The sequence below is a fragment of the Proteus faecis genome, from assembly GCF_003144395.1.
GTDB lineage: Bacteria > Pseudomonadota > Gammaproteobacteria > Enterobacterales > Enterobacteriaceae > Proteus > Proteus faecis.
Genome location: NZ_PENZ01000032.1, coordinates 136437 through 194107 on the forward strand (window position 1 = coordinate 136437; position 57671 = coordinate 194107).

General features: G+C 38.5%; 51 protein-coding genes and 1 other RNA gene. 21 read left to right on the top strand and 31 right to left on the bottom strand.

Features of this window, described 5'->3' with window-relative positions; translation table 11 throughout:
• Nucleotides 1–149: 149 nt before the first annotated feature.
• The 12 genes from DK858_RS09215 to xseB form a co-directional block, all read right to left on the bottom strand.
• The gene (locus DK858_RS09215; protein WP_109397152.1) at nt 150–485 is read right to left on the bottom strand and encodes a zinc ribbon domain-containing protein YjdM; all 336 of its coding nucleotides are present in this window, start codon (nt 483–485) and stop codon (nt 150–152) included.
• A 438-nt stretch (nt 486–923) separates the two neighbouring features.
• Nucleotides 924–1328 carry a type II toxin-antitoxin system tRNA(fMet)-specific endonuclease VapC gene (gene vapC, locus DK858_RS09220; RefSeq protein WP_109397153.1) on the bottom strand — a complete coding sequence of 135 codons (405 nt, stop codon included), beginning with the start codon at nt 1326–1328 and terminating at the stop codon, nt 924–926.
• Complete coding sequence (vapB, locus tag DK858_RS09225) at nt 1321–1563, bottom strand: type II toxin-antitoxin system VapB family antitoxin (RefSeq protein ID WP_109397154.1); 243 nt, start codon at nt 1561–1563, stop codon at nt 1321–1323. The genes vapC and vapB overlap by 8 nt, the downstream gene beginning before the upstream one ends.
• A 116-nt stretch (nt 1564–1679) precedes the next feature.
• Entirely contained in the window at nt 1680–2687 is a 1008-nt protein-coding gene (gene rbsR / locus DK858_RS09230; protein ID WP_185901703.1) for a ribose operon transcriptional repressor RbsR, read from the bottom strand.
• A gap of 4 nt (nt 2688–2691) precedes the next feature.
• Nucleotides 2692–3618, bottom strand: a complete 927-nt coding sequence (rbsK, locus tag DK858_RS09235) for a ribokinase (RefSeq protein ID WP_109397156.1) — start codon at nt 3616–3618, stop codon at nt 2692–2694.
• A 78-nt stretch (nt 3619–3696) separates the two neighbouring features.
• Entirely contained in the window at nt 3697–4587 is an 891-nt protein-coding gene (gene rbsB / locus DK858_RS09240) for a ribose ABC transporter substrate-binding protein RbsB (protein WP_109397157.1), read from the bottom strand.
• Between the two features lie 42 nt (nt 4588–4629).
• Nucleotides 4630–5595, bottom strand: coding sequence for a ribose ABC transporter permease (gene rbsC / locus DK858_RS09245; protein WP_109397158.1), 966 nt, complete (start codon nt 5593–5595; stop codon nt 4630–4632).
• A 1-nt stretch (nt 5596) separates the two neighbouring features.
• Nucleotides 5597–7105: a ribose ABC transporter ATP-binding protein RbsA gene (rbsA, locus tag DK858_RS09250; protein ID WP_109397159.1), complete on the bottom strand. Its 1509-nt coding sequence runs from the start codon at nt 7103–7105 to the stop codon at nt 5597–5599.
• A gap of 7 nt (nt 7106–7112) precedes the next feature.
• The gene (gene rbsD / locus DK858_RS09255; protein WP_109397160.1) at nt 7113–7532 is read right to left on the bottom strand and encodes a D-ribose pyranase; all 420 of its coding nucleotides are present in this window, start codon (nt 7530–7532) and stop codon (nt 7113–7115) included.
• A gap of 347 nt (nt 7533–7879) precedes the next feature.
• A complete protein-coding gene (gene dxs, locus DK858_RS09260; protein ID WP_109397161.1) occupies nt 7880–9745 on the bottom strand; it encodes a 1-deoxy-D-xylulose-5-phosphate synthase in 1866 nt (621 codons plus the stop codon).
• Nucleotides 9746–9810: 65 nt separating this feature from the next.
• The gene (ispA, locus tag DK858_RS09265; RefSeq protein WP_109397162.1) at nt 9811–10734 is read right to left on the bottom strand and encodes a (2E,6E)-farnesyl diphosphate synthase; all 924 of its coding nucleotides are present in this window, start codon (nt 10732–10734) and stop codon (nt 9811–9813) included.
• Nucleotides 10735–10998 (bottom strand): exodeoxyribonuclease VII small subunit, encoded by a 264-nt coding sequence (gene xseB / locus DK858_RS09270; RefSeq protein ID WP_006535109.1) that lies wholly within the window; start codon nt 10996–10998, stop codon nt 10735–10737.
• A gap of 201 nt (nt 10999–11199) precedes the next feature.
• On the opposite strand from xseB, the gene thiI reads away from it, so the two are divergent.
• Nucleotides 11200–12651 (top strand): tRNA uracil 4-sulfurtransferase ThiI, encoded by a 1452-nt coding sequence (gene thiI / locus DK858_RS09275; protein ID WP_109397163.1) that lies wholly within the window; start codon nt 11200–11202, stop codon nt 12649–12651.
• Nucleotides 12652–12741: 90 nt separating this feature from the next.
• On the opposite strand, the gene yajL is transcribed toward thiI, so the two are convergent.
• Both yajL and panE read right to left on the bottom strand, forming a co-directional pair.
• Nucleotides 12742–13359, bottom strand: a complete 618-nt coding sequence (gene yajL, locus DK858_RS09280) for a protein deglycase YajL (protein ID WP_109397164.1) — start codon at nt 13357–13359, stop codon at nt 12742–12744.
• Nucleotides 13328–14248: a 2-dehydropantoate 2-reductase gene (panE, locus tag DK858_RS09285; protein ID WP_109397165.1), complete on the bottom strand. Its 921-nt coding sequence runs from the start codon at nt 14246–14248 to the stop codon at nt 13328–13330. The genes yajL and panE overlap by 32 nt, the downstream gene beginning before the upstream one ends.
• Nucleotides 14249–14482: 234 nt before the next feature.
• Between panE and DK858_RS09290 the strand changes: the two genes are divergently transcribed.
• A complete protein-coding gene (locus DK858_RS09290; RefSeq protein WP_072063676.1) occupies nt 14483–14974 on the top strand; it encodes a YajQ family cyclic di-GMP-binding protein in 492 nt (163 codons plus the stop codon).
• Nucleotides 14975–15052: 78 nt separating this feature from the next.
• Here the strand turns inward: DK858_RS09290 and DK858_RS09295 are convergent, their stop codons facing one another.
• The 7 genes from DK858_RS09295 to DK858_RS09325 all read right to left on the bottom strand — a co-directional run bounded on the left by DK858_RS09295 (nt 15053) and on the right by DK858_RS09325 (nt 22632).
• Entirely contained in the window at nt 15053–16423 is a 1371-nt protein-coding gene (locus DK858_RS09295) for an MFS transporter (protein ID WP_109397166.1), read from the bottom strand.
• A 174-nt stretch (nt 16424–16597) separates the two neighbouring features.
• A complete protein-coding gene (cyoE, locus tag DK858_RS09300; RefSeq protein ID WP_109397167.1) occupies nt 16598–17482 on the bottom strand; it encodes a heme o synthase in 885 nt (294 codons plus the stop codon).
• 11 nt (nt 17483–17493) lie between these two features.
• Entirely contained in the window at nt 17494–17826 is a 333-nt protein-coding gene (locus tag DK858_RS09305) for a cytochrome o ubiquinol oxidase subunit IV (protein ID WP_006535101.1), read from the bottom strand.
• Nucleotides 17826–18437: a cytochrome o ubiquinol oxidase subunit III gene (locus tag DK858_RS09310; RefSeq protein WP_072063673.1), complete on the bottom strand. Its 612-nt coding sequence runs from the start codon at nt 18435–18437 to the stop codon at nt 17826–17828. The genes DK858_RS09305 and DK858_RS09310 overlap by 1 nt, the downstream gene beginning before the upstream one ends.
• The gene (cyoB, locus tag DK858_RS09315; RefSeq protein ID WP_109397168.1) at nt 18437–20419 is read right to left on the bottom strand and encodes a cytochrome o ubiquinol oxidase subunit I; all 1983 of its coding nucleotides are present in this window, start codon (nt 20417–20419) and stop codon (nt 18437–18439) included. Before cyoB ends, DK858_RS09310 begins: the two co-directional genes overlap by 1 nt.
• Before the next feature lie 4 nt (nt 20420–20423).
• Nucleotides 20424–21374, bottom strand: coding sequence for a cytochrome o ubiquinol oxidase subunit II (cyoA, locus tag DK858_RS09320; protein WP_006535098.1), 951 nt, complete (start codon nt 21372–21374; stop codon nt 20424–20426).
• 496 nt (nt 21375–21870) lie between these two features.
• On the bottom strand, nt 21871–22632 hold the full coding sequence (locus DK858_RS09325) for a nucleoside-specific channel-forming Tsx family protein (RefSeq protein WP_109397169.1): 762 nt from the start codon (nt 22630–22632) through the stop codon (nt 21871–21873).
• 364 nt (nt 22633–22996) lie between these two features.
• On the opposite strand from DK858_RS09325, the gene dbpA reads away from it, so the two are divergent.
• Nucleotides 22997–24370 carry an ATP-dependent RNA helicase DbpA gene (dbpA, locus tag DK858_RS09330; RefSeq protein WP_109397170.1) on the top strand — a complete coding sequence of 458 codons (1374 nt, stop codon included), beginning with the start codon at nt 22997–22999 and terminating at the stop codon, nt 24368–24370.
• An 85-nt stretch (nt 24371–24455) separates the two neighbouring features.
• On the opposite strand, the gene ampG is transcribed toward dbpA, so the two are convergent.
• Together ampG and DK858_RS09340 are read right to left on the bottom strand one after the other, a co-directional pair.
• Nucleotides 24456–25976 carry a muropeptide MFS transporter AmpG gene (gene ampG, locus DK858_RS09335; RefSeq protein WP_109397171.1) on the bottom strand — a complete coding sequence of 507 codons (1521 nt, stop codon included), beginning with the start codon at nt 25974–25976 and terminating at the stop codon, nt 24456–24458.
• Between the two features lie 56 nt (nt 25977–26032).
• Nucleotides 26033–26611 carry a YajG family lipoprotein gene (locus DK858_RS09340; RefSeq protein ID WP_109397172.1) on the bottom strand — a complete coding sequence of 193 codons (579 nt, stop codon included), beginning with the start codon at nt 26609–26611 and terminating at the stop codon, nt 26033–26035.
• 340 nt (nt 26612–26951) lie between these two features.
• Between DK858_RS09340 and bolA the strand changes: the two genes are divergently transcribed.
• The 9 genes from bolA to DK858_RS09385 all read left to right on the top strand — a co-directional run bounded on the left by bolA (nt 26952) and on the right by DK858_RS09385 (nt 37960).
• Nucleotides 26952–27266 carry a transcriptional regulator BolA gene (gene bolA, locus DK858_RS09345; protein WP_109397173.1) on the top strand — a complete coding sequence of 105 codons (315 nt, stop codon included), beginning with the start codon at nt 26952–26954 and terminating at the stop codon, nt 27264–27266.
• 321 nt (nt 27267–27587) lie between these two features.
• Nucleotides 27588–28892 (top strand): trigger factor, encoded by a 1305-nt coding sequence (tig, locus tag DK858_RS09350; protein WP_109397174.1) that lies wholly within the window; start codon nt 27588–27590, stop codon nt 28890–28892.
• A gap of 256 nt (nt 28893–29148) precedes the next feature.
• Nucleotides 29149–29772, top strand: coding sequence for an ATP-dependent Clp endopeptidase proteolytic subunit ClpP (clpP, locus tag DK858_RS09355; protein ID WP_004245088.1), 624 nt, complete (start codon nt 29149–29151; stop codon nt 29770–29772).
• A 144-nt stretch (nt 29773–29916) separates the two neighbouring features.
• Complete coding sequence (gene clpX, locus DK858_RS09360) at nt 29917–31188, top strand: ATP-dependent protease ATP-binding subunit ClpX (RefSeq protein ID WP_109397175.1); 1272 nt, start codon at nt 29917–29919, stop codon at nt 31186–31188.
• 260 nt (nt 31189–31448) lie between these two features.
• A complete protein-coding gene (gene lon, locus DK858_RS09365) occupies nt 31449–33809 on the top strand; it encodes an endopeptidase La (protein WP_109397176.1) in 2361 nt (786 codons plus the stop codon).
• Between the two features lie 214 nt (nt 33810–34023).
• On the top strand, nt 34024–34299 hold the full coding sequence (gene hupB, locus DK858_RS09370; protein ID WP_036911695.1) for a nucleoid-associated protein HU-beta: 276 nt from the start codon (nt 34024–34026) through the stop codon (nt 34297–34299).
• Between the two features lie 472 nt (nt 34300–34771).
• Complete coding sequence (ppiD, locus tag DK858_RS09375; RefSeq protein WP_109397177.1) at nt 34772–36649, top strand: peptidylprolyl isomerase; 1878 nt, start codon at nt 34772–34774, stop codon at nt 36647–36649.
• Nucleotides 36650–36935: 286 nt separating this feature from the next.
• Nucleotides 36936–37307, top strand: a complete 372-nt coding sequence (locus DK858_RS09380; RefSeq protein WP_228407275.1) for a ComEA family DNA-binding protein — start codon at nt 36936–36938, stop codon at nt 37305–37307.
• A 248-nt stretch (nt 37308–37555) separates the two neighbouring features.
• On the top strand, nt 37556–37960 hold the full coding sequence (locus DK858_RS09385; protein WP_109397178.1) for an acyl-CoA thioesterase: 405 nt from the start codon (nt 37556–37558) through the stop codon (nt 37958–37960).
• Nucleotides 37961–38120: 160 nt separating this feature from the next.
• Here DK858_RS09385 and queC read toward each other — a convergent pair whose 3' ends face one another.
• Entirely contained in the window at nt 38121–38819 is a 699-nt protein-coding gene (queC, locus tag DK858_RS09390; protein ID WP_109397179.1) for a 7-cyano-7-deazaguanine synthase QueC, read from the bottom strand.
• A 158-nt stretch (nt 38820–38977) separates the two neighbouring features.
• Between queC and DK858_RS09395 the strand changes: the two genes are divergently transcribed.
• The 5 genes from DK858_RS09395 to amtB all read left to right on the top strand — a co-directional run bounded on the left by DK858_RS09395 (nt 38978) and on the right by amtB (nt 44902).
• Nucleotides 38978–39439: an Lrp/AsnC family transcriptional regulator gene (locus DK858_RS09395; RefSeq protein WP_036911686.1), complete on the top strand. Its 462-nt coding sequence runs from the start codon at nt 38978–38980 to the stop codon at nt 39437–39439.
• 56 nt (nt 39440–39495) lie between these two features.
• Entirely contained in the window at nt 39496–41241 is a 1746-nt protein-coding gene (locus DK858_RS09400) for a SmdA family multidrug ABC transporter permease/ATP-binding protein (protein WP_109397180.1), read from the top strand.
• Complete coding sequence (locus DK858_RS09405) at nt 41228–43015, top strand: SmdB family multidrug efflux ABC transporter permease/ATP-binding protein (RefSeq protein WP_109397181.1); 1788 nt, start codon at nt 41228–41230, stop codon at nt 43013–43015. Before DK858_RS09400 ends, DK858_RS09405 begins: the two co-directional genes overlap by 14 nt.
• A gap of 243 nt (nt 43016–43258) precedes the next feature.
• On the top strand, nt 43259–43597 hold the full coding sequence (glnK, locus tag DK858_RS09410) for a P-II family nitrogen regulator (RefSeq protein WP_109397182.1): 339 nt from the start codon (nt 43259–43261) through the stop codon (nt 43595–43597).
• 12 nt (nt 43598–43609) lie between these two features.
• Complete coding sequence (gene amtB, locus DK858_RS09415; RefSeq protein ID WP_109397183.1) at nt 43610–44902, top strand: ammonium transporter AmtB; 1293 nt, start codon at nt 43610–43612, stop codon at nt 44900–44902.
• Between the two features lie 42 nt (nt 44903–44944).
• Here amtB and tesB read toward each other — a convergent pair whose 3' ends face one another.
• On the bottom strand, nt 44945–45820 hold the full coding sequence (gene tesB, locus DK858_RS09420) for an acyl-CoA thioesterase II (RefSeq protein WP_109397184.1): 876 nt from the start codon (nt 45818–45820) through the stop codon (nt 44945–44947).
• A 309-nt stretch (nt 45821–46129) separates the two neighbouring features.
• Here tesB and ffs point away from each other — a divergent pair.
• Nucleotides 46130–46226, top strand: an RNA gene (gene ffs / locus DK858_RS09425) — signal recognition particle sRNA small type.
• Nucleotides 46227–46632: 406 nt separating this feature from the next.
• Here the strand turns inward: ffs and DK858_RS09430 are convergent.
• From DK858_RS09430 to DK858_RS09445, 4 genes are all read right to left on the bottom strand, one after another.
• Complete coding sequence (locus DK858_RS09430; protein ID WP_006535062.1) at nt 46633–46836, bottom strand: HHA domain-containing protein; 204 nt, start codon at nt 46834–46836, stop codon at nt 46633–46635.
• Between the two features lie 45 nt (nt 46837–46881).
• Nucleotides 46882–47244 (bottom strand): Hha toxicity modulator TomB, encoded by a 363-nt coding sequence (gene tomB / locus DK858_RS09435; protein ID WP_109397185.1) that lies wholly within the window; start codon nt 47242–47244, stop codon nt 46882–46884.
• Between the two features lie 634 nt (nt 47245–47878).
• Nucleotides 47879–51028: an efflux RND transporter permease subunit gene (locus DK858_RS09440; RefSeq protein WP_109397186.1), complete on the bottom strand. Its 3150-nt coding sequence runs from the start codon at nt 51026–51028 to the stop codon at nt 47879–47881.
• 14 nt (nt 51029–51042) lie between these two features.
• Nucleotides 51043–52236 carry an efflux RND transporter periplasmic adaptor subunit gene (locus tag DK858_RS09445; RefSeq protein ID WP_109397187.1) on the bottom strand — a complete coding sequence of 398 codons (1194 nt, stop codon included), beginning with the start codon at nt 52234–52236 and terminating at the stop codon, nt 51043–51045.
• Between the two features lie 124 nt (nt 52237–52360).
• Between DK858_RS09445 and acrR the strand changes: the two genes are divergently transcribed.
• The 3 genes from acrR (at nt 52361) to mscK (ending at nt 56936) form a co-directional block, all read left to right on the top strand.
• Nucleotides 52361–53005: a multidrug efflux transporter transcriptional repressor AcrR gene (gene acrR, locus DK858_RS09450; RefSeq protein ID WP_109397188.1), complete on the top strand. Its 645-nt coding sequence runs from the start codon at nt 52361–52363 to the stop codon at nt 53003–53005.
• A 28-nt stretch (nt 53006–53033) separates the two neighbouring features.
• A complete protein-coding gene (locus DK858_RS09455) occupies nt 53034–53387 on the top strand; it encodes a DsrE/DsrF/TusD sulfur relay family protein (RefSeq protein WP_023580846.1) in 354 nt (117 codons plus the stop codon).
• A gap of 168 nt (nt 53388–53555) precedes the next feature.
• Nucleotides 53556–56936 (top strand): mechanosensitive channel MscK, encoded by a 3381-nt coding sequence (mscK, locus tag DK858_RS09460; RefSeq protein ID WP_228407277.1) that lies wholly within the window; start codon nt 53556–53558, stop codon nt 56934–56936.
• Here mscK and rsmS read toward each other — a convergent pair whose 3' ends face one another.
• Both rsmS and priC read right to left on the bottom strand, forming a co-directional pair.
• Nucleotides 56937–57101 (bottom strand): pleiotropic regulatory protein RsmS, encoded by a 165-nt coding sequence (gene rsmS / locus DK858_RS09465; RefSeq protein WP_109397190.1) that lies wholly within the window; start codon nt 57099–57101, stop codon nt 56937–56939.
• Nucleotides 57102–57112: 11 nt separating this feature from the next.
• Complete coding sequence (gene priC / locus DK858_RS09470) at nt 57113–57655, bottom strand: primosomal replication protein PriC (RefSeq protein WP_109397191.1); 543 nt, start codon at nt 57653–57655, stop codon at nt 57113–57115.
• Nucleotides 57656–57671: the final 16 nt, after the last annotated feature.

The following is a 57671-nucleotide window of genomic DNA, read 5'->3' on the forward strand; positions in this document are numbered from 1 at the left end:
AAATACTTAAATACTTAAATACTTAAATACTTAAATACTTAAATACTTAAATATATTAATGGATATTAAAAAGGCGCTCTATAAGCGCCTTTCAGAATGCGATAACATCTAGATCTATCAACAAAGATATTATCAATAATCTGTTATTCTTAGTTTTTCTTAACAAATTCAGATTTCAACTTCATTGGTCCAAAGCCATCAATTTTACAATCAATATTATGGTCGCCTTCCACTAAACGGATACCTTTTACTTTAGTACCAATTTTAAGCATGGTTGAGCTACCTTTGACTTTGAGATCTTTAATCACAGTGACTGAATCACCATCAGCTAATACATTGCCGTTAGCATCTTTAACCACTAACTCATCGTTATCAACAGCGGGTTCTTCATCGTTCCACTCGTGTGCACATTCAGGGCAAACATACATTGCACCATCTTCATAGGTATATTCTGAACTGCACTTAGGACAAGAAGGTAATGACATAATAATACTCTCAAATTTTATCAAAATGGGAAGTGATTAATCGTCACAATGAGGATAACACTTGCCCCATAAATTAAAGGACACATTATCGTTTAAGAGTGAAAGTTCTAGGCAGTCTCCGGTATGGTACTGCTTCTGATAATGTGAAAGGGCGGTAGTATAATAGATTTGATGGAAATTTGCATCTTTCACCCGTTATGGCATAACGGGAGAGGAAAAGTAGAGTAGATATAGAGTATTAAATAGAAAATAAAGATAAATAAAAGTAGTTTTAAATAGCTATTAACTTGATGATATTAAATAAATTATTTTGTAAAAATAACTAAAATAAATGCCATCATCTTAAATGAGAGCATCATCAATAATAGTGTTACTCTTATTGTTATTATTTTATGAAATCTATCACCGAGCCACGCTCTATAAGTTTTGATATCTAAATTAATGATGAGTCCAATCCTCAATTCTTAACCCATCAACTCTTTCAAATTCTCGAGTATTATTTGTAACTACTATTAGCCCTTTACTTCTAGCATGTGCAGCTATGTGCAAATCATTATCATCAATGCGTTTACCTTGTTTTTCAAGTGTTGCTCTGATTTCCCCATAATGAAAAGCGGCTAACTCATCGTAAGATAAAACAGTGAGTCGAGAAACAAAGTCGTTAACCGTAGCTAAGTTTTTAGCTGAATTTAAACTTTTTTCAGCACCAAAAATGAGCTCAGCAAGTGTGATTGTAGAAATAGCTAATTGTTCAGCATGTTGGTTGAATTTCGGTAGCAAAAATTCAGGTCTGCGTTTAATGGTAAATATAACGATGTTTGTATCTAATAGGTATTTAATCATCAAAGGATTCTCTTTCACTTGTGATTTGATCTGGTCTTTCAGATAAAAAATCATCTGCTACAGACTGATCTGATAAGAAAAAGCTATCCCAAGCATTTTGTATCGGTGTGATTATTCTTTCTTTTCCTTTGACGCGAACAAAAACTTCTTTTACATCATCAGGAAATCGAGTCTCAGCGGGTAAACGAACATTTTGTGTTCTATTGCTCATAAATACTTTGCCATGCTGGATCATAGTAATAGCTCCTATCAATTACTGCTATATAGCATAAGTATATAGCAGTTTTAATAGGATACCAAACATGTTGTATTAAATATATACAGATCCTAATAACCTATTAATGTAATAGATTATTTTCTATGGTTTATCACAGAGCTTCGCTCTATCAGTTTAGGTGTAAGCACCAGAACATTGTCATCAGCATCGATATTTTCCATGCGATGTAATAATTGGCTGACGGCGAGTTTTCCTAATTCATCCTTGGGTTGGTGGATCGTAGAAAGAGGAGGGATCATATAAGAAGCTAGATCGATATCGTCATAACCCATAACTGAAATATCATCTGGTATACGCAAACCTTTTTGATAAATAGCTTGATAAGCACCAACAGCCATCGCGTCATTACAGGTAAAAACGGCTTGTGGTAAAACAGAATGTGAGAGTAATTTTTGCATTGCACGAAATCCACCAGCAAATTCAAAATCGCTTGTTAACACAAACTCTTCTCGAATAGCTAACCCTGCTTTTTGCATTGCATTGTAATAACCTTGCAAACGATGTTTAGCAGGAAGTTTATCTTGTGGGCCTGCAATACAGGCAATTTCAGTAAAGCCTTTTTCAATCAGATAATTGGTTGCAATTTCTCCGCCAAGCAGAGAGTTATCTTGAATAATATCGCCCCCGTATTCAAAGGGGGACCAATCCATCATAACCATAGGTAAGCGAGGATAACGATTTAGCACTTCATGAGAGGGCGCTCTGGCTTCTGTTGACATTAATAATAAGCCATCAACACGTTTTTGTAGCAATGTTTCAAGGCTACTATCCATGCGTTCGTAATCTCCTTCTGTGTTACACAAAATAAGGCTATAACCTTTTTCGTAACAACTGCGTTCAACGCCACGAACAACTTCTGCATAGAACGGGTTACTACTGGCTGTCACTAACATTCCAATAGTATGAGTACAGTTCATTTTTAAACTGCGCGCTAAAGCAGAAGGCGCGTAATTTAAGGTTTCTATAGCGTCGTTAACCTTTTTACGAATACCCTCGCTAACATAACGATTGTTATTGATTACGTGAGAAACAGTTGATGTCGAAACGCCCGCCAAACGGGCGACATCTTTCATTGTTGCCAAAGTACTATGCTCGCTCTGCTAAAAATGATTCGATTTCATGACGCCAAGGAACTGAAGATTGCGCACCATGACGTGTAACTGCAATGGCAGCTGCTGCGTGAGCAAAATGGATCGCTTCAACGGAAGGTTTCCCCTCTAATATAGCAGTGACAAATGCACCGTTAAAGGTATCACCTGCGGCAATGGTATCAATAGCATCGACACGAAAGCCTGGGATTAACATACCTTTTCCTTGTTCACTAAACCATACACCGCGGCTACCCAAAGTGATAAGCACTTGTTTGATGCCTTTATGATGTAAAATGTCGGCAGCTTTTGCTGCTCCCGCTTCATCATGCACAGAAACGCCGGTTAATATTTCGGCTTCTGTCTCATTTGGAGTGATAACATCAATAAAACTCAGAAAATCATCGGATAAAGCTTGTGCTGGTGCGGGATTTAAAATGACTTTAGTTTGATGTGATTTTGCCAGTTTTGCAGCTTCAAAAACAGTCTCTAACGGCGATTCTAATTGCATCAGTAAGGCATCAGCATGCTCAATAATATGATGGTATTGCTGAAAATGCGTAGGTGTTAGTGCACCATTCGCTCCTGCAACGATGCTAATTACGTTTTCACCTTGTTCATTAACCAGGATCATCGCTACACCTGTAGGTGTTTGCGGAATAATACTAATTGCATCGATATGAATATTATCTGTTTTAAGTTGAGAGATTATTTCATTACCAATGGCATCATCACCGACACAAGCAATAAAGGTAATATCAGCGCCACTGCGGCCACAAGCAACAGCTTGATTTGCACCTTTACCACCAAAGGCTATTTTGTATTGATGACCAATAATCGTTTCACCGGGTTTGGGAAATTGTGAAATATTCATAATGTGGTCAACATTGATGCTACCTAGAACAGCAAGGCGAGGTGTTGTCATAGCCTTTATCCTTGTGAAAACATGTTTTAATGATTAAAGCTACCACGGAGCAATATCACTCCGTGGTATTTATTGTTGTTATTGTTTAATAACTAATTCAAGCTCGACTGGGATTGTTGCATCCACTTTCTCACCTTTGAGAATTTTATCTGCAGTTTGAATGCCAATAATACCAATCTGATCTGGGCGTTGAGCAATGGTTGCACCTAACACGCCACGGTTTACTGCTTTGATCCCATCATCTGTACCATCGAAACCAACCACTAATACATCGGTACGACCAGCGGTTTGTAACGCACGTAATGCACCTAATGCCATTTCATCATTTTGTGCAAAAACAGCTTGAACCGCAGGATATGCAGTTAACAGATTTTGCATCACGTTAAGACCTTTAGTGCGGTCAAAATCAGCGGGTTGGCTTGCCAGTACATTCAGTTTATGGGCATCCACTGCTTGTTTAAAACCTTCACCACGTTCACGAGATGCCGATGTTCCTGTGATCCCTTCCAGTTGAATGACTTTGGCATCGTTAGCAACTTTCTCAGCAATATAATCACCGGCCATTTTACCACCAAGGCGGTTATCTGAAGCGACGTGACTGACGACTTCACCTTTGTTTGCAACACGGTCTAAGGTGATCACTGGGATTTTGGCTTTATTAGCTAAAATAACTGCATTACCCACAGCATCTGAATCTGTTGGGTTAATAAGCATTAAACGTGTGCCTTTTACGGTTAGATCTTGCACGTTAGCAAGCTCTTTCGCAGGATTGTCCATAGAATCTAGAACAACAAGGTCGTAACCTAATCTATTTGCCTCTTTCTGTGCACTGTCTTTCATGGTGACAAAGAAAGGGTTGTTAAGTGTTGAAATAACAAGTGCGATCGATTCTTTGGCAAATGCGTTGGCGCTGATTGTGGCGCTTAATGCAACAACAGAAAGAAGTGTCGCCATTTTTTTCAGTTTCATAATATAAGTTCCTGTCGGGGTTCGGATTAAGAGAATAGAGCGTTATTTTTTGTTATCTACTAAAACAGCAAGTAAGATGACTACTGCTTTTACTATCATTTGATAGTTTGATGATATTCCTAATAAATTCAGTGCATTATTTAGGAAACCTAGAATAAGCGCACCAATTAATGTACCGATAATACGACCTTTACCACCGGCAAGGCTGGTGCCTCCCAGAACCACGGCGGCAATTGCATCTAGCTCATAACCATTACCGGCCATTGGCTGTGCTGATGAAAGTCGAGCAACTTCAATGACACTCGCAAGGGCGGCTAATAAACCACATAATGAATAAACGATGATTTTAATTTTATCGACGCTAATACCGGATAAGCGAGTGGCAGATTCATTACCCCCTAGTGCGTAGATGTAGCGACCTAAACGGGTGTGATGTAATAAATACCATGCACTCAAAAAGACAATCATCATGAGCCAAATTGGCGTTGGAATACCAAATGGGCGACCAATACCAAACCAACTAAACAGATCAGCATTATCGCTAAATCCGGTATTAATTGGGCTACCGTCTGTATAGACACGAGTAACACCGCGTAGTAATAACATCATGACTAACGTAGCAATAAAGGCTTGAACTTTACCTTTAGCAACGATAATCCCGGTGACACCACCAATAGCTGCACCTAATGCTAATGCTCCAACAACAGCAACAAGCGCATTAACATCTGCACCAACCATCGAAGCAGCAACGGCACCTGTTAATGCAAGCAATGAACCAACAGATAAGTCGATACCAGAGGTTAAAATAACCAGCGTCATGCCAACCGCCATAATGGCGTTAACCGATGTTTGTTGGAGGATGTTGAAAATATTGTTTAAGGTAAAGAAGTTAGGACTGAGTGTAGAAACTACAATAATCAAAAGTAGCAATGCAATCAGTGATTTTTGCTCTAATAGCCAAGCTTTTGAGAACCAACGTTTTGACGCTGGAATTGAATTTGTGCTCATATCAAACTCCTACTTTAGCGTCATATTGCTTACCAACAGCCGCTGCCATTAGCATTTCTTGTGTGACATTGTGAGCAGAAAACTCACCGCTAATACGACCTTCATGCATAACCAAAATACGGTCACTCATTCCCATTACCTCTGGCATTTCAGAAGAAATTAAGATGATGCTTAATCCTTCTTGTTTAAATTTATTAATTAGCTGATAAATTTCTTTTTTAGCGCCCACATCAACGCCACGAGTGGGCTCATCAAGAATAAGTACTTTAGGGCGAGTCATTAGGCCTCTTGCGATAGCCACTTTCTGTTGATTTCCCCCTGATAAAAAGCCTATGGTTTGATCCATTGAAGGGGTTTTTATATTGAATAATTTAATAAAATCACCGACAGTGAGTTGCTCTTCTTTATGATTAAGCACACCCATACCACGGCTAAAATAGCGAAGTGCGGTCAGAGACATATTTTCTTTTACTGACATGCCAAGTACTAAACCATCACGCTTTCTATCCTCAGAGATGTAAACAATGCCTTGTTCCAATCCTTCAACCGGTTTTTTGATTTGGCAGGGTTTACCATCTAATTCAACAGTGCCATTAGTTTTGGGTAATGCACCGTAGATAATTTTCATTAATTCAGTTCGGCCCGCTCCCATTAATCCTGAAATACCAAGAATTTCGCTTTCATGTAATGAGAAACTAACATCGTGAACATCTTCGCCACTGAGGTTAATGACGTTAAGTTTGGTTTTTCCTTGAGGGATATTAATTCGAGGGTATTGGTCTTCTAACTTACGACCAACCATCATTTCAATCAGCGTGTCTTCTTTTAATGAGGAGACAGGTTTTTCACCAATAAACTGACCATCTCGCAGTACAGTCACATCATCGCAGATCTCAAAGATCTCTTTTAAGCGATGTGAGATATAAACAATGCCACAACCTTGATCTCTTAGTTCACGAATAACACTAAATAGTGATTCAGTTTCTGTGTCAGTTAATGCATCTGTTGGTTCATCCATAATAATCACTTTGGAACCAAAACTAAGTACCTTGGCGATTTCTACCATTTGCTGATCACCAATCGATAATTCAGACACTAAACGGTGGCTACTGTAAGCTAGGTTTAATCGAGCTAATAATTTGTCAGCCTCTGCATACATTTTCTTCCAATCGATAGCACCAAAAGCACGAGTAAACTCACGACCTAAGAAAATATTTTCTGCGATGGTTAATTCAGGAATAAGGTTAAGCTCTTGGTGAATAATGCCAATACCTGCTTCTTGAGAAGATTTAGGACCATTGAAAGTACAACTTTCACCTTGATAAATGATTTCACCGGCATCTTTTTTATAGATCCCAGTCAGTACTTTCATCAGCGTTGATTTTCCTGCGCCATTTTCACCGACTAAAGCCATTACTCGACCGGGGTAAATTCGTAAAGTTGCACCGGATAGTGCTTTTACACCGGGAAATGACTTATCAATATCTTTAAGTTCAAGTAAAGGTTTCATATTGTCCTCAAAAAGTCACACCAGAAAACAACACAATATTGGCATAAGGCGTACATTCACCGGTTCTAATAACAGCTTTATTTTCAGTAAGTTGTTTTTTAAATGCTTCATGTGAAACATAGATTATTTGAATAGGCTTCTTTTGCTCTTGTTCTAATAAATGGAGATAACAGGTGATTTCATTAAACAGAGAGGGATTGATGGTTTTAATTTCTTCCGCCAGCATGACGGCTTCAACTTGCATCTCATGGGTGATCGTTTGCAACACGGACATAAAGTCTGGGATCCCTTGAGTGAGAGCAAGATCAATACGCTCAACAGAGGAGGGAATAGGCAATCCGGCATCTGCAATAGTGATTTTGTCAGTGTGTCCTAAACGTGAAATGACACTCGAAATGGGACTATTAAGTAATATACCTTTTTTCATGTTTCCTCCTCAGCGAAACGTTTCGCTGTCTATATAGTAGAAAAGAAAGGTGGGAAAACAAGTTTGATTTATTCATATTGTGAGCATGATCGAAACGTTTCGTTGGTAAACAAAAAGAAAGAAAAATCTAACTGATTGAATAAATTAACGCTGAATTGATTCAAGAGAGGAAGTAGTTATTTTCAGTGAGTTTCATAAAAACGTGATATTCAACAAAGCTTGAAAAGAGTGAAATGTAAAATGCAAGCAAGGATGATTTTTTAAAAGAAGTAAGATAAGCAATGAATAGTTTTTTAATAATCGCTCCAACTCAGGGAAGTCGGAGCGATTTCTAAATGATAACAGAATTATTTAGCTTGATAAGCGTTAATCGATTTCTCAATACCTTCTGCATCTAATCCTAAGTCAGCTCTGATCTCTTCTTGTCCACCTTGTGGCACAAACAGATCAGGTATACCTAAGTTTAAGACAGGTACTAAGCAGCGCTCTTGCATGAGTAATTCATTAACACCACTACCCGCTCCACCCATAATGGCATTCTCTTCTAGTGTTACCAACATGTCATGTTGTTCTGCTAGGGAAAGGATAAGTGATTTATCAAGAGGCTTGATAAAACGCATATCAGCCACAGTTGCATCAAGTTTTTCAGCGACTTCTAATGCTTCTGGTAGTAATGTACCAAAGTTTAGGATCGCAATACCTTTGCCTTGGCGACGAATAACACCTTTACCCATAGGTAGCGGACTAAGTGGTTGTAATTGCGCACCAACACCTGAGCCTCTTGGATAGCGTACAGCAACAGGGCCATCTTGATAGTGATAACCGGTATGAAGCATTTGGCGACACTCATTTTCATCACTTGGCGCCATAATGACCATATTAGGAATACAGCGTAAGAACGAGAGGTCAAAAGCACCTTGGTGAGTTTGTCCATCTGCTCCCACAATACCGCCACGATCAATAGCAAATAAAACAGGCAGTTTTTGAATAGCAATATCATGGATAACTTGGTCGTAAGCGCGTTGTAAGAATGTTGAGTAGATAGCAACGATCGGCTTATAACCACCAATGGCCAAACCTGCTGCAAAGGTAACGGCATGTTGTTCTGCGATCGCAACATCGAAGTATTGTGATGGGTATTCTTTTGAGAAACGCACCATTCCTGAGCCTTCACGCATTGCCGGAGTAATTGCCATAAGTTTTGGATCGGTTAAGGCTTCTTCACATAACCAGTCACCAAAAATTTTGGAAAATGTAGGTCGTGCATTAGGGCTTTTAGGTAATGTACCTGTTTGTGGATCAAATTTAGGTACAGCATGCCAGCTAATAGGATCACGTTCAGCAGGGGCATATCCTCGACCTTTTTTAGTCATAATATGCAGAAGCTGGGGGCCTTTTAGATCACGCATATTGGCGAGTGTTTGTACTAGCGCAATAACGTCATGACCATCAACCGGGCCGATATAGTTGAAGCCCAACTCTTCAAACATGGTACCTGGAACAACCATGCCTTTAATGTGTTCTTCAGTTTTTTTCAGTAATTCTTTAATTGGAGGAAGACCAGAGAAAACCTTTTTTCCACCTTCACGTAAGGTAGTATACAGTTTGCCAGACAACAATTGCGCAAGGTGATTATTCAATGCACCAACGTTTTCTGAAATTGACATCTCGTTGTCATTAAGTACAACGAGCATATCAGGTTCAATATCTCCTGCGTGGTTCATCGCTTCAAAAGCCATCCCCGCAGTAATCGCACCATCACCAATGACACAAACTGTTTTTCTGTTCAGTTTTTCTTGTTCAGCAGCAACAGCCATACCTAAACCTGCACTGATAGAGGTTGAAGAGTGACCGACACAAAGCTTATCGTATTCACTCTCTTCTCGCCAAGGGAAGGGATGTAACCCGTTTTTTTGACGAATAGTATCAATGCGGTCGCGACGACCTGTTAAGATCTTATGAGGATAGGCCTGATGACCAACATCCCAAATGAGGTTATCAAAAGGGGTTTTATAGACGTAATGAAGAGCAACCGTTAACTCAATAGCACCTAAACCTGAGGCGAAGTGACCACTTGAGCGGCTGACACTGTTAAGAAGAAATAGCCTTAGCTCATCACAGAGTTTAGGTAAACTCTCTTTTGGTAATAGGCGCAAATCTTCTGGTGTTTCAACCAACGCCAATGTGGGATATTTTTCGATATCAATGCTCATGTGATGCCTATTAATTAATCACTTGTAATAGGGAAAGAACAGGTAAGCTGCTCTCTTTATTTTTATTAGTTTTTCCGTTCGACGATAAAACTCGCTAATTGTTTAAGCGTGGTTGTATCGTACTCGTATTGCTCAAGAAACGCTAAGGCATCCAGTGCTTCGTTATACAATTCCTGTGCTTTCTTTTGAGCTTGCTCTAACCCAAGGAGTGCAGGATATGTGCTTTTTCCTGATTCTTGGTCGCTACCTTGACGTTTTCCTGTTTCTTCAGTACTACCAATGACATCTAAAATGTCATCTTGTACTTGAAATGCAAGGCCAATTGAGTGGGCATATTTATCTAGTGCGGGTAATACATTACGGCCTTTTGAGCCGGCACTAAAGGCGCCTAAACGAACAGCTGCACGAATTAATGCACCTGTTTTGTGTAAATGGATTTTTTCAAGAGATGCGAGATCAATCGATTTATCTTCTGCTTCAAGATCAAGAGCTTGACCGCCACACATACCCGCAAGCCCGCTGGCTGTTGCTAATTCAGCAATCATTGCAACGCGATCGGCTATTGCCACATCAGGCATTGGATTTTTTGCTAAGATCTCAAAGGCTAGTGTTTGTAATGCATCACCCGCTAAAATTGCGTTTGCTTCACCAAATTCAATATGACATGTTGGCTTCCCACGACGTAAATCATCATCATCCATCGCAGGCAAATCATCATGTATAAGAGAATAAGCGTGAATACATTCTATTGCAGCAGCGGGGGCATCAAGGTTAAGTGCTGGGACTTTAAACATTTCACCCACTGCATAAACAAGGAAAGGACGTAAGCGCTTTCCACCTAAAAGGGCACCGTAATGCATGGCTTTCCCTAGGGGCATGTCAGTGAATGGTAAAGCTGATAGTGCTTGGTTTAATGCATCATTAACACGCTGGTGGGCGGAATCTAATTTATGACGGAACGCATCCGTACTTGAAGTTGCGTTACTCAATTATTCAGCCTCTTGGATAAAATCATCAGGAGTTGCATTATCGTCTTCTTTTAGAAGAATACGAACACGCTGTTCAGCGTCTTGTAACGTTTTTTGTCCAACACGGGCTAGACGAACGCCATGTTCAAACTCATTAAGCGCTTCTTCTAAAGGGAGTTCACCGGATTCTAAACGGTTTACGATTTGCTCAAGTTCTTGCATAGATGCTTCAAAACTTGGTGCTTGTGAGATGTCTTCGTTAATTGGTGTCGTTTTCTTAGCCATAATATTTTTGATAATAAAGCATGTTAGCGCTGAATAATAGCAATCATCTTACTACAAGTAAGATGAAAATTTCTTATTCAGTCGATGATTTTTGCGGGTGAGCCCTAAATATTGGTGATATACTTTGTGACTTTTATAAACTCCAGTCAATTAACATCACTGTAGTTTATGTTTCTACTTAATAACCTATGACCATTGACTATGAAGTTTATTATTAAATTATTCCCCGAAATTACGATCAAAAGCCAATCAGTTCGTATACGTTTTATCAAAATTCTCACTAGCAATATTCGTAATGTACTTAATACATTAGGTGATGAAATCACGGTTGTCCGTAATTGGGATAATATTGTTGTTGTTAGTAAAGATGAAAGCAAAAGTGAAGCGGTATGTGATGCATTAACACGCATTCCTGGTATTCATCACTTTTTACAAGTAGAAGAGCACCCGTATACTGATTTACACAATATTTTTGAGCAAACTTTTGCGGCATTTAAGCATTTAGTTGAAAATAAAACATTTTGTGTGCGTGCCAAACGTCGTGGTAAGCACAGTTTTACTTCCAATGAAGTTGAGCGTTATGTTGGCGGTGGTTTTAACCAACATGTTGAAAGTGCAAAAGTGAAATTAACGCGTCCAGATGTCACCATTAATTTAGAAATTGAAGATGATAAACTTATTTTAGTGAATGCCCGCTATGAAGGTATTGGGGGGTTCCCAATTGGCACACAGGAAGATGTTTTATCATTGATCTCTGGTGGTTATGATTCAGGTGTATCGAGCTATATGTTAATGCGTCGTGGTAGCCGAGTTCACTATTGTTTCTTCAACTTAGGCGGTTCTGCTCACGAAATTGGTGTTAAACAAGTTGCTCATTATTTATGGAACCGTTTTGGCCGTTCACATAAAGTGCATTTCGTTGCTGTTGATTTTGAACCTGTTGTCGCAGAAATCTTAGAAAAAGTCGATGATGGTCAAATGGGTGTTGTATTAAAACGTATGATGGTACGTGCAGCATCTAGAGTGGCAGAGCGTTATGGTGTTCAAGCAATTGTTACGGGCGAAGCATTAGGACAGGTTTCTAGCCAAACTTTAACTAACTTACGTTTAATTGATAATGCGACGGATACGTTAATTCTACGTCCTCTTATTACGCATGATAAAGAGAATATCATCAATATCGCACGTCAAATTGGTACAGAAGATTTTGCTCGCACAATGCCAGAATTCTGCGGTGTCATTTCAAAAAGTCCAACAGTGAAAGCCGTCAAAGCGAAGATCGAAGCGGAAGAAGAGAAGTTTGATTTTTCTATTCTTGATAGCGTTGTTGAAAATGCCAAGAATATGGATATTCGCCGTATTGCAGAAGAAACTGTACAACAAGTCACTGAAGTTGAAATGGTCTCTGAATTTGGTGTTAATGACGTTATTCTTGATATTCGTTCACCTGAAGAACAAGAAACATCACCACTAAAAATAGACGGTATTGATGTTAAAGAGTTACCTTTCTATAAATTAAGCACTCAGTTTGGTGATTTAGATAAAACTAAAACCTATTTACTCTATTGTGATCGTGGCATGATGAGTCGTTTACAAGCGCTTTATTTACGTGAACAAGGATTTGAAAACGTAAAAGTATATCGTAAAAAATAGTGCGATAATCTTTAGCTATCAGAAATAAAAAAGCCACTATATTGAATTGTTCTAACATATTAGACTGCTCAATATAGTGGCTTTTGTTATCTATCTATCCCCAAATCCAGTAAACTCATCTCGGTAATTATAAATACCAGGTGGCAATACCAGTTGTTTGGCAACATCAGCGGCGACTTCTTTACCTTTTAAGCGTTCGATAATTTTTAGTGCAAAATCGATAGATGTTGCGGGTGCTTGGCTAGTAATTAAGTTAACTCTTTCATCAAAATAGACTCGATAATCAACCCATTTTTTCGGTGATATTTTATCTTTTAATGCAGGAAAACCAGTCATGTTGCCGACGGGAAAAATATTGTGAGACTCAAGGATCATTGCTGGGGCAGCACAGATAGCGGCAACAAGTTTATTTTCACTGTGCATACGACGCACTTTTTCAACCACTAAAGGGCTATCCCTTAAGGTTTCAGTGCCTTGTAATCCACCGGGTAGAATAATAACGTCATAGTGATGATCGACAACACGAACTAAAGGGGCATCTGCGACAAGTTTTATGCCTCGTGAACATGTAATTATCAGTTCATCAACATCATCTTCTGCACTTGCAAGTACGACATGAATCCCAGCCCTTACCAGCAAATCTACGGTAGTAACGACTTCGGTTTCTTCGCTTCCATTAGCTAGGCAGATGAGCGCTGATATGGTCATAATTGCCTTCCTGTTGTTTAATAAATTGAAAAAGGCGGTTATTTTCTGGCAATACAAGCCCTTGTTCTGAAGCTCGACGTAATAAATAACCCGTAATATAGTCAATCTCTGTATGGCGTTGATATTTCACATCTTGATACATAGAAGAATAATTATTTGCAGTTTGTTCTATGGTATCAATAATATAGCCATGAAGATGAGCTTGAGACGTTGGTACGACGCCTTCACGTTCCATCACTTGATAAACTTCGTCGCATACTTTTTGAATATGCTCAGGGTAACGCAATAAATCTCCATTACGGCATTGATAATAAACGGTAAGCGGATTGATAACACAATTAACTGCAAGTTTTAGCCAACTAATTGTATGGATATCATTATGCCAAGCGACATCGGGCAATGCGTGGTGCAAGGTTTCTGCTAAATAGCTATATTGTTGAGCCGCATGATTAAATGGACCTATATGTGTTATTCCTGTTGCTGTATGAATAACATCTTGCCCTTGTTGATAAGCACCATGAGTAATAATGCCTTGTAATATAGGTCTGATAATGGGGTGCTGTGTTGCTGTTAATTCATCGGCTGTACCCATACCATTATGAATGAGTAAAATGGGGCATTGTGCAGAAAGATAAGGTAATAGTGCATTAACAGCATCTGATACTTGCCAAGATTTTAAGCAAACAATTAATAATTCGCTTTGTTTTAACCATTCAAGTTGATTTGCGGGAATACGCTGATAAAAAGGCTCACCATTAATGTTATCAACACTTACATCTAAAAAAGGTTGTGGCACTCTTAGCCAACCTTGTACTTCATGAGACTGAAGTGTTAAAGCTGCAACCCAAAGTTTACCAATTGAACCACACCCTAAAACGGTAATTTTCATTGTGCCTCTTTTTGCAAATCGTAATAGCGCAAGATGGCTACTGACGCTTATTAGACTATTAAGCTAAAATTATAACATTGATTACACTTTCCTGTTTAATGTATGTTTGCGCTTTACTAGCTTTACTATAAGAGGAAATGAAAGGGATAAATTTGTTATTGAATGTGCAATGCTTTTTTGCAACTCTAAAAGAAGCTATTATTCGGGTTGTATTTATTTATTGAGGAAGAAAGAATGCCATCTTTTGATATCGTATCTGAAGTTGACTTACATGAAGTGCGTAATGCGGTAGAAAACGCGCAACGTGAACTGACTACTCGCTGGGATTTTCGTAACGTTGAAGCAAGCTTTGAATTAAACGAAAAAGCAGAGTCAGTGAAAACGACTAGTGTATCTGAATTTCAGGTTCAACAATTATTAGATATTCTACGTGAGAAAATGGCAAAAAGAGGGATTGATGGTGCGGTATTAAATATCCCTGAAGAGATGACTCACAGTGGAAAAATGTACAGCGTAGAAGCCACGTTAAAACAAGGTATTGATACAGCCTTAGCAAAAAAAATTGTTAAGTTGATCAAAGACAGTAAATTAAAAGTTCAGGCTCAAATTCAAGGTGAGCAAGTCCGTGTTACAGGCAAATCGCGTGATGACTTACAAGCCGTAATGAAATTAGTTAGAGAAGGTGAGTTAGGACAGCCATTCCAATTTAATAATTTTCGTGACTAATTGTTTATCTATTGAGTCATATAAAAATGCGCTGTTAAACCAGCGCATTTTTATTTTATCCCGTCAAATTATCGATCTTTAAACTAAAGGGATCAGAGATTCTAATGTTGCTCTCGGCGTCTGTTTAGTATCAACTTTAATATAAGCACTTTGCTCATTTGCCATCATCATAACTTCATTAACACCAGGTTGTTGCTTAAATAATTGTTGTAGTTTCTGTTGTTGGCTTGAAGATAGGTTTTTAGGCAATTCAACGCGTAAGCTACTGACATAAGAGGGTTGGCGTAATGTTAAGCTAATGAAGAACCAAATAAGGCCAATCATGAAACAACCTAAAAATACAATTTGTGCACTATAATGTTGGTAAAGCCATCCGCCTAAAATTCCACCTAATGCCACACCTAAAAATTGGCTGGTGGAATAAATTCCCATAGCTGTACCTTTATAACCTGCTGGTGCTTCTTTACTGATTAATGAAGGAAGAAGAGCTTCCATAATATTAAATCCAATAAAGAAAACTTGAACACCTGCAATAATTAACCATAAGCTAGTGCCTGAAATAATAAGAATGGCTTGAGCCAGAATAAGTAAGGAAATACAGAATAAGAAAACTTGTTTCATCTTTCGTTTCTTTTCCGCATAGATAATAAAAGGAAGTACAGTAATAAAGGCAATCAGCATGGTGACTAGATAAACAATCCAATGATTTTCTTTTGCTAAACCGGCGCTACTCATAACCAGAGGAAGTGCAACAAATGCAGCCATTAATAAAGTATGTAGTGAAAAGATGCCTATATTAAGTTTAAGAAGCTGTGCATCAAATAAAACCTTTTTTACACTACCACGAACAAAACCTGATTCTCGATTAAGAATAGCGTGATCGCTATTCGGTACAGTAAAAAGCGTAATAATAATGCCACCAAAGGCAAGTAGGGCAATTCCCCAAAACAGGCCATGTAAGCCAAAAATATGCGTTAAAATAGGTCCTAAAACTAAGGCTAAAGCGAACGTTATCCCAAAGCTAATACCAATAAAGGCCATGGCTTTTGTTCTATTTTGTTCTCGTGTTAAATCTGACAATAAAGCCATTACTGCAGCTGAGATAGCGCCAGCACCTTGTAATGCTCGACCAATAATAATGCCATAGATATTGTCACTGAGAGCCGCAATCAGACTACCAATAATAAAAATAATTAAGCCAAAAACTATCATCGGTTTTCGACCCAATTTATCAGAGAAAATACCAAAAGGAATTTGGAATATAGCTTGTGTTAATCCATAAATACCGATGGCTAATCCAATGAGAGATTCTGTTGCGTGTTGTAGTTGAAGCCCATAGGTGGTTAAAACTGGGAGCACCATAAACATGCCAAGCATGCGAAGAGAAAAAACAGTGCCTAGTCCCCATGTCGCTTTGCGCTCTAATGGGGTCATTTTATTATCATTCATGGATTACCTCGTATTACTGATACCTCCTATTGTAATGGCAAATCTTGGCGAGGTTAATCAATAAATGGGATATAAAAAAGACAAAACTGTGCTGATATCACGTGAAGTCATAACGGAGATAAAAAAATACCAGTCAGAAGGCTGACTGGTATTTGGGGTACGTTTGTAAATACATTATCTTAGATATGCAAAAACCGCTTCTGTTGAGCTTGTTGGATCAACAGACATCATTACGCTTAATGAAGTGATTGCGACAATAGAAAAAATAAATAATTTTCGTGCCCACACAATATCATTAGTTGCTTTATAACCAGATAAAGCCATGCCTAACCACCAAATACTAACGGCTGAAGCTACAATCAAGTATTTATAGCCTGCGTAACCAACTAATGTCAGCATTAAGGTTGCAATCATAAACGCCAGAATATAGAGAATGATATGGCGTTTAGCGACGGAGATCCCTTTAATTACAGGTAATACCGGGATATTTGCAGCTTGGTAGTCTTTAAAACGGAAAATAGCAATAGCATAAGAGTGAGGCATTTGCCATAAACTAAAGATAAGTAATAGGATTGCCGCGCCTGCATCAAATTCACCGCTAACGGCACAATAACCGATAACAGGGGGAGCAGAGCCAGATAAACTTCCAATCAGTGTGCCATAAACAGACTTACGCTTCATATAGAGGCTATAAACCCCAACATAAATGATAAAACCGAATACAGCGATAAACATTGCAAGCGGGTTGGCTGCTACATAGAGCAGCACAACACCTGCAATACCTAATACTGAGGCATAAATCAGGCTAATTCGAGGGTCAATTAATCCTTTAACTAATGGGCGATTCTTCGTTCTTTCCATGATACGGTCAATATCACGGTCAATATAGTTGTTAAAAACACAACCAGAAGCAACGACCAGAGACACCCCAAGTAGAGTCGCGAAAAATAGGGAGTAATCAATCTCACCTTTAGAAGCGAGCAGAAAACCACCTATTACAGAAATTAAATTTCCGAAAATAATTCCTGGTTTGGTGACTTGTAGGTATTGCTTAATCATAGCGACAACTCTTAATCCATCATCATATTGATGTTCAGGTTGTACATAATCCACAACGAGCCTACGACAACAATGCCGATAATAAGCAGTGTGAACAGGAATGCGACGACGTTCCAGCGCTCTTCTGATGACGTATTCATATGCAAGAAGCAGACTAAGTGAACCACAATCTGCACAACTGCCATACCGACAACAGTCCAGAGAATTGTTGCTGGTGTCGCTGTTCCTTCCATCACCATCCAAAATGGAATAACGGTGAGGATAACAGACAGGATAAAGCCGATTAGATAAGACTTCATGCTGCCGTGGCTTGCGCCTGAAGGAGAAGTATTTGGATGACTCATTACATCACTCCCATCAGATAAACTACGGTGAACACACAGATCCAGACAACGTCAAGGAAGTGCCAGAACAGACTTAAACAGCTTAAACGAGTACGGTTAACTTCAGTTAAACCACGGCGTGATACTTGGATCATCATAATAACAATCCAGATTAAACCCGCCGTTACGTGAAGACCGTGCGTTGAAACTAATGCAAAAAATGCTGATAAGAATGCACTGCGATCTGGGCCATAACCTTCTGCGATTAGTTCATGGAATTCGTAAACTTCCATGATGACGAAACCTAAGCCGAATAAGAAAGTAACAAATAACCACAGATTTACTTGGCTAACGCTACCTTTATTCATGCTCAGCATAGCGAAACCGAAAGTGATACTACTAAATAGCAGTAAGAAGGTTTCAACTAAAACAAACGGTAAGCTAAAAATCTCTTTACCTGAAGGACCATCTGCAATCCCGTTAACAAGCACCGCATAAGTGGCGAATAAGCTGGCAAACAGGATAAGGTCGCTCATTAGATAGATCCAGAAGCCGAAAACTTTCGTCGCTCCTGCATCGTGGTGCCCATGATGTTCATGGGCGTTTGTGTTATTTACAGTTTGAGTAGACATTATTTCACACCTGCTTTTTTCAGTTCTTCATAATGCTTATTCTCGAGAGCTTCAATTTCAGGTACTTGGACATAGTAATCCACATCTGTATCAAAGCTTTTCACGATCCAAGTGACAATCATGCCAGCGAAACCAACGATAGCTAACCACCAGATGTGCCAGATCATGGCAAAACCAAGCACTAAGCTGAACGCTGAAATAATCACACCTGCGCCTGTATTTTTAGGCATATGGATTGGTTCGTATTTGGTTGGACGTTGATAAGCTGTGCCTTTTTCTTTCTGATCCCACCACTCATCACGAGTTTGAACGTGAGGTTCAACAGCAAAGTTATAGAACGGAGCGGGTGAAGAAATAGACCATTCCAGTGTACGTCCGCCCCATGGATCTCCCGTTAAGTCACGGTTTTGATCACGGTCACGGATACTTACGTAGATTTGGACAACTTGACAAGCGATACCGATAGCGATTAGTGCCGCACCACCCGCTGCAACCATCAGCATTGGATGGAATTCTGGGTTGATATTTTGGCTAATACGACGAGTCATACCCATAAAGCCAAGAATGTACAGTGGCATAAAGGCCATAAAGAAGCCGATAAACCAGAACCAGAATGCACGGATACCCCATTTCTCATTCAGTGTGAAACCGAATGCTTTAGGGAACCAGTAAGTCATACCTGCGAAACAGCCAAATACCACACCACCGATAATAACGTTATGGAAGTGAGCAATTAAGAATAAGCTGTTATGTAAAACGAAGTTTGCACCCGGAACGGCTAACAGAACCCCTGTCATCCCCCCAACAGAGAAGGTAATCAGGAAACCGATAGTCCATAGCATTGGGCTTTTATATTCGATACGGCCTTGATACATCGTAAACAGCCAGTTAAAGATTTTAACTCCTGTTGGAATAGCGATGATCATCGTGGCGATACCGAAGAAGGCATTGACGTTGGCGCCAGAGCCCATAGTAAAGAAGTGGTGTAACCAAACAATAAACGACAACACGGTAATAACGACAGTCGCACCAACTAAAGAGGTATAACCGAATAACCGTTTTTTAGAGAATGTTGCTGTTACTTCAGAGAACACACCAAATACGGGTAGAACAAGGATATAAACTTCTGGATGACCCCAAGCCCATACAAGGTTGATGTACATCATCATGTTACCGCCCATATCATTGGTAAAGAAGTGCGTACCAAGATAGCGGTCTAAAGTTAATAGCGTAATAGTAACGGTTAAAATTGGGAATGCAGCAATAATTAGGACGTTAGTACATAAAGCCGCCCAAGAGAATACTGGCATTTTCATCATGCTCATACCCGGCGCACGCATACGCAGAATAGTCGCGAAGAAGTTAACCCCTGTTAGCAGTGTACCAATACCGGATATCTGTAAACTCCATATCCAATAATCTACCCCGACTCCTGGGTTATACTCCAAACCCGAAAGTGGTGGATAAGCTAACCAACCTGTTTGTGCGAATTCACCAATACCTAAAGAGATGTTGATGAGTACAACACCAACTACAAAGAACCAGAAGCTCAGTGAGTTAAGGAAAGGGAAGGCCACATCACGGGCACCAATTTGTAAAGGTACAACGAGGTTCATCAGACCCACAACGAAAGGTGTTGCCATGAAGAAAATCATGATAACGCCGTGTGCGGTAAAAATCTGATCATAGTGATGAGGTGGTAAGAAACCCGCTTCGCCAGCAGAGGCGAGAGCTTGTTGGCTTCTCATCATAATCGCATCGGCAAAGCCACGGAACATCATGACCATTGCAACGAGGATATACATAATACCAATTTTTTTATGGTCAACGCTGGTTAACCATTCGCTCCACAACCATTTCCATTTACGAAAATAAGTTAGTGCGCCAACAATAGCAAGTCCACCAAGAACAATACCGAGTAAAGTCACTACGATAATTGGTTCATGTAGAGGGATTGCATCAAGAGTTAATTTTCCGAACATGCCTTTATTCCTCTGCTCCTGCATGCGCCGCATGGCTCATGTTCATATTCATTGTTGCATCAGCATGTGCTGTCTGATTGCCACCTGTGTGAGCGCCATGACCTGTATGACCAAATTTAGAAATGGTTTCTTGGAATAACATTGGCTTCACGCTTGAATAGTAGGTCACTGGATTTTTCTGGCTTGGTTTAGCAAGTTCATTAAATGCAGCGGTCGTATTTAACGTATCTGGCGATTGTTTGACTTTTTCAACCCACGCATCGAAACCGGCACGATCAGGTGTCGCAATCGCTGTAAATTTCATATCAGAAAAACCGTGTCCACTATAACTTGCTGACATACCTTGATATTCACCAGGCTCATTAGCAATTAAGTGCAACTTAGTTTGCATTCCTGCCATCGCATAGATTTGTCCACCTAAGCGAGGGATAAAGAATGAGTTCATGACAGAGTCAGAAGTGATTTTGAAATTAACAGGAACATTAGTCGGGAAAGCCAGTTCATTAACTGTTGCAATACCTTGTTCTGGATAGATAAATAACCATTTCCAGTCCATTGAAACAACTTCAATGGTGACAGGTTTTTCTGTGGACTCTAAAGGTTTGTAAGGATCAAGCTCATGGGTTGTTTTCCATGTAATGCTTGCCAAAATCACAATGATGATAATTGGCACTGTCCAAACGACGAGTTCAATTTTATTTGAGTGAGCCCAGTTTGGGCGATAGGTGGCTTTAGTATTGGATTCACGGTAGCGAAAAGCGAAAACAATCACCATCAGTATGACCGGTATCACAACAATTAACATTAAACCAAGCGCAATGAGGATTAATGTTTTTTGCTCAGCGCCGATAGCGCCTTTGGGATTCATTAACGCCATATCACAGCCACTTAAGAGAAGCGCTGCTGCTAATAGCGAGAGTGTCCCAATACTTTTTATGTATTTCATAAGTCTCATCCAACGACCCAAATGACAAAGGTTCTATTGTTGTTTCATCAGTATCAGTAAGGACATTTTACGGTAAGGTTGCGACAGTGTAAACAATTGTAATGGTAAGTAAGTGATTGGTTGGTCTTTTGTGTTAATGTGATCACAAGTAATTAAAATATTAAATAAATGTTAATTTAATTATTGTGTATTAACTATAATTTCATAAAGTACCATGTTTTTAAAATAAATACATATTTTTACAAATAAAAATGCAATAAAAAGTGTAAGAAAACGTATTGTGATTAAAAAAGTAACAAAAAAGAGGTCAGAGGAGAGTTGAGAGGTAAAATCCTTTTTATATTAATGTTTAATATCTATATTTGATGTTTGTGTAATTTTTAATATGGGTAATTAGTTATTTGATGAATATTTATATCCAATGAGAAAACTTTTCATTAAGTGGTAAAAAGAGGTTACAGCGAATAAAAATGCTTTCGCTGTAATAAAAATTAACAATTAGCGATCAAAAATTATATTTTAGGCTATATACAATGCCGTCTTGCAAAAAATCTTCGCCTAACTTTTTATAAGCATAACGATATTGAATACCCGTAGTAATAGAGGTTGTTGGATGCCACCAAAAAGCTAAAGCGCCATTAAATCCATTTTTCCCACCATTGCCATAACGCTGATGACGGTTAAATTCCATTTCATGCCAATTGCTAATGCTAAATTTTTGATCGCTAATCGAAAAATCATATCCAGCAACCCAGCCAACGACGTAGCCATTATTTCCTGAATAGTACGTTTGATCGACATAATGAAGTGCAACAAATGGTTTAAACCATAAATTATCTATTTGTGTGTTATAGCCTAAGCCATAAAGTGTATTAACTTCATGGAAGTTGCCATTGTTTTCTTTACCTGGGAGTGACCATGTACCGTAAATATGCCCGTATAAATTAAAATCACTTTCGCCTAAGTAAATGCGACTTGTTGCTTTAACGGTATAACGTTGATTATCACCGGGCTCTGTTTTTCGAGGATTAAATGGATTTTCCAAATCAAAAAAACCGTAAAATTCACCCCATGAAAAATTGGCACCACCTTCAAGTTCTAAATAGGCAAAATCATCTTTATGAGAAGATTGCCCTGTTTTGTGTGTTGTGTGAGTCGTCCAATCAAGATAATTAATGCTGATATCAGCGAAGCCACCTAAATAGCTAGCTTGAGCTGATAAAGAAAGTGTACTTGCGATGGTTAATAAAAATGTTTTTTTTATCATGACTAATCTCAATTGATTTTAATGAAATAATTTTGCGGTGAATTTATATTTTTATATGCTTTGAAACTATAACCTATAAAATTTCAATTTGCAGATTATGATATTGAAAGTAAGATCTATTTCTAGAATATTAAATTGATAATTAAAAATGAGAATTTTAGCATTGTTTAGTTTATTTTTATTATTTGAGCTATTTTGAATGGATTAAGCGCTTAATAACTGCTTTTTGGGCAAAGAAAAAAAGGAAGTGGGAGAAGAAAGAAAAATATGTGGTATCAATCGCGTAAAAATACCTCACGACACAGGGATCAAGGGATAGTATCATTAGCCAATATTCGTTTTTATCTTACTTGGAATTTTTATTGTGACCTCATTTGCTGAACTTAACGCACTTCCTGCTGAACAACTCGCTAACCTTAATGAATTGGGTTATCTCTCTATGACGCCAGTTCAAGAAGCTGCTTTGCCCGCTATTCTTGAAGGAAAAGACGTTCGCGCTCAGGCAAAAACAGGTAGCGGTAAAACTGCGGCTTTTGGTTTGGGGCTTTTGCAACATATTGATGCAAAACAGTTTAATACCCAATCACTTATTTTATGCCCAACGCGAGAACTTGCTGATCAAGTTGCAAATGAATTACGTCGTCTTGCTCGTTATCTTCCAAATATCAAAGTATTAACGCTGTGTGGGGGTGTTCCATTTAGTATTCAGCGTGACTCATTAATACATGCTGCACATATTATTGTTGCAACACCGGGCAGATTGCTTGATCACCTAAAAAAAGAGACTGTCACCTTAGATGATGTGAAAACATTAGTGTTGGATGAAGCAGACAGAATGTTGGATATGGGATTTTTTGATGATATCAACGATATTATTTCTCGTATGCCAACGGCACGCCAAACGTTGCTGTTTTCTGCAACTTGGCCAAATGAGATCGCAACAATTAGTCGTAAGATCCAGCAAAACCCAGTCACTATTGAAATCAATTCTGTTGATGAGCTTCCCGCTGTTGAACAGCAGTTTTATGAAATATCTCGTCATGGAAAAATAGGATTGCTGCAAAAACTTTTAAGCCGTGAGCAACCCGCTTCTTGTGTCGTGTTTTGTAACACAAAGCGCGATTGCCAAGATGTGTATGAAACACTGACAGAAAGCAACCAAAGTGTGCTGGCTTTACATGGTGATATGGAACAAAGAGAGCGTGACCAAACGCTTATTCGCTTTGCTAATGGAAGTTGTCGTGTATTAGTCGCAACAGATGTAGCGGCTCGTGGACTTGATATTAAAGCGTTAGAAATGGTAATTAACTACGAATTATCATGGGATCCAGAGGTGCATGTTCACCGAATTGGCCGTACAGCCAGAGCGGGGGAAAGTGGATTGGCTATTAGCTTTTGCGCACCAGAAGAAATTCAGCGTGCTAACGCTTTAGAAGAGATGCTTCACATGAAGATAAATTGGTTACCAGTACCTACTGGGCTACAAATTACGCCTCTTGAAGCAACAATGGCTACATTATGTATTGATGGTGGTAAAAAAGCCAAGATGCGCCCTGGTGATATTTTAGGGGCATTAACGGGGGATATGGGTTTCAATGGTGCCGATATTGGTAAAATTATGATTAATCCAACACATGCTTATGTCGCTGTGAAACAATCTATTGCAAAACAAGTCTGGAAACAGCTGCAACAAGGTAAAATTAAGGGTAAAACAGTAAAAGTAAGATTATTTAGATAAATTTTTTTACCCATAACATAAGAATACAAAAAGGACAGTTTAAACTGTCCTTTTTTATGGTTCATATCTTGAGAAAATAATAAAACTAATGTGTTGTTTTCTTAAGGGCTAAATAATCTAGGATTGTGCCAAAGACAAGGCTTACCGCACCAACGATAACACCATATAAAAAGAGTGTTGAAGCCCAAGAGCTTAATCTATCAGTATCTATTGATTGAATAAAATCGACAGATTGGAACATTTCTAATGTTGGTAGTGAATTTGTAACAACAAGAATTAAACTACAAATAAAGAAAAGAGTCGTTAGCATCAAACCATAAATAGCAAAACGGTACTGTTTAATAAACAAGGTTCTTCTAAGGAATTCCCCCGTTTTTTGCGTATAAATCAGTGTGTTCTTCGAAACAAACAGCAAAATAAGACCGGGTACAGAAGCAACGATAGAAAAAAGATAAAATGCTTCCCAACCATGACTTTCAACATACCAACCTGCAACTGGGCCAACATAAACACGACCAATTGCAGAGAGAGCAGAGAGCAACGCAAATTGTGTTGCTGAAAAGGAGAGATGACAAAGTGTCATTAAGAGGGCGACGAATGCGGCGGTTCCCATTCCTCCACAGATATTTTCAAATGCAACTACCGCACCCATGCTATAAATACTTTGCTCAGAAATAGCTAAATACCAATAACCGATATTTGAACCACCTTGCAAAATACCAAAAATCATCAGTGCTTTAAATAAACTCCAACGGCGCATTAATAAACCACCTAGCAATGCCCCAATAATAGTGGCTGCAAGCCCAAGTGTTTTATTCACTAATCCTACTTCACCTGCATCGAATCCTGCACCGCGAATAAGAAAAGTGGTACTTAAACTTAGGGCAAAGGCATCCCCCATTTTATACAGCACAATAAGCAGTAAAATTAGCCAAGCATTATTACGAGAGAAGAATTCATATAAAGGTTCAATAACGGCTTCATAGAGTGTACGGGGTGGCTTTACAGTGGTTTCTGGCTCTTGGGCAAGTAACGTGGCAATAATACCAATTCCCATTAAGGCGGCCATTAACCAGTACATGTTTTGCCAACCAATATATTTATCAGCTAACCAAAGCGCCATTCCTCCAGAAACAAGCATGGCTATGCGATAACCTAAGACAGAAACTGCAGCACCTGTACCACGCTCATCTGCTTTTAATATATCTGTTTTATAGGCGTCAAAAACAATATCTTGTGAAGCGGAACAAAAAGCAACAATGACAGCTAAAGAAGCAAGCCACCATAAATGATCATTAGGATTTAAAAATCCCATTCCTGCAATACCAAGTACTAACCCTATTTGAGTGAGTAACATCCATCCTCGGCGTCGGCCAAGAAAAGAGGGGGTATAGCGATCCATAAAGGGTGACCAGAGGAATTTAAAAACATAGGCTTGTCCCACCAGTGAGAAAAAACCAATGGTTTTTAAATCAATATCTTCTACTGTCATCCAGGCTTGTAGTGTGCCTGCTGTTAACGCTAGAGGTAATCCTGAAGTAAAGCCAAGTAATAGAAGAATAAATGATTTATACCAAGTGGTTTGTTTGAAGGCAGGCTGAACCATGCAAAAATTCCTTTCAACGACCTGTTTGAGATAACAGGTCGTTTATTCTAATAAAATTAACGTGCGTTAGATTTGATAAATTGACTGACTGAGGCGTCTTTTGCCATATCGCTAACGAGTTCACTTAAGACATTGTTAATTGCGGCGGCAATTTTCTCATTAGTTGCACCAAATGGGCCTTGGACATTGTAGCTAGTACGGAATGTTTTGGTATTAGAGCTGCCATTTGGTAGGGTGACGATAACTGAAATATCCGCTTTTGCACTGATATTATGGCGAACACTACCTTCGCCAACATCTGCATTGAGTTTATTGATAACAATAATGACATCAGCAGAAGCCGGAGAACCCACCATAAAACCACGAGCTGTCATTTGTTTTTGTAGAACTTCTTGCATTAAAAATGCAATGTCACGAGTTGGAACTAGGACTTCTAATTTACCGTTGCGGTTGATTTCCGCTAAGCTCTTTGATGCGCGTTTGTCTTGGCTTGAAATATTCAGTGAAATAGGGCGCATTGTTGGGTCGGCCGCAGGAACTGACATCACTGGCTCAATAGATAATTTGTTACTAGGGGTTGCACAACCTGAAAGTAGTGTTAATGCAAAAACAGCACAGAGTAAATTTTTAATCATGAGGTAATCTCGGTTAAATAAGTCTGTTGTGTTAATAAGTAGAATAGGCTTTAAACTTTAGCCTATCATACCACTGCTGATGGGCTGCTAATATCCCCTTAACGAACGAAATTATCTGATTTTATCAATTGATTTTATTTCAAATTACTCTCATTTTTACTTGTGTATTTGACAATATTTGGTCAATGGTTTTACTCAAGATGAAAAATAAGCGATTATCATCAGTAAAATTAAAAAGAATAAGCCCATCATTTTGTATTGATAAAGACTCAATCAAGGTAATCTGGTGGACTTATTTTTTATTCGCCATGGTATAAAGGCTAGAGGATTAGGGGCAGAGATGATCCGTGATGATATTGAGAATAAGCTGATTTCACGCTTTTCACCGCATTTTTTACAAGTAATAAACGAAAGCCATCGCCATAATGTACCGGAAGGCTCTGAAAGCCACTTCAAAGTCATTATCGTTAGTGATGGTTTTAATGAGAAACGCAGTGTTTCGCGCCATCGTGACGTGTACCAAACATTAGCTCATGAAATGGAAAATGGCGTTCATGCATTAGCATTACACACATTTACGTTAAGTGAATGGAATGAACAGCAGGATAAAGCATTACGCTCTCCTGGGTGCCGTGGCGGAAGCCAAGAAGATTAGCAACCTTATCGTTAATCGTGAGTAAATAGATCCTAAGATGCGTATTTTTTGTTCTTTATAGCGAAAAAAAAGGGGGAGTTGCTCGATTTTATGAAAAAATTGAGGAATAAAACGGCTCTTTCTCGACTCAACCCCTCTAGATCGTTATAATGTCGCGTCTAATTTTCAGTAAGGTTTCGGGATGCTTCTGATATCAGGGATCCTCGTTTTTTTAAATGTGGCGGCCCCGGTTCTGAAAGGAAAATAAATCTAATCATGTCAATATCATGTTAGTTTCCTTTAAAGTAGACCGAGCACTAAAACTTATTTTGAGGTAACAAGATGCAAGTTTCTGTTGAAACGACTCAAGGCCTAGGGCGTCGTGTCACAATCACCGTACCAGCCGCTGATATCCAAACTGCTGTAGACAGTGAACTGAAAAAAGCTGCTAAAACTGTTCGCATTGATGGTTTCCGTAAAGGTCACGTTCCAATGTCAATGGTTAAACAGCGTTACGGTATGTCAGTACTGAATGATGTTCTGGGTGACATGATGCAGCGTAATTTCATTAACGCTATCATCGAAAACAAAGTAAACCCAGTTGGTGCGCCTGACTACAAACCAGAGCAATACAAAGAAGGTGAAGACTTTGTTTACTCTGTAGAATTCGAAGTTTTCCCAGAAATCGAACTGAAAGATCTGGAAAGCATTGAAGTTGTAAAACCTGTTGTCACTGTTAAAGACGAAGATGTCGATAACATGTTAGAAACACTGCGTAAGCAACAAGCAGAGTGGAAAGACAAAGACGGCGCAGTCGCAGCAGAAGATCGCGTAACTGTTGATTTCAACGGTTCTATTGACGGTGAAGAATTTGAAGGCGGAAAAGCTGAAGATTTCGTACTGGCAATGGGTCAAGGTCGTATGATCCCAGGTTTCGAAGAAGGCGTTATCGGTCATAAAGCTGGAGAAGAATTCACAATTGATGTGACTTTCCCAGAAGATTACCACGCTGAAAACCTGAAAGGTAAAAAAGCACAATTCGCTATCAACCTGAAAAAAGTTGAAGAGCGTGAACTGCCTGAATTAACTGAAGAGTTCATCAAACGTTTTGGTATTGCTGATGGTTCTGTTGATGGTTTACGTGCTGAAGTACGTAAAAACATGGAACGTGAACTGAAAAATGCAATCCGTACTCGTGTTAAATCACAAGTTATTGATGGCTTAGTTAAAGCAAACGAAGTTGACGTACCAGCAGCTGCTGTTGACAGCGAAATTGAAGTTCTGCAACGTCAAGCAGCTCAACGTTTTGGTGGCGATGAGAAACAAGCTCTGCAATTACCACGTGAACTGTTCGAAGAACAAGCTAAACGTCGTGTAATCGTTGGATTACTGTTAGGTGAAGTGATCAATAGTAATGAACTGAAAGCAGAAGACGATCGTGTGAATGCACTGATCGATGAAATGGCTTCAGCTTACGAAGATCCATCAGAAGTTGTTGAGTTCTACAATAAGAACGAACAACTGATGAACAACATCCGTAATCTTGCGTTAGAAGAGCAAGCGGTAGAAAAAATCTTAGCAAATGCTAAAGTAACTGAAAAAGAAACTAACTTCACTGAACTAATGAACGAAGTTCAAATGGGTTAATTCTTAACCGCGAATATTGGTTTTAAGCAAAAACCCGTGGTTTTTACCACGGGTTTTTTTCAGTTTATATAAATTTATCAAATTTGCCTTGAAATTTGAGCGATTATCTCCAGATAATTCTATATTCTCTTTATCACTCCTCGCGAGGCGCCTTGAATGTCTTGTGAGAGATTAGATCATTAGAAATGGTCATGATCAATTATCTCAAGTAAAATTGTTGTCATTGGCACCAATAAGAATGCAATAGGAGACAGACATGTCATTTAACGACACACAGGAACAATTCGCACCTAATATGGCTCTGGTGCCGATGGTTATAGAGCAAACTTCGCGAGGAGAGCGTTCTTACGACATTTACTCACGTTTATTAAAAGAACGAATTATTTTCCTGACTGGCCAAGTTGAAGATCACATGGCTAATCTTATCGTTGCTCAAATGCTATTTTTAGAAGCTGAAAATCCAGAGAAAGACATCAACCTGTATATTAACTCACCGGGTGGTGTAATTACTGCGGGTATGTCTATTTATGACACCATGCAGTATATCAAAGCAGATGTTAGTACAATTTGTATGGGACAGGCATGTTCAATGGGTGCCTTCTTATTATCTGCTGGTGCGAAAGGTAAACGTATTTGCTTACCTAACTCTCGTGTGATGATCCACCAACCATTAGGTGGTTACCAAGGTCAAGCAACAGATATTCAAATTCATGCTCAAGAAATTTTGAAAGTAAAATCTCGTATGAATGAGCTAATGGCTCAACATACAGGTAAATCTATTGAAGAAATAGAAAGAGACACTGAGCGTGATCGTTTCTTATCCGCTAACGAAGCGTTAGAATATGGATTAGTGGATAAAGTCTATACTCAACGTAGCTAATTATTACACGTTGTAATAGCAACTGAATTAATACGTTTCTTTTGTTAGTCAATAACGCACGCAAAGGAAACGGCTATCAATATTTATGTAAAAAAGACTTTCTTCTTATAAATGATAAGAAGAATAACTAAGTGAGGTTGACTGATGACAGATAAGCGCAAAGATAGCTCAGGGAAGCTTCTGTATTGCTCTTTCTGCGGTAAAAGCCAGCATGAAGTAAAAAAATTGATCGCTGGTCCGTCGGTTTATATCTGTGATGAATGTGTCGATCTTTGTGTTGATATCATTCGTGAGGAAATAAAAGAACTGGCACCTCATCATGAACGCAGTGAATTGCCAACGCCGCATGAAATCCGTAAGCACCTTGATGACTATGTTATCGGTCAGGAATTGGCTAAAAAAGTTTTGGCTGTTGCCGTTTATAACCACTATAAACGTCTGCGTAATGGCGATAAAGCCGATGGTGTTGAGTTAGGGAAAAGTAATATTTTGCTGATTGGTCCTACTGGTAGCGGTAAAACGTTACTAGCAGAAACATTAGCACGCTACCTTGATGTTCCTTTTACTATGGCAGATGCTACAACCCTGACAGAAGCGGGGTATGTGGGTGAAGATGTTGAAAACATCATTCAAAAACTGCTACAAAAATGCGATTACGATGTGCAAAAAGCACAACGTGGTATTGTGTATATTGATGAAATTGACAAAATCACGCGTAAATCTGAAAACCCATCAATCACCCGTGATGTGTCTGGTGAAGGTGTACAGCAAGCATTATTGAAATTAGTTGAAGGCACTGTAGCCTCTGTTCCTCCTCAAGGCGGACGTAAGCATCCACAACAAGAGTTTTTACAAGTTGATACTTCTAAGATCCTCTTTATTTGTGGTGGTGCATTTGCAGGACTCGATAAAGTCGTTGCACAGCGTTTAAATACACACTCAGGTATCGGTTTTGGTGCAGAAGTTAAAAGCCAAAAAGAGAAAGCTAGCGAAGGTGAATTATTAGCCCAAGTTGAGCCAGAAGATCTGATTAAATTTGGTCTTATCCCTGAATTTATTGGTCGTTTACCTGTTGTTGCAACGCTAGGCGAATTAAACGAAGAAGCGTTAATCCAAATCTTACAAGAACCTAAGAATGCATTGACTAAGCAATATCAGGCATTATTTAAATTAGAAGGTGTGGATTTAGAATTCCGTAAGGAAGCGCTGACGGCAATCGCGAAAAAAGCCATGGTACGTAAAACGGGTGCTCGTGGTTTACGTTCGATTGTTGAAGCTGCATTACTTGATACGATGTATGACCTTCCTTCATTTGAAAATGCAGAAAAAGTGGTCATTGATGAAGGCGTTATTAATGGAAAATCTGAGCCACTGGTTATTTATAGCCAGCCAGAAAATCAGGCTTCAGGTGAATAATGCATCGTAATTTGGCAGTGTCTTTTGTCTGACATTATCTCGTTTTCTCTCAAAAATAAGAGGGAAATTTAAGATAAGGCGTGCCAACGCAATAAAAATGAGGGAATTTTCCCTCATTTTGTTTTTTTAATGCGTAATGCTATTGAATGTCAGAAAAGTGCCCTTATATATTTTGACAATCCGTGGAATTAATTTTATTTGGTGACATGCGAATAAAATTACCTGTAAAAGCGTTAAGCTAAAAACGAAGAGAGAGCTCTATGAATCCTGAGCGTCCAGAACGTATTGAAATACCTGTATTGCCATTACGTGATGTCGTTGTATATCCGCATATGGTGATCCCGTTGTTCGTTGGTCGTGAAAAATCTATTCATTGCTTAGAAGCCGCGATGAACGACAACAAACAAATTATGCTGGTTGCGCAGAAAGATGCATCTACTGACGAACCAGGTGTTAATGATCTTTTTTCTGTTGGTACAGTTGCGTCTGTTTTACAGATGCTAAAACTACCTGATGGAACAGTAAAAGTACTTGTTGAAGGTATTCGTCGTGCCAAAATTACGACGTTATCTGATAATGGTGAATACTTTCAGGCGAAAGCTGAATACCTTGAAACGCCAGCCGTTGATGAGCGTGAACAAGAAGTCTTAAATCGTACAACGATTAATCAGTTTGAAGGTTATATCAAGCTGAATAAAAAAATTCCGCCAGAGGTATTAACCTCGTTACATGCTATCGAAGAATCAGCGAAATTAGCAGACACCATTGCTTCACATATGCCGCTGAAATTAAAAGATAAGCAAGCTGTGCTTGAAATGTCTGATGTGACAGAACGCCTTGAATATTTAATGGCGATGATGGAATCAGAAATCGATCTGCTACAAGTTGAAAAACGGATTCGTAACCGTGTTAAAAAGCAGATGGAAAAGAGTCAGCGAGAGTATTATCTCAATGAACAAATGAAAGCTATTCAAAAAGAATTAGGTGAGATGGATGATGCACCTGATGAAATGGAATCGCTGAAACGTAAAATCGATGCGGCTAAAATGCCAAAAGAGGCAAAAGAGAAGACAGAAGCGGAACTTCAGAAATTAAAAATGATGTCGCCAATGTCAGCAGAAGCCACGGTTGTACGTAGTTATATTGATTGGATGGTTCAAGTTCCTTGGAATAGCCGTAGCAAAGTTAAAAAAGACTTAGTGAAAGCACAAGAAGTTCTTGATACTGACCATTACGGTTTAGAACGTGTTAAAGAGCGTATCCTTGAATACCTCGCGGTTCAGTCTCGTGTTAGCAAAATTAAAGGGCCAATCCTGTGCTTGGTAGGGCCTCCGGGAGTAGGTAAAACCTCACTGGGTCAATCTATTGCTAAAGCAACAGGCCGTAAGTATGTTCGTATGGCGTTAGGTGGTGTACGTGATGAAGCTGAAATCCGTGGTCACCGTCGTACTTACATCGGTTCTATGCCAGGTAAATTGATTCAGAAAATGGCGAAAGTTGGCGTCAAAAACCCACTTTTCCTGTTAGATGAAATTGATAAGATGTCATCGGATATGCGAGGCGATCCAGCTTCTGCTCTGTTAGAAGTGTTAGATCCAGAACAAAACATCGCATTTAATGATCATTATCTGGAAGTTGATTACGATCTGTCTGATGTTATGTTTGTGGCGACATCTAACTCCATGAATATACCTGCACCGTTGTTAGATCGTATGGAAGTTATTCGTTTATCAGGTTATACCGAAGACGAAAAACTCAATATTGCTAAGCAACATTTGTTACCAAAACAGATTGAGCGTAATGCGTTAAAACCAAGCGAGCTGACAATCCATGACAGCGCGATTATGGGCATTATTCGTTATTACACGCGTGAAGCAGGTGTACGTAGTTTAGAACGTGAAATTTCTAAATTATGCCGTAAAGCCGTGAAACAGCTGCTAATGGATAGCACAATCAAGCATATTGAGATTAACGAAGATAATCTCAAAGACTACTTAGGTGTTCGTAAAGTTGACTACGGTCGTGCTGATACAGAAAACCGAGTAGGTATGGTAACAGGACTTGCATGGACAGAAGTGGGTGGTGATCTACTGACTATTGAAACAGCAAGTGTACCAGGTAAGGGTAAGCTAACATTTACCGGCTCTTTAGGTGAAGTGATGCAAGAGTCTATCCAAGCGGCAATGACGGTAGTTCGTGCTCGTGCTGATAAACTGGGCATTAATGGCGATTTCTATGAAAAACGTGATATGCACGTACACGTTCCTGAAGGCGCAACACCAAAAGATGGTCCAAGTGCAGGTATCGCAATGTGTACTGCATTGGTATCAAGCCTAACAGGTAACCCTGTACGTTCTGATGTTGCAATGACGGGTGAAATTACGTTACGCGGGCAAGTGTTGCCAATTGGCGGACTGAAAGAAAAGTTACTTGCTGCACATCGTGGTGGAATTAAGACAGTTCTTATCCCTGATGAAAATAAACGTGATTTAGAAGAAATTCCTGAAAATATTGTTGCTGATCTGGATATTCACCCAGTGAAAACAATAGAGGAAGTTTTATCGCTAGCCCTGCAAAACTCGCCGTTTGGCATGGAAGTTATTACTGATAAATCACACTAAAGAGTGATGTTAGTCATAAATTATAGCTAAAAAAAAGGCTGGATAAGTAATAAAAGCTTGCCAGCCTTTTTTTGTGTCGCTAATTTAATGGCGATTTTAATTAAAAATGCTGTTTTATCGGTCTTGCTATATCTAAAAAGGCTTGATATAACGACGTTTGCAAAATTTGCCATTAATGGTGAAAAATAACGCATAAAATTATGGGGATGAAAGCGTGAATAAAACTCAACTGATCGACAAAATTGCTGCAAATGCAGATATCTCAAAAGCGGCAGCAGGTCGTGTTGTAGATGCTCTGGTTGCTTCTATTACTGAATCTTTACAAAAAGGTGATGATGTAGCATTAGTAGGTTTCGGTACTTTCACTGTACGTGATCGTGCTGCTCGTACAGGCCGTAACCCACAAACAGGTAAAGAGATCCAAATTGAAGCTGCAAAAGTTCCTGCATTTCGTGCAGGTAAAGGCTTAAAAGACGCAGTTAATCAATAATAGTTGAACTTATTTTCTGCCAATTTGTTATTAGCTTAACGTTATGGGTAAACAGAAAACAACTCAATTAAAAAATGAAGCGCATCTTTTTGAGATGCGCTTTTCTTTTTTAGATTATAAATCACGATTAAACCTTGTATTCTCTGGCGATAAAACGTGAAACTGAAGTGGTCATTTGATAGAATGACCCGTTGTTCTATAACTGAAATAGACAACAATGAATGATTCAGTGATGAGTTAACTGCCATTAATCAATGAATCAAATAATGCTGTTTAGTTTTCTCTTAGTTATAGAAAGTGCGTGTTAGGACTGTGCATTAATACGGGACTGGCTGTTTTTAATGATTGTCGCGTGTCGCGACATTTTGATATTAAGCCAGCATGAGCATATTATCTTTTCGCTGTGCTCAAAATAGTCGTGTAACACCCATAAAAATAATTTTTATTTCACCAAACGGAGCCTCGTCTCGTTATGATGGACAACATTCGTTCCACTGCTAATAATCCATTTATAAAAATATTATTAGCTGTGATTATCCTCTCCTTCGTCCTAACTGGTGTGGGCGGATATCTCTTTAGTTCAGGCGTTAATGATGCAGCTGAAGTTAACGGATATAAAATTAGCCGTGCTCAATTAGAGCAAGCTTACCAGCAACGTCGTGCTCAATTACAACAAGATATGGGTGAAAATTTTGCTGCTCTTGCTTCCTCAGAAGAAGGCCAGAAACTCATTCGCCAACAAGCGCTTGATTTATTAATCAACCAAGCATTACTTGATCAATTTGCACAAAAGCTGGGTATCTCAGCCGGTGATCAGCAAATTAGAGATGCTATTTTTGCACTTCCTTACTTTCAAACTGACGGCAAATTTGACAATAAGAAATATGTCGATTTATTGAAAGGCAATAATATCGATGCGGATGCCTTCGCAGAAGGTATTCGTCAAAATCTAATTAACCAGCAATTAAGATTTTCTATTCAAGGCACCGATTTTGCCTTAGATAGTGAAGTTAAAGAGTTTGCTGGATTAATGCTACAAAGCCGTAATGTACGTTTAGCATCATTAGACATTCAGCCATTCCTCGAAAAAGAAACGGCATCTGATGAAGAAGTGAAAGCGTTCTATGAGCAAAATAACCAAATGTTCATCGCGCCAGAGCAATTTAAAGTTAGCTATATCCAATTAAATGCTCAAAAAGATTTTAATAATATCAATATTACTGATGAAGAAGCGAAGGCTTACTACGATGGTCATATTGATGAGTTCACGGCTGCAGGACAGAAACAGTACAGCATCTTAGTATTAGCTGATGAAGCTTCGGCTAAAGCAGCAGAAGACGAGCTGAAAAAAGGCGCTGATTTTGTTTCATTAGTGAAAGAAAAATCTATTGATAGTTTCTCTAAAAAACAAAATGGTTCTTTAGGTTGGATAACTATCGGACAAGAGTTACCCGAGCTGGCTAATGCAAGTTTGACAGAAAAAGGTCAAATTTCTGAACCTGTTAAAATCAGCAATGGCTACGCAATTTTCCGCCTTGATGATGTCAAACCCTCTGTTGTAAAACCATTTGATGATGTGAAAACAGATTTATTGGCAAAAATGCGTGAAAACAAAGCAATTGATGATTTCTTCGCATTACAACAAAAAGTGAGCCAAGCTGCATCTAATGATAACGACACATTAGCTCCTGCTGCTAAAGCAGGTAACGTGACAGTAGTTAATACTGATTGGTTTGATGAAAATACGGTTCCAGCACCATTAAATAATGAAAAACTCACCCAGTTAATTTTTGGGGGGTCATTAGTGGATGAAAATGGCCCAACAGGCATGAATTCAGACATGGTGACATTAGGTAATGACAGTGCATTTATCGTGCGTGTAGAAGGTTATAAGCCTTCAGCAAGCCAACCATTAGACAAAGTGCGTGATCAGGTTGTTATGCTGGTTAAACAGCAAAAAGCATCACAAGCAATGAATGCAGAAGCCCAAAAACTTTTAGCAGCATTGAAAGAAGGTAAAGGCGAAGAAGCACTGAAAGCTGCTAATGTTTCGTTTGGTAGTGAAGAAAGCATTGTTCACTCATCTGCAACAGATGCAGTACAAACGGCTATTTTCTCTATGCCAAAACCTGCTGAAGGTAAAAAAGAGTATGGTATGACTAATGTACCTGGTACTAAAGTCGTCCTTATTCAATTAGATAGCGTAACAGATGGTAAACCAACATCTGAACAACTTGAGTTTATGACTAACCTTTATCGTGCTCAGATGGGCGAAGAAGCGTTACAACTCATGTTACGTGACCTAAAAGATAACGCTAAAATTGAAATTTTTGATAAAGATTATCAATAATCGAATTTTAATTATTACAGTGAAAACCCAGCATAAAGCTGGGTTTTTTTATGCCGATTCACTTTGCTAAATTAAATAACCTCGTCTCTCGAAAAATTCATACTTGAGAGCAAGTTCTAAAATCTTTTGTAATGCTGCTTTTATTCATTTTTATTTTTCCTACTCTCTCGTAGTTTTGTTTTTAGATAATTGCCTATTTATCAATATGTTGTCATTCTTTTCTTGCATTCAGAATCCTCTGTTTGCGATTAAATTTAAAATTATTGAATAAAAGGAAATTATGATTATGAAAATGGATAAAAAAATGTTGTCAGGTTTTATGGCCTCTATCTGCCTAGCTTTGGGATTAGGTCTTTCTCCTCTCTCTTATGCAGAAGAAACCCCCACTTCAACACCAACGGTTTCTATTGAAACTCACTCATCTGTTGCTCGTGATACTAAAGAAAACAAAGCCAGTACAGAAGGTAAAGTTAATTTAAACACGGCAACAGTAGATGAATTAATGGGGTTAAAAGGGATCGGAAAAGCGAAAGCGCAAGCGATTATTGATTACCGCGAACAGTTAGGGCGCTTTACCACTATCGATGAACTTGAAAAAGTTTTTGGAATTGGTATGAAGTTAGTTGATCAAAATCGTGATTTTATTGTTATTAATTAAGGTATTTGTTCTTATACGGTATTGAGTATAAGTAATAGAAGAAACGTGAATATTGATTAAAAACTCCGTGTTTCTCTTTGATCTCTGTTTTGATAAGAGAAACACGTTTTCTTAGTGTTTTTCTGTCGAAAGAAAATGAGTAAACCTATATCAGGCAATTACTAAATTTATTTTCTTGGCTATATTTAAGGTATCGCAAAAAAATCTATAAAAGCTTTATTAGAATAATCAAGAGGTAATAAATTGATATGAGCACATTAATTAAAGTTTATGGCTTTCATTTAGATGTTTTTGAACATGTGAATAATGCACGTTATCTTGAGTTTTTAGAGCAAGCCCGATGGGATTGGATCGAACAACATTTAGATTTTGATTGGTTTAAGCGCAATGGTTTGGCATTAGTGGTTGCTAATATCAATATTAATTACCGCTTACCTGCAAATTTAGGTGATGAGTTACTCATTGATTGTAATATTGCTGAAGTGGGGGTTAAAAGTGGTGTGCTTTCTCAAAAGATTGTGAGAAAAAAAGATGGCGCACTTATTTCTGATGCATTAATTACTTTTGTTCTTGTTGATATCAATACAAAAAAAGCGCTGACATTAACAGAACAGTTAAGAGAGAAGCTTGAATATGTACGTCAATCATCCTAATACATAGAGAGTATTAAAAATTTATCACTAAATATGCCTAGGCTAATCTAAGATGATTTAATGCAGTGATAATGTTTGATGAATTATCACTGCATAAGTGAGTAGAATAGCGGGTAGCAGTGATAATAAGTAAGATAATTAAGTAAGGTCATTACGATAATTATTTAAGACCCACTTTCTGTTTCATTGTTTGCATAATAAGTGTTTTATCAGCTAAGTAAGTGTTTAGTCCGCGTTGTCTTAAATGACAAGCCGCACATTCACCACAGCCATCACCTTGAATACCGTTATAACAAGTTAATGTTTCATTACGAACGAAATCTAACTTTTTATAGTAATCAGCAAGCGCCCACGTTTCAGCTTTATCTAGCCACATTAATGGTGTGATAAATTTAATATCACGAGCAATACCTAAGTTGACAGCATGATTCAGTGCTTTTACAAATTCATCACGACAATCAGGGTAGCCCGAGAAATCTGTTTCACAAACACCTGTTATGACACTCTCAGCTCCAATTTGATAAGCATAAATTGCTGCTAAAGTAAGGAAAAGAATATTTCTACCCGGTACAAAGGTACTAGGAATATCACTTTCTTCACTTTCTTTGAAATCAGGAACAGGAATATTGTCGCGAGTTAGGCTACTAATAGCGAGTTCATTGAGTAAACTTACATCTAAAACTTTATGCGCAGCTGCCCCCAGTAATTGACTTACTTTTTGTGCTACCTCAATTTCTTCTTTATGGCGTTGCCCATAATTAAACGTAATGCAATGTACTTCATCGTACTTTTCCAAGGCTTGAATAAGGCAGGTTGTCGAATCTTGTCCACCACTAAAGACAACGACCGTTTTTTTCATCAGAATACTCCTGAATATTGAATTTTTATAAGGATTAGTACGCATAAAAGTACAGATATTATGGCAATTTGTTACCGATTTATCATTAGATGATTACTCTTATAATAAGGGGCAGGTTATCATTATTTTTTGTAGGGGCATATTTTGAAGGAGTATCTATGTTAGATAAGATTGACCGTAAACTATTAGCGCTGTTACAGGAAGACTCAAGCCTCTCACTGAATACTTTGGCTGAGGCTGTTAACCTAACCTCAACGCCTTGCTGGAAACGATTGAAAAGACTAGAGGATGAAGGGTATATTCGTAAACGCGTTGCACTGCTTGATAGTGAAAAAATCGGGCTAGGTCTAACAGTTATTGTTATGATTAGAACACAGCAACATAATAGCGAATGGTACGAACAGTTTGTTTCATTTGTTAAGCAAATGCCAGAAGTACTGACATTCTATCGAATGGCGGGTGAGTGTGATTATCTAATGCATGTTGAAGTAGTTGACATGAAAAGTTACGACCTATTTTATAAGCGTATGGTAAATGGCGTACCGGGTCTTATTGATGTGACTTCTAACTTCGCAATGGAAAAAATTAAATACACAACGGCAATGCCGATACCTGAATAAGGTTCATCTTTACCAACTGGCACTTTTATTTTTTGTATAACCTTAGGATTTAAGGCGTGGCTCTATTTTCACAGCTCAGTTGGTATTTTCTCAGTGAATGGCGTCGCTATTTAGGTGCCATTTTCTTATTGATGGTTATCGCAGTATTACAGGTGATCCCGCCAAAGATTGTTGGGATTATTGTTGATGGTGTTGATAACCATAGTCTGACGTTTAGCCAAGTGATGAATTGGATTGGTGTGATGGTATTAATTGCCCTCGCAGTTTATCTTTTGCGTTATTTTTGGCGTCTTTGGTTATTTGGTGCATCTTATCAATTAGCAATAAAACTGCGGATGCAAATTTATCAACAACTTAATCAACAATCTTCCTCATTTTATCATCGCTATCGTACAGGCGATTTAATTGCACGTACCACCAATGATGTAGATAAAGTCGTTTTTGCAGCGGGCGAAGGTGTACTGACCTTAGTGGATTCTATGGTTATGGGGCTTGCTGTGCTCGTCATGATGAGTATTCAGTTAAGTTGGGAACTAACACTGATTTCATTATTACCGATGCCACTCATGGCGATTTTGATTAAGCGATATGGCGATAAATTACATAGTCGTTTTAAAACCGCACAAGCACTTTTCTCTTCGCTTAATAATCAAGCTCAAGAAAGCTTGAGTAGTATTCGTATGATCAAATCATTCGGGCTAGAGCAACAGCATGCATCTCGTTTTGAGGATGTGGCAAAAGAAACAGGACGCCAAAATATGCGTGTTGCAAGAGTTGATGCGCTCTTTGATCCTACTATTTTTATGGCTATTGGGTTTGCTAATTTACTCGCAGTTGCTGGCGGTAGCTATTTTGTTATTAACGGCAAAATGACATTGGGTGAATTAACCAGCTTTGTGATGTATTTGGGGCAAATGATCTGGCCAATGCTGGCTTTAGCATGGATGTTCAATATTGTTGAGCGAGGCAGTGCTGCTTATAGTCGAATTAATAGTTTATTGAATGAAAAAATCGATATGGTTGATGGCGAATTGTCACCAAAGCAAGGTCGAGGTGTGTTATCCGTTGATATCAAACGATTCCAATATCCTGAACAGTCAACAGAAACACTGAAAAATATTCATTTCACATTATCACCGGGTGAAATGTTGGGGATTTGTGGAATAACGGGAAGTGGAAAAAGTACATTACTTACCGTCATTCAACGACTTTACGATGTGACTGAAGGGGAAATTTGTTTTCAATCTATACCCATTTATCAATTGAAACTTGATGAATGGCGGGCACGATTGGCCGTTGTTAATCAAACACCCTTCCTATTTTCAGATACCATTGCGGGAAATATTGCTTTAGGCCGTCCTGATGCGACAAAAGAAGAGATAGAGTGTGTTGCGAAATTGGCAAATATTCACGAAGATATTTTACGTTTACCTGAAGGGTATCAAACACAGGTAGGTGAAAAAGGTGTGATGTTATCCGGTGGACAAAAACAGCGTATTTCTATTGCTCGAGCACTATTATTGGATGCTGAAATTTTATTATTAGATGATGCACTATCTGCTGTTGATGGACAAACCGAATATCAAATCTTGCAAAACTTGTCGCAATGGCGAAAAGATAGAACATTAATTATCAGTGCTCATCGTTTATCTTCATTGGTTGGAGCGACAAATATTTTAGTTTTAAAACAAGGTGAGGTTATAGAGCAAGGTACACATCAGCAGTTAATTTCAATACCGGGTTGGTATCAAGATATGTACCATTATCAGCAATTAGAGGCCGCGCTGGATGACGATGAATAAAAATAAATCCGTTAAAGCGCTATTGCCTGCATTAAAGCGTCTTTTGACTTATGGTAAAACCTATCGCAAACCTATGACATGGGGTGTCATTATGTTGTGGGTAGCTGCCGTTGCAGAAGTGGGAGGCCCATTAATTGTAGGCTATTTTATTGATGCAAAAGTGGCCACGAATAATGTGGAATTAATGTCATCATTAGGTCTAGCGTTAGCTTTTATTCTTTTGCAAGTGATTGCTGCCACACTTCACTATTATCAAGCCATTGTGTTCAATCATGCTGCCGTTGGGGTTGTACAACAATTACGTACAGATGTAATGAGTGCGGCACTAAAACAGCCATTAAGTGCTTTTGATAATCAGCCTGTGGGGCAGTTAATCTCTCGTGTAACAAATGATACCGAAACGATTAAAGATTTGTTCGTGAATGTGTTGCCGACATTATTCCGAGCGATTGCTTTAGTGGTTGTAATGTTAGTAGCTATGTTTTTATTAGACTGGCAAATGGCATTAATTGCGATGACAATCTTCCCTGCGGTTATCGGTGTAATGATGCTTTATCAGCGACTGAGCACGCCTATTGTACGTAATGTGCGTCATTTTCTTGCCAATATTAATGATGGTTTCCACGAAGTGATTAATGGTATGTCAGTTATTCAGCAATTTAGGCAACAAGCTCGTTTTGGTGAAAGAATGTCAGATGACAGCTGGCAACATTATCAAGCACGTATGAAAGCGTTAAAACTTGATGGTCTGTTATTACGTCCTTTATTAAGTATGCTCTCTGCGTTGGTTCTGTGCGGTTTATTAATATTGTTTGGGTATCAGGGGAGTGCAGTTATTGGTGTTGGGGTTATCTATGCATTTATCAGTTATTTAGGTCGATTAAATGAACCCTTGATCACATTGACATCACAGCAATCGATTCTACAACAGGCGGTTGTCTCTGGTGAGCGCGTTTTTGAACTGATGGATGCACCTTTACAGCACTACGGCTCATCAACACATTCTATCACTCAAGGTAATATCGATGTTAGCTCTCTTTGGTTTGCGTATCGTGATGAGCAATGGATATTAAAAGATATCAATTTAACTATTCCTGCTCGCCATTTTGTCGCATTCGTTGGGCACACAGGAAGTGGCAAGAGTACTTTAGCCAGTTTATTAATGGGTAATTATCCTTGGCAAAAAGGCAGTATTTCTTTAGATAGGCAACCATTAGAAGCGTATTCTCATGCTGCATTGCGCAGTGGTATTGCGATGGTGCAGCAAGATCCCGTTTTATTATCGGGTTCACTGTATGACAACATTACGTTAGGGCGTGAATGTGAGGAGTCACATTTATGGCATGTATTAGAAACAGTTCAACTTGATCAATGGGCTAAAGCTTTACCTGAAGGGTTGCAAACAGAACTTGGTGAACAAGGTAGTCGCTTATCCTCTGGTCAAAAACAGTTGCTTGCATTGGCGCGTGTATTATTAATACCTCCTCGTATTCTTATTTTGGACGAGGCAACAGCAAATATTGACTCAGGGACAGAACAAGCTATACAGAAGGCGTTAAAAGTAGTTAGGGAAAAAACAACACTGATTGTTATTGCTCACCGACTTTCCACTATTATTGAAGCCAATGAAATTGTGGTGCTTCATCGTGGTGCAATTGTTGAGCAGGGGGATCATGCTAAGTTACTCTCGCAAAAAGGGCGATACTATAATATGTATCAATTACAGCAGGTCAGAGAATCTTTACAAGAACAAACTCCTCTTGAAGTAGAATAATAACCTTAAATAAAAAAATATAATTTTAGAGGGCACATCATCTTAATGTATGTGCCCTTTTTGATTTCCCAATTATCTCGCTTTTATCAAAATAGCTATCGTATTTTTGCACCAACTCGGTGATTCTTTTCATTTAAATTATTTTAAAAGTTTATTTTTTCTTAAATATCAATTAATTAAATAATGGCATGCCTTTTGCTTTTCTATGTAGGGTTTGTTCTTTCAAATATCGACGAGGTTTATATGAAATATATCATCGCCATTATTAAGCCATTTAAATTAGAAGAAGTACGAGAGTTGCTCTCTGAGTTAGGTATAAAGGGAATGACAATCAGTGAAGTAAAGGGATATGGGCGACAAAAAGGACATGCGGAGTTGTATCGAGGGGCTGAATACGAAGTTAATTTTCTCCCCAAAGTAAAAATAGAACTTGCTATTTGTGATGAGCAACTAGAGCCAGTTATGCAAGTGATTATGCAAGCGACTGATACAGGGAAAGTCGGTGATGGAAAAATTTTTGTTTTTGAATTATTACAGGCAGTCCGTATTCGTACCGGCGAGTCTGGTGATGAAGCACTTTAAAGGAGATATTCGATGAGACGCTTACTTTCTTTACTATTAATGTTAGTGCTTACACACTTTTCTTCATCTGCATTTGCGACTGAAACAGGGGTTGTTGATAAAGCGGATAATAGTTTTATGTTGATATGTACAGCTTTAGTCTTTTTTATGACGATGCCTGGTATTGCTCTATTTTATGGTGGGTTATTGAGAGGGAAAAATGTACTTTCTTTGATTACACAAGTGATGATGATCTTCAGTGTTGTCGTTATTCTTTGGGTTACCTTTGGCTATAGTTTGGCATTTACCGCGGGTAATAAAATTTGGGGTGGGTGGTCACTTACTTTTTTGAATAACGTATCACTAGATTCACTTTCTGGTTCAATTAATCAGTATGTGCATATTGCTTTTCAAGGATCTTTTGCTGTTATCACTGTTGCATTAATTATTGGGGCATTAGGAGAGCGTGTTCGCTTTTCTGCACTGCTCATTTTTACGATTATTTGGTTCACATTTTCTTATATCCCTATTGCACATATGGTATGGGGAGAAGGTGGTTGGTTAATCGATGATGGGGCATTAGATTTTGCAGGGGGAACCGTTGTTCATATTAATGCGGCTATTGCGGCTCTTGTTGGTGCTTACTTACTTGGTAAACGACGTGATAGCCAGCACACAGCGCTTAAACCTCATAATTTACCAATGGTCTTTACCGGTACCGCGGTGCTCTATATTGGTTGGTTTGGTTTTAATGCAGGCTCTGCGGGTAGTGCAAATGCAATTGCGGCTTTAGCATTTCTAAATACAGTAATTGCAACGGCAGGCGCTGTACTTTCTTGGACGGCATCAGAATGGATCACTAGAGGCAAACCTTCTATGTTAGGTAGTTGTTCTGGTTGTATTGCAGGATTAGTTGCGATTACACCTGCGGCTGGCACGGTTGGAGTGATGGGTGCTTTATTTATCGGTGTAATAGGAGGGATCATTGGGCTTTGGGGCGTCGTTGTTCTAAAGCGCTGGTTAAAGGCAGATGATGTTTGTGATGTTTTCGGTATTCACGGTACTTGTGGTATTGCCGGTTGTTTATTAACAGGGGTATTTACGGCTTCATTTTTAGGGGGCGTGGGATATAGCGATGGTATGACACTCAGTAAACAAGTTTTAATTCAATTAATGAGTGTCGTGATCACGGTGATTTGGTCAGGTGTTGTGGCTTATATCGGTTTTAAAATTGCAGATAAGCTAGTGGGCTTGCGAGTTTCAGAAGAGGAAGAGCATGATGGGTTAGATCTAACCACTCATGGTGAAAGAGCTTATCAACAATAATTGTCTATTCCCCCTCGTTTGAGGGGGGAATATACCAAGGTATTATTTTGAATGTTTAGCGCGTTTTTGACGAATAACCCCTTCTTGAACAGAAGATGCTACTAGTTGACCGTTTGTATTATAGAATTTACCTCTAACAAATCCTCTACCACCTGATGCCGAAGGGCTTTCAATCACATAAAGTAACCAATCATCCACACGGAATGGGCGATGAAACCACATAGAATGGTCAATCGTGGCGACCTGCAGACTTGTATCCATAAAACCTAAACCATAAGGTTGGAGAGCGGTTGGTAAAAAGTCAAAATCAGAAACATAACCGAGTAAATATTGATGCAAGAAAGGATCGGCTGGTATTTCACCACGACTACGATACCAAACATAGCGTTCAGCAGGTGCTTTAGCGTAGCCAAAAGGGCTAAAATATTGCACAGGGCGTGCTTCAAACGGTGTTTCTCTAAGTGCTAACGATTTAATCGGTTCGGGTAATTTAGGCGCTAAGTTCTTTAAGATCTCATCTTGTGAGATAAGCGCATTTGGAAAAGGAACATCAGGCATTGCATCTTGATGTTCAAAACCTTCTTCAAATTCTTGAAAAGAAACGGTCATATAAAAAATAGGTTTACCATGCTGAATAGCACTGACTCTACGAGTACTAAATGATCCACCATCACGAATAAATTCCACATCATAAACGATAGGCTTATGGCTATCACCAGGACGTAAAAAGTAGCTATGAAATGAGTTGATATAGCGGTTATCAGCTATTGTCTGTTTTGCTGCATATAGTGCTTGTCCTACAACTTGCCCACCAAAAACTTGCGGTAATCCTAAATCTTCGCTTTGGCCTCTAAATAGACCTTCTTCTATTTTTTCAAGTGCCATCAAATTGATGAGATCTTTCAATGCTTGACTCATAGTGTACCTGTATCTTTAGATCTGGTTATTTTTTATAAAGTTGATTATATACAATCCTAAGAATATAAAAAAATAATCTCCCTTTTTATCTTGTCGCAATCTAATCATAAATGAACAGAGTTGATGAGATTATTGTTTGAGTGCTTTTTGATAAATTTATGGCAGGTAAAAAAGATTTGGAGTCAATTGAATAATCAATGAGTGCGGGTTTGGGTAATTAATAATCACTTAGGCTCGCTTTCCTTGCTATTTGGATCAGTTTAAAACATAATGCGTAACGTCTTAGCAATAAGACAATCTATGGGGTCTTGTTGGTTCTCCCGCAACGCTAACTTGTTAACTCGGTCAGGTCCGGAAGGAAGCAGCCATGGCAGGTGTCGCGTGTGCCGGGATGTCGCTGGCAAGGCCCCACCCAATTTTTAGCCCTTCATAACTTTTAATTTCTCAGCATTTCGAATCTCTTATCACTTTTATCTTCTTAGGTTTATTTTTCCTTATAATTTTTACTCTCTATATGTGTTTTTTGAGTGCTATTCTCTTTGGATTTGAGAGTCAATATTATTGAATAGAAAACGGTATGCTCTATGTATCATTTTATTATTGGAAGATTTACGGTAATGTTTATAAATGGCAGGAATATTTGGGTAAAGAAATGCAGTCATGCCGTAATAAGTTAACGGCATGATGGTGTGTAATTATTCTACTGATAAGAAAACGTGAATAAAACGATATCTAAATTAAGAACTAATAACCCTACTACTATAAAAAATAAAATAGCAAAAATAAAACTAAGGCAATTAAATAGAACTAGATTATCTTACAAATTTCCAAACAGATGCTGGGATTTTATCATATAGCTTATTCATTGTGAGTTCAGCTAAACGGTGGTCTGCTGCTGAATAAAACAGTTCCAGTTCATCATCAGAGAGTTCATATTTGTTTTTTTCAATTACACGTTCTAATGTTTCGATTGAAGTACATTTTCTTAAACGCATTAGATAGTCTGTCTTAGTCATGTTGTCTTTTCTCTATTATTAAAATAAAACTAAAGATAATTAAAATTACTTAATATAACTTTTTGGGTTTTTGGCAATGAGAGTTAAAAGTGACTGGTTTAACTCTTTCCAATTATTGATATCTGAGTAAGAAATTGATGTATTACCAAATAAACGATAAGTCTCTTCAAGGTACTCTTCTATAAGCGTATTAATTACATGTTTATCTGGGTACTTAATCTTAAATTTCCAACTAAAGTCCATAATGTGTTCAATTAGGACATTAAGGTCAACGCTTTTTGTGCTACTTAGATCGTTGTACCAAACCGTGCTGCCTTTATCTAATGAGTCTAAAGCTTGCTGTAATAGCTCTTCGCACAAAAACGACAATTCGGCTAAATCTACTTTTTCTGGTGAATATTCGTCCATAACATATCGCAATTGAATTAATAGAAATATTCATTAATAAAGATAAATACTTAAAGTTGAGCTTATTAATGAGATACATCACATAATTCATTAATGGATTAATAAAAAACATAAACTGAAAATGGGTGTTTATATTTACTCGTATGCTAAAAGGGTTTAATAATTATATTTATTATTTCTAACAAAGTAATAGCATATCGAAAGACAATACTAAATTGCATACGGAATCACACACGAATGAGTTTAAAACTTACACAATAAGTATTTCTTTGCTTAATATAGCACTATTATTGCATAAGTCACTATCTGAACGACAGAAATTTGTCTATTTTCGTAAAAATCAAAAAATCCCAATTAAAGAGTATTTGTTTTAACATGATGATTATATTGGTTTTTATTATATTTTAAATGCTTAGGCGTGTAAATGAGGTATAAATATCGTTGTTATTTATAAATAACAGAACTATCTCATTTTGACAAAAAGTCACATATAAGAAAAAAAATAAAATGAATTTATTGATTAAAGAGATATTACCTCAAAATAATATAATGAAACAATTTTTCATTTTAAACAATATATCCATAGATAAAGAAAAAGGTCGCTTTCGCGACCTTTTTGGCATTATCACTCAAATTAGTGTGAATGATTTGGGTGTTCTAAATCTTCATTTTTCTTCGCAAACCGTCTACGGATCACGACGAAGAAAATAGGAACGAAGTAGATAGCAAGAGAAGTCGCGGCAATCATACCACCGAATACACCTGTACCTACTGAGTTCTGAGCACCAGAACCTGCACCGTTACTTAATACCAGAGGAATAACCCCTAACATAAAGGCCAGTGAAGTCATTAGAATTGGACGTAGACGCATTCTAACAGAGTCTAACGTTGCTTCTATGAGTCCTTTACCTTCTTTTTCCATCAAGTCTTTGGCGAATTCAACAATCAAGATTGCGTTTTTCGCCGATAACCCAATGGTTGTTAAGAGCCCAACCTTAAAGTAAACGTCGTTTTCAAGGCCTCTTAGTGATGTTAATGCAAGAGCACCAATAACACCAAGTGGAACGACTAACATTACAGAGAATGGTACTGACCAGCTTTCATAAAGAGCAGCAAGGCAAAGGAATACAACTATCAAGGAAATGGTATACAGCGCAGGCGCTTGGTTACCAGATAAACGTTCTTGATATGACATTCCTGTCCACTCATAACCGATACCGCTTGGTAGTTTACTTGCGAGATCTTCCATCATGAGCATTGCATCACCACTACTTTGACCCGGTGTTGCACTACCTTGAATTTGAACTGCTGGTAAACCGTTATAACGCTCTAAACGAGGAGAGCCGTATAACCAAGGATCTTTACTTGTATCAATGAACGATGAGAATGGAACCATCTGACCGACATTGTTACGAACATAAAGATTACCAATATCTTGTGGCAACATACGGAATTGTGATTCAGCTTGAACGTAAACTTTCTTAACACGACCACGGTCGATAAAGTCGTTTACATAGCTACCACCAAACATCGTACCTAATGTTGAATAGATATCCGTAATTGCAACACCTTGAGCTTGTGCTTTTTCTAGGTCGATATAGAGACGATACTGTGAAGTATCTTCCTGACCGTTAGGACGCACGCCCATTAACATTTGAGGTTGTTGCGCTGCCATTCCGAGTAATTGATTTCGAGCTTCCATGAGTTTATCGTGACCGAGGTTAGCTTTATCCACTAACTCGAATTCGAAACCACCCGCAGAGCCTAATTCAACAATTGCTGGAATGTTAAATGAGTAAACAAAGGCTTCTTTAATTTGGGATAATGCCATGTTGGCACGCGCTACAATAGCCGGAACTTTGTCTTCCTCTGCTTTACGTTCATCCCAATCATTCAATACAACGAAGACCAGACCCATATTTTGTCCTTGACCACCGAAGCCGAAGCCACTTACGGTAAAGACAGATTTAACGAGCTCTTTCTCATCAGTATTGAAGTAGTCGTTTACTCTTTCTAGTACGTCTTGTGTTTGTTCTTGTGTTGAACCAGCAGGTAACTGAACCATTGTCAGTAATACACCTTGGTCCTCTTCAGGTAAGAACGATGCGGGTAAGCGAATAAACATTAACGCCATACCTGCCACTAATAAAACGTAAATTAATAAGTAACGTCCTGTACCACGAAGTGTACGGGATACACTGTCAGTATAGTGATGACTACTCTTTTCAAAGGTACGGTTAAACCAACCAAAGAAACCAGTTTGCACACCATGACTGCCTTTCGGTACAGGTTTTAACATCGTTGCACAAAGTGCAGGTGTTAAAATCAATGCAACGAAAACAGATAGAACCATTGCTGATACAATGGTGATAGAGAACTGGCGATAAATTGCACCAGTTGAACCACCAAAGAATGCCATTGGAATAAATACCGCAGAAAGCACTAGGGCGATACCGACCAATGCACCTTGGATTTGTCCCATGGATTTACGAGTTGCTTCTTTCGGTGATAACCCTTCTTCTTGCATTACACGTTCGACGTTTTCTACTACAACGATGGCATCATCTACCAGAAGCCCGATAGCAAGTACCATCGCGAACATCGTCAAGGTATTTATCGAATAACCGAACGCCGAGAGTATGGCGAAGGTACCTAGCAATACAACAGGCACTGCAATTGTTGGAATTAACGTCGCACGGAAGTTCTGTAAGAACAGATACATAACTACGAATACCAACATGATTGCTTCAATAAGCGTTTTTACCACTTCGAAAATAGAGATCTTAACGAATGGCGTTGTATCGTAAGGATAAACGACCTCTAATCCCGCAGGGAAGAACGGTTCCATTTCAGCTAATGCAGCACGTACCGCGGTTGCTGTATCTAGTGCGTTAGCACCTGTTGCTAATTTAATACCGATACCAGAAGCAGGTAAGCCATTAAAGCGAGCAATAGTACTGTAGCTTTCTGCTCCCATTTCAACGACACCGAGATCTTTTAGCTTAACCTGTGAACCGTCGGTATTAACCTTCATCAGGATATCGCCAAATTGTTCTGCGGTATTGAGTCGAGTTTGAGCAATAATTGATACGTTTAAACGCTGACCTGGAACAGGAGGTGTACCCCCCAATTGTCCTGCTGCCACTTGGTTATTCTGTGCTCTGATTGCACCAATAACATCAAGTGTGGTCATGTTATATTTCACCAGTTTATCGGGATCTAACCAAATACGCATGGCGTATTGAGTACCAAATAACTGGGTTTCACCCACACCGGTAACACGGCTTAATGGGTCTTTAATCGTTGCACCCACATAGTCTGCAATATCATCTTGTGACATTGAGCCGTCACTTGAGATGAATCCTGCAACCATCAAGAATGAACTTGAGGATTTATCAACACTAATCCCTTGTTGTTGCACTTCCTGAGGTAATAACGGCATAGCAAGTTGCAGTTTATTCTGCACCTGTACTTGCGCAATATCAGGATCAGTACCTGCTTCAAAGGTCAGAGTGATATTCATCATACCCGCTGAGTCACTGGTCGCAGACATATACACCATGTTATCGATACCATTCATATTCTGTTCGATAACTTGGGTTACAGTGTTCTGCACAGTGGTGGCGTCAGCACCAGGATATACCGCAGAGATAGAAATTGCTGGCGGTGCAATCGTTGGATACTGGGCAACAGGCAGTTTGATGAGTGCCAGAAGACCTGCGAGCATGGTAATTATCGCAATTACCCACGCAAATATCGGTCTATCTATAAAAAACTTAGGCATGGATCACCGACTCCTTATTGAGGATTCTTAGCTGGCTCAGTTTGTTCAGGTGATGGCTTCGCATCTAAATTCTCTTCTTGAGGCGTTACTGTCATCTTAGGTTTTGCTTTTTGCAACCCAGAAACGATAACGCGCTCACCAGCCTGAACACCACTATTAACGAGCCATTTATTACCAACAGCTTGTGATACTTCTATGGTACGAACTTCAACAACATTGTCTTTATTAACAATCATTGTTGTTGCATCACCACGAGCTGTACGAATAACGGCTTGCTGTGGAATTAAAACTGCATTTTGACGAATACCATTTTCTAACTTAGTGCGAACAAACATACCTGGTAATAGCTCCCCATTTGGGTTAGGTACGATAGCACGCATAGTAATTGAGCCTGTTGTTTCATCAACAGTCACATCAGAAAATTCTAAATGGCCTTTCTGTGCGTAAGCTTGCCCATTAGTCAGTGTTAAATGAACAACAGGTTTGCCTTGCTCTTGACGAATAACACCACTTTCAATTTCGTTTTTGAGTTTTAGGTAGTCTTCGCTAGATTGTGTCACGTTGACGTAAATCGGATCAATTTGCTGAACAGTTGTCAGTGCCACTTGTTGACCTGGAGCGACAAGCGCGCCTTCAGTCACAGTAGATTTACCTGAACGGCCTGAAATAGGTGCTGTTACTTTTGTGTATTCAAGATTAATTTTTGCAGTCGTTACAGCTGCTTCACCCGCTTTAACGGCAGCAACCGCTTGTGCGTATTGAGACGTAGCTGTATCAAAATCTTGTTTACTGACGTAGTTTGTACCTAGCAGAGGCTTATAACGCTCTACAGTGAGGCGCGCTATTTCAGCATTCGCTTTCGCTTTTGCTAATTCAGCTTTTGCACTATTTAAAGTTGCTTCAAAAATAGCTGGGTCGATTTGATACAAAGATGTACCCGCTTCTACATAGCTACCTTCAGTATAATTGCGCTTTAAAATAATGCCGCCAACTTGAGGGCGAACTTCAGCAATACGGAAAGCTGATGTACGACCTGGTAAATCAGTGGTGATTGTCAGAGCTTCTGCTCCTAAAGTCACAACACCCACAGCCGGTGCAGGAGGTGGACCTCCAGCAGACTGTTTAGCTTTGTCGTCACATCCAGCAAGAACCAAGCTGCCTGATAGCACTAACAGAGCCAGAGGCAAAACCCCTCTGTTTTTTCGCATAAGAAAACCTCTATTCAAACGTTGTTTCCCGGGATAAAAATAATTAAGTTGATGATTGATTGCGATGTATAGTACAAACATACATGAATGTATGTAAATTAACTTCAGTCAAAATCGAGGATTAATGGCACGAAAAACTAAACGGCAGGCACAAGAAACAAAACAGCAGATTATTGATGCTGCACTTAGGCTGTTTACTGTGCAAGGCGTTTCTGCCACATCACTTTCAGATATTGCATCCGCGGCGGGTGTTACCCGAGGCGCAATATATTGGCACTTTAAAAATAAAGTGGATTTATTTACTGAAGCGTGCGAACTCACCGACTTAAAAATAGAATCTTTAGAATTAGAGTATCAAACAAAATATCCAGATGATCCACTATTTGTATTAAGAGAATTGCTTATTTACATATTGACATCCATTGTCGAAGATCCTAAACATAATTCACTTTTAGAAATATATTTCCATAAATGCGAATTTGTCGGTGAAATGACGCCAATTGTTGAAATTCGCAGAGAATTGTGTGCAGCGGATCACTCTAGAATAGAACAATCTTTATTTCGTTGTGTTGAAAAAAAACAGCTTCCTGCCAACCTTAATTTAAGAAGAGCCGCCATTATGTTAAGAGCAATGATGACGGGTCTTGCCGAAAATTGGTTATTTTCACCAGAAAGTTTCTCTATCAAAGATGAAAGTCAATATTTGGTTGATAGCTTTATTGATATGATAAAGCACAGCGCGAATATGAGAATATCAGCGTCATCTTAATTTATTATTAAACTTGAGGAAGAGGTTTATGAGTAAGGTATTAGTAATTGCTAATGGTGCGGCTTACGGCAATGAATCATTATTTAACGCACTGCGTTTATCTATAACTTTGAAAGAACAGCATCCAGAAACTGAGTTAAATATTTTTTTAATGTCAGACGCAGTGACAGGGGCTTTGGCGCGTCAACAACCTAAAGAAGGTTATAACTTACAGCAAATGCTGGAAATTTTAACAGCACAAAATGTGCCTGTTAAACTATGCAAAACCTGTACAGATACTCGTGGTATCAGTGATTTACCTCTTGTTGATGGTGCAGAATTAGGTACGTTAGTGGATTTAGCTCAGTGGACACTGGATGCTGATAAAATCCTGACTTTCTGATCATCATTTCGTTTTCTCAGGCGAGAAACAGGCCAAGCAACTTGTGCTGTTTACACTGCCAATTTAAAGCAATTGGATTATAATAATAAACAGTTTTTCAATATTAATTGAACAAGTTGCTTAACCATGCGTAATCAAACTTTTTTTTCTCAGTTCAATAATCGAATAATGACGACTCTTTTCGCCACGATTATTATGTTTGTTTTTTTGAGTTTCTCCATCACCTCAGTTTTAGCAGCAGTACCCAGTAATTTACCCACTCAAGAAAGTATTCAAAACCAGCTTAATTTATTAAACAAACGTAGCGAGCTAAGTGCAGAAGATAAATTAACGATTGCTGACTTGGAACAATCTCTTTTATTACTTGATAATATTCAACAGCTAGAAAAAAAATTAGCAAGTTATGATAAAACCGTCGAGCAATTACCAGAAAAACTGCGTAATGCGCAATATCAACTTAATCAGTTAAAACAGAAAGTCGCTAATAAAGAAGCAGGAGACTATCAAAAGTCACTAGAAGCATTACCGTTAGCAACATTAGAGTCACAATTAGAGACTGTCTTACAATCATTACAAAAAGCGCAAGACGATTTAGCCAATTACAGCAATGAACTTATTGTGTTACAAACACAACCAGAAAGAGCACAGTCTGTTTTATTTAATAACTCAGAAAGACTGCAACAAATAAGAATCTTGTTGAATAAAAGTAGTGCAGATAAAGCACAAATGCGGCCTTCAGCAGTACAATTATTGCAAGTAGAACAATATTATCTTCAACAACAAAACAATTATCAAAAACGCACCTTACAATTTAATGTGCAACTACAAAGCCTATTACAACTCCAACGTGATTATAGTTCTGCTTATATCGACCTTTCCCAAGAACATGCTCAACTCATCCAAGAAGAGATTAGTAATAAGCGTTTAGACAGTTCAGAAGAAACGGCGAAAGAAGCGCAAAGTACAGGACTTGAAAATCAGGAAATTAATAATAATCCTTTTTATTTAGAGCAAACAGAAATCAATAAACATCTTAGTGATAAGTTGATTGTTACAACGCAAAATAATAATGAGTTAAATCGCCATAGCCTAATGGTCAAGAATCGTTTAGATCGAGCAATTCAATCTGAGCGAAATTTAAAAGAACAAATTGATGTCCTCAAAGGAAGCTTATTGCTTTCTCGTATCTTATTTGAAGAGCAAGTTGATTTACCGGATGGTATTTTTATTAATAACTTACCCGATAAAATTGCGGACTTACGTTTAGAGCAATTTGAAATAAATAAACAACGCGATCAAATAATACAGCCCAGTGTTTATATTGATCAGTTGATGCATGAATACCAAGTCGCTCATCCTGAAGCCTCTGATCCTCATGCACAAAAAGAGTTACGTAGCGCATTAGAATTACTCGTTGATGCTAGACGTGAATTACTTGATAAGCTCAACAACCAATTAGGTAATCAAATCTCAGGTTCGATTAACCTACAAATGGATCAACAACAATTACGCAGTGTGGTCAGTTCACTCGAAAACACATTGGCTCAGCAAATTTTCTGGGTAAGCAGTAATAAGCCAATTAATCTTAATTGGTTTTCAGCATTCCCTTCTCAGGCTATTGCAGAGTTTCAAGGTTTTAAACTCTATTGGTCAAATGAAAATCTGCTGATCGGGGCTAAGAAATCACTTCCTGTTCTTATTGCGTTAATTTTGTTCGGTTCAATACTGATTTGGCAACGTAAGAAACTTGATATTCAGTTTGAAAAACTCAACGGAGATATAAATAAACTCAATAAAGATTCTCAGTTACATACACCGCTTGCACTGGGAATTGTTTTTCTTAAAACCTTACCTCTGTCTTGTTTTGTCTTAGCGATAGGATATTGGCTAATAAATAGCTTTAATGTACAACAAGAGTTTATCTGGTCCTTCGCTTGGCAATTTGCGGTATTTTGGCTGATGTTCGAATGGTCTTATCGCTTAATGTCTGACAATGGTGTTGCGGTAAAACATTTTAAAATTCCCGTAGAGCGAGTCCAACAAAACCGTAAGCGTTTATTACGGCTTTCTTTTCCTATGTTGCCGATTATTTTACTTTCTGCTTATGGCATTAATAATCCATTGTTGCTGGTGGGCGATGTGATTGGGCAGTTAGTTGCGATTATTTCATTATTTGGTATTAGTTTTTTCACACTGCCATTTTGCCGTGAAATGTGGCAAGAAAAAGGTAACCATGTTATTAGAACCGTTGTGATTACTTTATTAACGTTTTCACCTTTAATTTTAATGGGTTTAGTGATTTTTGGTTATTACTATACGGCGTTACGCTTGGCAAATCGTTGGATTGATAGTTTATATCTGCTGATGTTGTGGTTTATTGCTTACCACGCTAGTTTGCGCGGATTAACCGTTGCGGCGAGAAGGCTTGCATATCGTCGAGCGCTTGAACGTAGGCAAGCTATGTTAAAAGAGAAAAAAGAAGGTGAAGATAACAGTCTTGAACCTATTCAAGAGCCACCAATGGATATGGAGCAAATTAATCAGCAATCATTAAGGCTGACAACGATGATCTTATTTATCATCTTTGCTTCTAGTTTCTATGGAATTTGGTCTGATTTTATTACTGTTTTTACCTATTTGGATGGCATAACGCTCTGGAATTACACATTACCGACAGAACTCGGTAATGTTGTTAAGGCAGTTACTGTTGCAGATCTATTATTGTCTGTTTCTATTATGGCCATTTCTTGGTTTATGACTCGAAATTTACCGGGATTGTTAGAGGTATTAATTTTATCTCGTATAAAACTGCAACAAGGTGCTTCTTACGCGATCACAACCATTTTGACCTACATTATTATTGCTATTGGAACCATCGTATCACTGGGAATATTAGGTGTAGCATGGGAAAAACTGCAATGGTTAGCGGCGGCTTTAACAGTTGGTTTAGGGTTTGGTTTACAAGAGATATTTGCAAACTTTGTGTCTGGCTTAATTATTTTGTTCGAAAGACCTGTCAGAATCGGTGATACGGTGACTATTGGTACTTATTCCGGTACGGTTAGCCGAATTCGAATTAGGGCAACGACAGTGACTGACTTTGATCGCAAAGAAGTGATTATTCCAAATAAAGCATTTGTAACCGAACGGCTTATTAACTGGACACTCTCTGATACGGTGACACGTATTATTATTCAAGTAGGTGTTGCTTATGGCTCTGATCTCGATAAGGTCAAAGCGATCTTAATGAAGGCGGCTAAAGATAATGTCAGAGTGATGACAGAACCAGAGCCAGTGGTGCTATTTACTGAATTTGGGGCAAGTACTCTGAACCATGATTTGCGTTTTTATGTTAGAACATTAGGCGATAGAAATATTGCAATAGATGAAGTTAACCGTGCTATTGATAAGCTATGTAATGAAAATAATATCAATATTGCGTTTAACCAACTTGATGTCTATTTGCATAATAAACAAGGTGATGAAGTACAAGAGGTAAAACGTCCTCTTGATGGCTCAACACCTGAGGCTAATACGCCTTTTGCTTAATTAAAGGGATGAATGAGTAGATTGTGCTGCTAATTTTTTTTCATAATCTTGGCGCACAATCTCAAGTGCTTCTAGTGCTGTTTTAGGATCAATATGGTGACTTTCCAGTAAATAGATAAGTTCGACGGCCAATTGAACAGACTCAGGTGCTTCTTTTAAACTCATGTTCACTTCCTTTAAAATTTATCTTCTTGTTTTTCAATGCTCTTTTCGATAGAGAACAGGGCATTTTTGCAACGTGCAAGGCGATTTTCAAGCGCGGCAATTTCTTTTTGTAACGCTTGTTGATTTATAAAATTCTGTGTTTGTATTAATGAAAGCTCTCTATCTTGGATCATGGCGTGTAATCGACGTTCATAATCCTGATGTTGGGCAAGTTTTTGGTATAAATCGACACTTTTTTTTCGTTGAGTAAGCTGGTTTTCTTGCTTTCTTAGTGTTTGTGTTGATAATTCACGAGTTAATGCTTCAATTTGTTGTAGGATTTGTGTGGCCAGAAATTTAACCTGCTGGCCTCGTTGTGCCTCAACACAAGCGATTAACTGGGTAAAATTATCGCGGATCTGTTGCATATAGCCACCAAGGGAATCACTTCGGCGGTGGAATAGTGCTGTGTCGAAGCAAGGTGCTGCAATTTTTTTGTTTGCAATAGGCGCCACTGTTTCGGCTAGATTGTCTATCTGTTTTTTAAACAAGCTTAAAGGATCGGGTTTGTTCATCTGGTTCTTGTCCCTG

Excerpts from the sequence above, each read along its gene's own strand:
- dxs (WP_109397161.1), bottom strand. The coding sequence starts at position 9,745 with ATGAGCATTGATATCGAAAAATATCCCACATTGGCGTTGGTTGAAACA.
- rbsD (WP_109397160.1), bottom strand. The coding sequence starts at position 7,532 with ATGAAAAAAGGTATATTACTTAATAGTCCCATTTCGAGTGTCATTTCA.
- panE (WP_109397165.1), bottom strand. The coding sequence starts at position 14,248 with ATGAAAATTACCGTTTTAGGGTGTGGTTCAATTGGTAAACTTTGGGTT.
- queC (WP_109397179.1), bottom strand. The coding sequence starts at position 38,819 with ATGAAAAAAACGGTCGTTGTCTTTAGTGGTGGACAAGATTCGACAACC.
- mscK (WP_228407277.1), top strand. The coding sequence starts at position 53,556 with ATGACGACTCTTTTCGCCACGATTATTATGTTTGTTTTTTTGAGTTTC.
- DK858_RS09455 (WP_023580846.1), top strand. The coding sequence starts at position 53,034 with ATGAGTAAGGTATTAGTAATTGCTAATGGTGCGGCTTACGGCAATGAA.
- rbsK (WP_109397156.1), bottom strand. The coding sequence starts at position 3,618 with ATGACAACACCTCGCCTTGCTGTTCTAGGTAGCATCAATGTTGACCAC.
- DK858_RS09290 (WP_072063676.1), top strand. The coding sequence starts at position 14,483 with ATGCCATCTTTTGATATCGTATCTGAAGTTGACTTACATGAAGTGCGT.
- ppiD (WP_109397177.1), top strand. The coding sequence starts at position 34,772 with ATGATGGACAACATTCGTTCCACTGCTAATAATCCATTTATAAAAATA.
- DK858_RS09385 (WP_109397178.1), top strand. The coding sequence starts at position 37,556 with ATGAGCACATTAATTAAAGTTTATGGCTTTCATTTAGATGTTTTTGAA.
- bolA (WP_109397173.1), top strand. The coding sequence starts at position 26,952 with ATGATCCGTGATGATATTGAGAATAAGCTGATTTCACGCTTTTCACCG.
- yajL (WP_109397164.1), bottom strand. The coding sequence starts at position 13,359 with ATGACCATATCAGCGCTCATCTGCCTAGCTAATGGAAGCGAAGAAACC.
- tomB (WP_109397185.1), bottom strand. The coding sequence starts at position 47,244 with ATGGACGAATATTCACCAGAAAAAGTAGATTTAGCCGAATTGTCGTTT.
- rbsA (WP_109397159.1), bottom strand. The coding sequence starts at position 7,105 with ATGAAACCTTTACTTGAACTTAAAGATATTGATAAGTCATTTCCCGGT.
- glnK (WP_109397182.1), top strand. The coding sequence starts at position 43,259 with ATGAAATATATCATCGCCATTATTAAGCCATTTAAATTAGAAGAAGTA.
- DK858_RS09405 (WP_109397181.1), top strand. The coding sequence starts at position 41,228 with ATGACGATGAATAAAAATAAATCCGTTAAAGCGCTATTGCCTGCATTA.
- acrR (WP_109397188.1), top strand. The coding sequence starts at position 52,361 with ATGGCACGAAAAACTAAACGGCAGGCACAAGAAACAAAACAGCAGATT.
- clpP (WP_004245088.1), top strand. The coding sequence starts at position 29,149 with ATGTCATTTAACGACACACAGGAACAATTCGCACCTAATATGGCTCTG.
- clpX (WP_109397175.1), top strand. The coding sequence starts at position 29,917 with ATGACAGATAAGCGCAAAGATAGCTCAGGGAAGCTTCTGTATTGCTCT.
- DK858_RS09395 (WP_036911686.1), top strand. The coding sequence starts at position 38,978 with ATGTTAGATAAGATTGACCGTAAACTATTAGCGCTGTTACAGGAAGAC.
- tig (WP_109397174.1), top strand. The coding sequence starts at position 27,588 with ATGCAAGTTTCTGTTGAAACGACTCAAGGCCTAGGGCGTCGTGTCACA.
- ampG (WP_109397171.1), bottom strand. The coding sequence starts at position 25,976 with ATGGTTCAGCCTGCCTTCAAACAAACCACTTGGTATAAATCATTTATT.
- rbsB (WP_109397157.1), bottom strand. The coding sequence starts at position 4,587 with ATGAAACTGAAAAAAATGGCGACACTTCTTTCTGTTGTTGCATTAAGC.
- cyoA (WP_006535098.1), bottom strand. The coding sequence starts at position 21,374 with ATGAGACTTATGAAATACATAAAAAGTATTGGGACACTCTCGCTATTA.
- lon (WP_109397176.1), top strand. The coding sequence starts at position 31,449 with ATGAATCCTGAGCGTCCAGAACGTATTGAAATACCTGTATTGCCATTA.
- amtB (WP_109397183.1), top strand. The coding sequence starts at position 43,610 with ATGAGACGCTTACTTTCTTTACTATTAATGTTAGTGCTTACACACTTT.
- DK858_RS09215 (WP_109397152.1), bottom strand. The coding sequence starts at position 485 with ATGTCATTACCTTCTTGTCCTAAGTGCAGTTCAGAATATACCTATGAA.
- DK858_RS09325 (WP_109397169.1), bottom strand. The coding sequence starts at position 22,632 with ATGATAAAAAAAACATTTTTATTAACCATCGCAAGTACACTTTCTTTA.
- vapC (WP_109397153.1), bottom strand. The coding sequence starts at position 1,328 with ATGATTAAATACCTATTAGATACAAACATCGTTATATTTACCATTAAA.
- tesB (WP_109397184.1), bottom strand. The coding sequence starts at position 45,820 with ATGAGTCAAGCATTGAAAGATCTCATCAATTTGATGGCACTTGAAAAA.
- DK858_RS09295 (WP_109397166.1), bottom strand. The coding sequence starts at position 16,423 with ATGAATGATAATAAAATGACCCCATTAGAGCGCAAAGCGACATGGGGA.
- DK858_RS09430 (WP_006535062.1), bottom strand. The coding sequence starts at position 46,836 with ATGACTAAGACAGACTATCTAATGCGTTTAAGAAAATGTACTTCAATC.
- DK858_RS09340 (WP_109397172.1), bottom strand. The coding sequence starts at position 26,611 with ATGATTAAAAATTTACTCTGTGCTGTTTTTGCATTAACACTACTTTCA.
- cyoE (WP_109397167.1), bottom strand. The coding sequence starts at position 17,482 with ATGATTAAGCAATACCTACAAGTCACCAAACCAGGAATTATTTTCGGA.
- DK858_RS09305 (WP_006535101.1), bottom strand. The coding sequence starts at position 17,826 with ATGAGTCATCCAAATACTTCTCCTTCAGGCGCAAGCCACGGCAGCATG.
- rbsC (WP_109397158.1), bottom strand. The coding sequence starts at position 5,595 with ATGAGCACAAATTCAATTCCAGCGTCAAAACGTTGGTTCTCAAAAGCT.
- priC (WP_109397191.1), bottom strand. The coding sequence starts at position 57,655 with ATGAACAAACCCGATCCTTTAAGCTTGTTTAAAAAACAGATAGACAAT.
- DK858_RS09380 (WP_228407275.1), top strand. The coding sequence starts at position 36,936 with ATGAAAATGGATAAAAAAATGTTGTCAGGTTTTATGGCCTCTATCTGC.
- thiI (WP_109397163.1), top strand. The coding sequence starts at position 11,200 with ATGAAGTTTATTATTAAATTATTCCCCGAAATTACGATCAAAAGCCAA.
- vapB (WP_109397154.1), bottom strand. The coding sequence starts at position 1,563 with ATGATCCAGCATGGCAAAGTATTTATGAGCAATAGAACACAAAATGTT.
- xseB (WP_006535109.1), bottom strand. The coding sequence starts at position 10,998 with ATGGCTAAGAAAACGACACCAATTAACGAAGACATCTCACAAGCACCA.
- cyoB (WP_109397168.1), bottom strand. The coding sequence starts at position 20,419 with ATGTTCGGAAAATTAACTCTTGATGCAATCCCTCTACATGAACCAATT.
- DK858_RS09440 (WP_109397186.1), bottom strand. The coding sequence starts at position 51,028 with ATGCCTAAGTTTTTTATAGATAGACCGATATTTGCGTGGGTAATTGCG.
- DK858_RS09310 (WP_072063673.1), bottom strand. The coding sequence starts at position 18,437 with ATGTCTACTCAAACTGTAAATAACACAAACGCCCATGAACATCATGGG.
- DK858_RS09445 (WP_109397187.1), bottom strand. The coding sequence starts at position 52,236 with ATGCGAAAAAACAGAGGGGTTTTGCCTCTGGCTCTGTTAGTGCTATCA.
- rsmS (WP_109397190.1), bottom strand. The coding sequence starts at position 57,101 with ATGAGTTTAAAAGAAGCACCTGAGTCTGTTCAATTGGCCGTCGAACTT.